This is a genomic window from Kitasatospora sp. NPDC041988 (assembly GCF_055588525.1).
Genome location: NZ_JBVJCO010000001.1, coordinates 120,711 through 177,331, shown reverse-complemented (window position 1 = coordinate 177,331; position 56,621 = coordinate 120,711). Strand labels below are relative to the sequence as shown.

Annotated in this window: 49 protein-coding genes (1 of these 49 only partly in view); 23 read left to right on the top strand and 26 right to left on the bottom strand. The window is 71.4% G+C overall.

Annotated elements, in window-relative coordinates:
* From ACZ6NC_RS00665 to ACZ6NC_RS00650, 4 genes are all read right to left on the bottom strand, one after another.
* On the bottom strand, positions 1-1,266 hold the 5' portion of the coding sequence (locus ACZ6NC_RS00665) for a nickel-dependent hydrogenase large subunit (RefSeq protein WP_465728291.1). The gene continues 519 nt to the left of window position 1, outside the view; only the first 1,266 of its 1,785 coding nucleotides appear in the window; the start codon lies at positions 1,264-1,266; the stop codon falls past the left edge of the window.
* 64 nt (positions 1,267-1,330) lie between these two features.
* Positions 1,331-2,392 carry an NADH-quinone oxidoreductase subunit B family protein gene (locus tag ACZ6NC_RS00660; RefSeq protein WP_465727455.1) on the bottom strand — a complete coding sequence of 354 codons (1,062 nt, stop codon included), beginning with the start codon at positions 2,390-2,392 and terminating at the stop codon, positions 1,331-1,333.
* 102 nt (positions 2,393-2,494) lie between these two features.
* A complete protein-coding gene (locus tag ACZ6NC_RS00655; protein ID WP_465727453.1) occupies positions 2,495-4,186 on the bottom strand; it encodes an enoyl-CoA hydratase-related protein in 1,692 nt (563 codons plus the stop codon).
* 242 nt (positions 4,187-4,428) lie between these two features.
* Complete coding sequence (locus ACZ6NC_RS00650; RefSeq protein WP_465727451.1) at positions 4,429-5,799, bottom strand: erythromycin esterase family protein; 1,371 nt, start codon at positions 5,797-5,799, stop codon at positions 4,429-4,431.
* A gap of 324 nt (positions 5,800-6,123) precedes the next feature.
* Here ACZ6NC_RS00650 and ACZ6NC_RS00645 point away from each other — a divergent pair, with 324 nt between their 5' ends.
* From ACZ6NC_RS00645 to ACZ6NC_RS00615, 7 genes are all read left to right on the top strand, one after another.
* Positions 6,124-6,510 (top strand): hypothetical protein, encoded by a 387-nt coding sequence (locus tag ACZ6NC_RS00645; RefSeq protein WP_465727449.1) that lies wholly within the window; start codon positions 6,124-6,126, stop codon positions 6,508-6,510.
* The gene (locus ACZ6NC_RS00640; RefSeq protein WP_465727447.1) at positions 6,510-6,899 is read left to right on the top strand and encodes a hypothetical protein; all 390 of its coding nucleotides are present in this window, start codon (positions 6,510-6,512) and stop codon (positions 6,897-6,899) included. Before ACZ6NC_RS00645 ends, ACZ6NC_RS00640 begins: the two co-directional genes overlap by 1 nt.
* Positions 6,899-9,142 (top strand): transposase, encoded by a 2,244-nt coding sequence (locus ACZ6NC_RS00635; protein WP_465727445.1) that lies wholly within the window; start codon positions 6,899-6,901, stop codon positions 9,140-9,142. The genes ACZ6NC_RS00640 and ACZ6NC_RS00635 overlap by 1 nt, the downstream gene beginning before the upstream one ends.
* A complete protein-coding gene (locus ACZ6NC_RS00630) occupies positions 9,139-10,422 on the top strand; it encodes a TniB family NTP-binding protein (protein WP_465727443.1) in 1,284 nt (427 codons plus the stop codon). Before ACZ6NC_RS00635 ends, ACZ6NC_RS00630 begins: the two co-directional genes overlap by 4 nt.
* Position 10,423: 1 nt before the next feature.
* Positions 10,424-11,635 (top strand): TniQ family protein, encoded by a 1,212-nt coding sequence (locus ACZ6NC_RS00625; protein WP_465727441.1) that lies wholly within the window; start codon positions 10,424-10,426, stop codon positions 11,633-11,635.
* Between the two features lie 154 nt (positions 11,636-11,789).
* Positions 11,790-12,734: a hypothetical protein gene (locus ACZ6NC_RS00620; protein WP_465727439.1), complete on the top strand. Its 945-nt coding sequence runs from the start codon at positions 11,790-11,792 to the stop codon at positions 12,732-12,734.
* Positions 12,735-12,818: 84 nt separating this feature from the next.
* Complete coding sequence (locus tag ACZ6NC_RS00615; protein WP_465727437.1) at positions 12,819-14,102, top strand: ISAs1 family transposase; 1,284 nt, start codon at positions 12,819-12,821, stop codon at positions 14,100-14,102.
* A gap of 50 nt (positions 14,103-14,152) precedes the next feature.
* Here the strand turns inward: ACZ6NC_RS00615 and ACZ6NC_RS00610 are convergent, their stop codons facing one another.
* Complete coding sequence (locus ACZ6NC_RS00610) at positions 14,153-14,812, bottom strand: hypothetical protein (protein ID WP_465727435.1); 660 nt, start codon at positions 14,810-14,812, stop codon at positions 14,153-14,155.
* 575 nt (positions 14,813-15,387) lie between these two features.
* Between ACZ6NC_RS00610 and ACZ6NC_RS00605 the strand changes: the two genes are divergently transcribed.
* The 3 genes from ACZ6NC_RS00605 (at position 15,388) to ACZ6NC_RS00595 (ending at position 17,207) form a co-directional block, all read left to right on the top strand.
* Positions 15,388-16,158, top strand: coding sequence for a hypothetical protein (locus tag ACZ6NC_RS00605; protein ID WP_465727434.1), 771 nt, complete (start codon positions 15,388-15,390; stop codon positions 16,156-16,158).
* A 451-nt stretch (positions 16,159-16,609) separates the two neighbouring features.
* Positions 16,610-16,909: a hypothetical protein gene (locus ACZ6NC_RS00600; protein ID WP_465727432.1), complete on the top strand. Its 300-nt coding sequence runs from the start codon at positions 16,610-16,612 to the stop codon at positions 16,907-16,909.
* A 142-nt stretch (positions 16,910-17,051) separates the two neighbouring features.
* Positions 17,052-17,207 (top strand): hypothetical protein, encoded by a 156-nt coding sequence (locus tag ACZ6NC_RS00595; protein ID WP_465727430.1) that lies wholly within the window; start codon positions 17,052-17,054, stop codon positions 17,205-17,207.
* A gap of 31 nt (positions 17,208-17,238) precedes the next feature.
* Here the strand turns inward: ACZ6NC_RS00595 and ACZ6NC_RS00590 are convergent, their stop codons facing one another.
* The 4 genes from ACZ6NC_RS00590 to ACZ6NC_RS00575 form a co-directional block, all read right to left on the bottom strand.
* On the bottom strand, positions 17,239-17,382 hold the full coding sequence (locus ACZ6NC_RS00590) for a hypothetical protein (protein ID WP_465727428.1): 144 nt from the start codon (positions 17,380-17,382) through the stop codon (positions 17,239-17,241).
* 704 nt (positions 17,383-18,086) lie between these two features.
* On the bottom strand, positions 18,087-18,326 hold the full coding sequence (locus tag ACZ6NC_RS00585; RefSeq protein ID WP_465727426.1) for a DUF5302 domain-containing protein: 240 nt from the start codon (positions 18,324-18,326) through the stop codon (positions 18,087-18,089).
* Positions 18,327-18,552: 226 nt separating this feature from the next.
* Positions 18,553-19,122 carry a DUF6461 domain-containing protein gene (locus tag ACZ6NC_RS00580; protein WP_465727424.1) on the bottom strand — a complete coding sequence of 190 codons (570 nt, stop codon included), beginning with the start codon at positions 19,120-19,122 and terminating at the stop codon, positions 18,553-18,555.
* 113 nt (positions 19,123-19,235) lie between these two features.
* Positions 19,236-22,121: a hypothetical protein gene (locus ACZ6NC_RS00575; protein WP_465727422.1), complete on the bottom strand. Its 2,886-nt coding sequence runs from the start codon at positions 22,119-22,121 to the stop codon at positions 19,236-19,238.
* 321 nt (positions 22,122-22,442) lie between these two features.
* Here ACZ6NC_RS00575 and ACZ6NC_RS00570 point away from each other — a divergent pair, with 321 nt between their 5' ends.
* The 6 genes from ACZ6NC_RS00570 to ACZ6NC_RS00545 all read left to right on the top strand — a co-directional run bounded on the left by ACZ6NC_RS00570 (position 22,443) and on the right by ACZ6NC_RS00545 (position 26,439).
* The gene (locus ACZ6NC_RS00570; protein WP_465727420.1) at positions 22,443-22,688 is read left to right on the top strand and encodes a plasmid mobilization protein; all 246 of its coding nucleotides are present in this window, start codon (positions 22,443-22,445) and stop codon (positions 22,686-22,688) included.
* On the top strand, positions 22,685-23,056 hold the full coding sequence (locus tag ACZ6NC_RS00565; RefSeq protein ID WP_465727418.1) for a fic family toxin-antitoxin system, toxin component: 372 nt from the start codon (positions 22,685-22,687) through the stop codon (positions 23,054-23,056). Before ACZ6NC_RS00570 ends, ACZ6NC_RS00565 begins: the two co-directional genes overlap by 4 nt.
* A gap of 313 nt (positions 23,057-23,369) precedes the next feature.
* A complete protein-coding gene (locus ACZ6NC_RS00560) occupies positions 23,370-23,825 on the top strand; it encodes an SRPBCC family protein (RefSeq protein ID WP_465727416.1) in 456 nt (151 codons plus the stop codon).
* Between the two features lie 78 nt (positions 23,826-23,903).
* Entirely contained in the window at positions 23,904-24,788 is an 885-nt protein-coding gene (locus ACZ6NC_RS00555; protein WP_465727414.1) for a DMT family transporter, read from the top strand.
* 466 nt (positions 24,789-25,254) lie between these two features.
* Positions 25,255-25,590, top strand: coding sequence for a trypsin-like serine protease (locus ACZ6NC_RS00550; RefSeq protein ID WP_465727412.1), 336 nt, complete (start codon positions 25,255-25,257; stop codon positions 25,588-25,590).
* 228 nt (positions 25,591-25,818) lie between these two features.
* Positions 25,819-26,439: a hypothetical protein gene (locus tag ACZ6NC_RS00545; protein WP_465727410.1), complete on the top strand. Its 621-nt coding sequence runs from the start codon at positions 25,819-25,821 to the stop codon at positions 26,437-26,439.
* A 90-nt stretch (positions 26,440-26,529) separates the two neighbouring features.
* On the opposite strand, the gene murJ is transcribed toward ACZ6NC_RS00545, so the two are convergent.
* The gene (murJ, locus tag ACZ6NC_RS00540; RefSeq protein ID WP_465727408.1) at positions 26,530-28,218 is read right to left on the bottom strand and encodes a murein biosynthesis integral membrane protein MurJ; all 1,689 of its coding nucleotides are present in this window, start codon (positions 28,216-28,218) and stop codon (positions 26,530-26,532) included.
* Positions 28,219-28,518: 300 nt separating this feature from the next.
* Here murJ and ACZ6NC_RS00535 point away from each other — a divergent pair, with 300 nt between their 5' ends.
* Positions 28,519-28,992 (top strand): hypothetical protein, encoded by a 474-nt coding sequence (locus tag ACZ6NC_RS00535; RefSeq protein WP_465727406.1) that lies wholly within the window; start codon positions 28,519-28,521, stop codon positions 28,990-28,992.
* A 34-nt stretch (positions 28,993-29,026) separates the two neighbouring features.
* Here the strand turns inward: ACZ6NC_RS00535 and ACZ6NC_RS00530 are convergent, their stop codons facing one another.
* Positions 29,027-31,558: a tetratricopeptide repeat protein gene (locus tag ACZ6NC_RS00530; protein WP_465727404.1), complete on the bottom strand. Its 2,532-nt coding sequence runs from the start codon at positions 31,556-31,558 to the stop codon at positions 29,027-29,029.
* Between the two features lie 455 nt (positions 31,559-32,013).
* Here ACZ6NC_RS00530 and ACZ6NC_RS00525 point away from each other — a divergent pair, with 455 nt between their 5' ends.
* Together ACZ6NC_RS00525 and ACZ6NC_RS00520 are read left to right on the top strand one after the other, a co-directional pair.
* Entirely contained in the window at positions 32,014-32,940 is a 927-nt protein-coding gene (locus ACZ6NC_RS00525) for an NADP-dependent oxidoreductase (RefSeq protein ID WP_465728289.1), read from the top strand.
* Positions 32,941-33,068: 128 nt separating this feature from the next.
* Positions 33,069-33,356 carry a putative quinol monooxygenase gene (locus ACZ6NC_RS00520; RefSeq protein ID WP_465727402.1) on the top strand — a complete coding sequence of 96 codons (288 nt, stop codon included), beginning with the start codon at positions 33,069-33,071 and terminating at the stop codon, positions 33,354-33,356.
* A 339-nt stretch (positions 33,357-33,695) separates the two neighbouring features.
* On the opposite strand, the gene ACZ6NC_RS00515 is transcribed toward ACZ6NC_RS00520, so the two are convergent.
* The 5 genes from ACZ6NC_RS00515 to ACZ6NC_RS00495 all read right to left on the bottom strand — a co-directional run bounded on the left by ACZ6NC_RS00515 (position 33,696) and on the right by ACZ6NC_RS00495 (position 41,704).
* Positions 33,696-34,259: a dihydrofolate reductase family protein gene (locus ACZ6NC_RS00515; protein ID WP_465727400.1), complete on the bottom strand. Its 564-nt coding sequence runs from the start codon at positions 34,257-34,259 to the stop codon at positions 33,696-33,698.
* Positions 34,260-34,556: 297 nt separating this feature from the next.
* The gene (locus ACZ6NC_RS00510; RefSeq protein WP_465727398.1) at positions 34,557-36,959 is read right to left on the bottom strand and encodes a glycosyl hydrolase family 28-related protein; all 2,403 of its coding nucleotides are present in this window, start codon (positions 36,957-36,959) and stop codon (positions 34,557-34,559) included.
* 483 nt (positions 36,960-37,442) lie between these two features.
* Positions 37,443-39,080 carry an Ig-like domain-containing protein gene (locus ACZ6NC_RS00505; protein ID WP_465727396.1) on the bottom strand — a complete coding sequence of 546 codons (1,638 nt, stop codon included), beginning with the start codon at positions 39,078-39,080 and terminating at the stop codon, positions 37,443-37,445.
* Between the two features lie 112 nt (positions 39,081-39,192).
* Positions 39,193-40,269 carry a hypothetical protein gene (locus ACZ6NC_RS00500; protein WP_465727394.1) on the bottom strand — a complete coding sequence of 359 codons (1,077 nt, stop codon included), beginning with the start codon at positions 40,267-40,269 and terminating at the stop codon, positions 39,193-39,195.
* A 238-nt stretch (positions 40,270-40,507) separates the two neighbouring features.
* Positions 40,508-41,704 (bottom strand): MFS transporter, encoded by a 1,197-nt coding sequence (locus tag ACZ6NC_RS00495; RefSeq protein ID WP_465727392.1) that lies wholly within the window; start codon positions 41,702-41,704, stop codon positions 40,508-40,510.
* A gap of 54 nt (positions 41,705-41,758) precedes the next feature.
* Between ACZ6NC_RS00495 and ACZ6NC_RS00490 the strand changes: the two genes are divergently transcribed.
* Both ACZ6NC_RS00490 and ACZ6NC_RS00485 read left to right on the top strand, forming a co-directional pair.
* Positions 41,759-42,502 (top strand): helix-turn-helix transcriptional regulator, encoded by a 744-nt coding sequence (locus ACZ6NC_RS00490; RefSeq protein WP_465727390.1) that lies wholly within the window; start codon positions 41,759-41,761, stop codon positions 42,500-42,502.
* Between the two features lie 597 nt (positions 42,503-43,099).
* Positions 43,100-43,804 carry a Crp/Fnr family transcriptional regulator gene (locus ACZ6NC_RS00485; protein WP_465727388.1) on the top strand — a complete coding sequence of 235 codons (705 nt, stop codon included), beginning with the start codon at positions 43,100-43,102 and terminating at the stop codon, positions 43,802-43,804.
* A 76-nt stretch (positions 43,805-43,880) separates the two neighbouring features.
* Here ACZ6NC_RS00485 and ACZ6NC_RS00480 read toward each other — a convergent pair whose 3' ends face one another.
* Genes ACZ6NC_RS00480 through ACZ6NC_RS00470 form a run of 3 tightly spaced genes read right to left on the bottom strand, consistent with a single transcriptional unit; the run spans position 43,881 to position 48,933 of the window.
* On the bottom strand, positions 43,881-46,358 hold the full coding sequence (locus tag ACZ6NC_RS00480; protein ID WP_465727385.1) for an ABC transporter ATP-binding protein/permease: 2,478 nt from the start codon (positions 46,356-46,358) through the stop codon (positions 43,881-43,883).
* The gene (locus tag ACZ6NC_RS00475) at positions 46,355-47,356 is read right to left on the bottom strand and encodes an ABC transporter permease (protein WP_465727383.1); all 1,002 of its coding nucleotides are present in this window, start codon (positions 47,354-47,356) and stop codon (positions 46,355-46,357) included. Before ACZ6NC_RS00475 ends, ACZ6NC_RS00480 begins: the two co-directional genes overlap by 4 nt.
* Positions 47,353-48,933 carry an ABC transporter substrate-binding protein gene (locus ACZ6NC_RS00470; RefSeq protein WP_465727381.1) on the bottom strand — a complete coding sequence of 527 codons (1,581 nt, stop codon included), beginning with the start codon at positions 48,931-48,933 and terminating at the stop codon, positions 47,353-47,355. Before ACZ6NC_RS00470 ends, ACZ6NC_RS00475 begins: the two co-directional genes overlap by 4 nt.
* A 204-nt stretch (positions 48,934-49,137) precedes the next feature.
* Between ACZ6NC_RS00470 and ACZ6NC_RS00465 the strand changes: the two genes are divergently transcribed.
* Positions 49,138-49,854, top strand: coding sequence for a PIG-L deacetylase family protein (locus tag ACZ6NC_RS00465; RefSeq protein ID WP_465727379.1), 717 nt, complete (start codon positions 49,138-49,140; stop codon positions 49,852-49,854).
* A gap of 123 nt (positions 49,855-49,977) precedes the next feature.
* The gene (locus ACZ6NC_RS00460; RefSeq protein ID WP_465727377.1) at positions 49,978-50,355 is read left to right on the top strand and encodes a VOC family protein; all 378 of its coding nucleotides are present in this window, start codon (positions 49,978-49,980) and stop codon (positions 50,353-50,355) included.
* Between the two features lie 126 nt (positions 50,356-50,481).
* On the opposite strand, the gene ACZ6NC_RS00455 is transcribed toward ACZ6NC_RS00460, so the two are convergent.
* From ACZ6NC_RS00455 to ACZ6NC_RS00425, 7 genes are all read right to left on the bottom strand, one after another.
* Positions 50,482-51,747: a cytochrome P450 gene (locus ACZ6NC_RS00455; RefSeq protein WP_465727375.1), complete on the bottom strand. Its 1,266-nt coding sequence runs from the start codon at positions 51,745-51,747 to the stop codon at positions 50,482-50,484.
* Between the two features lie 125 nt (positions 51,748-51,872).
* Complete coding sequence (locus ACZ6NC_RS00450; RefSeq protein ID WP_465727373.1) at positions 51,873-53,069, bottom strand: cytochrome P450; 1,197 nt, start codon at positions 53,067-53,069, stop codon at positions 51,873-51,875.
* Between the two features lie 141 nt (positions 53,070-53,210).
* Positions 53,211-53,609, bottom strand: a complete 399-nt coding sequence (locus tag ACZ6NC_RS00445; RefSeq protein ID WP_331742042.1) for a DUF3224 domain-containing protein — start codon at positions 53,607-53,609, stop codon at positions 53,211-53,213.
* Between the two features lie 41 nt (positions 53,610-53,650).
* Positions 53,651-54,064, bottom strand: coding sequence for a nuclear transport factor 2 family protein (locus ACZ6NC_RS00440; protein ID WP_331742040.1), 414 nt, complete (start codon positions 54,062-54,064; stop codon positions 53,651-53,653).
* A 142-nt stretch (positions 54,065-54,206) separates the two neighbouring features.
* On the bottom strand, positions 54,207-54,956 hold the full coding sequence (locus ACZ6NC_RS00435) for a thioesterase II family protein (RefSeq protein ID WP_465727371.1): 750 nt from the start codon (positions 54,954-54,956) through the stop codon (positions 54,207-54,209).
* A 113-nt stretch (positions 54,957-55,069) separates the two neighbouring features.
* Positions 55,070-56,299, bottom strand: coding sequence for a hydroxymethylglutaryl-CoA synthase family protein (locus tag ACZ6NC_RS00430; RefSeq protein ID WP_465727369.1), 1,230 nt, complete (start codon positions 56,297-56,299; stop codon positions 55,070-55,072).
* Positions 56,296-56,621 (bottom strand): phosphopantetheine-binding protein (locus ACZ6NC_RS00425; protein ID WP_465727367.1); only part of this gene is annotated, 326 nt, incomplete at its 5' end. The genes ACZ6NC_RS00430 and ACZ6NC_RS00425, both read right to left, overlap by 4 nt.

Here is a 56,621-nt window from a genome sequence, read left to right as displayed (position 1 = left end):
CTTGGTCATGGTCTTCGGCAGGTTGATCACCACGCTGTGCCCGGTCGCCTTGACGTAGCCGATGTCCACCAGTCCGGAGAGTGCGGTCGACCAGAGCCGGGCGATCGGGCCGCCGCCGGTGTCCAGGGCCAGGTAGTCCTTGCCGTCGAACCAGCGCGGCGACATCACCCAGCTGTACTTGTCCTCGAAGTTGCGCTTCTGGGGAGCCGGGATGGTGTGCTGGTTCCACGGGTGGCGCGGGTCGACGGGGTTGCCGAGCGGGTCGTGGGTGACGAACTGCTCCTTGCCCTCCCAGTCCTGGTAGTACGAGCTGCCGAGGAGGATCCGGATGCCCAGGTTGATCTCGGTGAGGTCGTTGGTGACGAGCTTGCCGTCCACGATGATGCCGGGGGTGACGAACATCCGCCGTCCCCAGTCGGTCATGTTGCGGTAGGTGAAGTCGCAGTACTCGGGGTCGTTGAGCGCGCCCCAGCAGCCGAGCAGGACCCGGCGGCGGCCGACCTCCTCGTAGCCGGGCAGCGCCTGGTAGAAGAAGTCGAACAGGTCGTCGTGCAGTGGCACCACGCGCTTCATGAACTCCACGTACCGCATCAGGCGGCTCAGGTAGTCGGTGAAGAGCTGGACGGAGGCGACCGTCCCGGTTCCGCCCGGGTAGAGGGTGGAGGGGTGCACGTGGCGGCCCTCCATCAGGCAGAACATCTCCCGGGTGTAGCGACTGACCTGGAGGGCCTCGCGGTAGAACTCACCCTCGATCGGGTTGAGCGAGCGCATGATGTCGGCGATCGTCCTGTACCCGTGCTCGCCGGCGTGCGGGGAGGGGGTCCGTTCGGCGAGCTCCAGGACGCCCGGGTTGGTCTCGCGGACCATCTTCTCGCAGTAGTCGACCCCGACCAGGTTCTCCTGGAAGATGTTGTGGTCGAACATGTACTCGGCGGACTCGCCGAGGTTGATGATCCACTCGCCGAGGTGCGGCGGCTTCACCCCGTAGGCCATGTTCTGCGCGTACACCGAGCAGGTCGCGTGGTTGTCGCCGCAGATCCCGCAGATCCGGCTGGTGATGAAGTGCGCGTCACGGGGGTCCTTGCCGCGCATGAAGACGCTGTAGCCACGGAAGACCGATGAGGTGCTGTAGCACTCGGCGACCTTCTTCTGCTTGAAGTCGATCTTCGTGTGGATACCGAGACTGCCCACGATCCGGGTGATCGGATCCCAGGACATCTCCACCAGGCCGCTGCCGTCTCCGGCCGCTCTCGTCGTCGGTGCCATCGTGTCTGCCGAGCCCTTCTTCATGCCGGGAGTTCTGCGGGATGCTGTTGCTTCGCGGGCGCCGTCACCACGGCTTGCGGTAGCCGGTGGTCAGCTTCCGGCCGGGCTGTCGCCACTTGGGCTCCTTGTCCAGGGTGTCCGCCGTGATCGACCGCAGTCGGCGCACGACCGCGCCGTAGACACCACTGGCGGTGCTGGAGACCTTGGCGCCGGGCGGCTCGTCCATGAAGGGCATGAACTTGTCCGGGAACCCGGGCATGGTGCAGCCGATGCAGATGCCGCCGACGTTGGGGCAGCCGCCGATGCCGTTCATCCAACCGCGCTTGGGGACGTTGCACTTGACGACCGGGCCCCAGCAGCCGAGCTTCACCAGGCACTTGGGCGAGTCGTAGGTGGCGGCGAACTGGCCCTGCTCGTAGTAGCCGGCCCGGTCGCAGCCCTCGTGCACGGTGGCGCCGAAGAGCCAGGCCGGGCGGAGGTGCTCGTCCAGCGGGATCATCGGGGCCGCGCCGGTCGCCTGGTGCAGCAGGTAGACCAGCGTCTCGGAGAAGTTGTCCGGCTGGATCGGGCAGCCCGGCACGCAGACGATCGGGATGCCCGCCTTGGACTTCCAGTCCCAGCCGAGGTAGTCGGGCACGCCCATCGCGCCGGTCGGGTTGCCGGCCATCGCGTGGATGCCGCCGTAGGTCGCGCAGGTGCCGATCGCGACCACCGCAAGGGCCTTGGGGGCGAGGCGGTCGAGCCACTCGCTGGTGGTGATCGGCTGGCCGGTCTCGGGGTCGTCACCGAACCCGCACCAGTAGCCCTCGTTCTTGATCGACTCATTGGGGATGGACCCCTCGACGACCAGCACGAACGGGTCGATCTCGCCGCGCTCGCCCTTGAAGAACCATTCGATGAACGTGTCGGCGCCCTGGACGGGGCCGCACTCGAAGTCGATCAGGGGCCAGTGCACCGCGATCCTGGGCAGACCGGGGAGCACGCTGAGGGCGATCTCCTCGATGCTGGGCTGCGTCGCGGCGGTCAGCGACACGGAGTCACCGTCGCAGCTCAAGCCGGCGTTGATCCAGAGGATGTGGATCAACGGGGCCTCGGTGGCGGCGGTCGCCTCGGTGGTCTCGGTCATGGGGGCCTCCTCAAGGAGGTGGTCGCGAAGCCTGCTGTCCTCCCAGACTCCGTGCAGTTGGGGGCGGATGTGCCGGTGAACGCGGCCGATCCGGTGAACCGGCTACTCTCCGTCATCCAGGAGGGGTGGCCCGACGGCCGTCGGTTCCTTCCGCACGAACGCCCGGCGCAGCGCGTGGTACGGCGCGTCGGGGTCGTGGAAGATCCGGTGCATGCGGTCGAGCTCCTCGCGGCGGAAGGCGGCCAGCGGCTTGATCGCCTCCTGGGCCTCGCGCGCCGCCTTCTTCGCGGCGATCCGCGGCCCGGTGACCGCACCGGAGCCCGCCAGTCGCAGGGCTCCCGCGCGGACCTCGGCGGCGAAGGCCTGCGGCCGGCAGTGGAACAGCCGGTCCACCAGACCGATCCGCTGCGCGGACGCGGCACTCAGCGGCAGCGCCCGGCCGGTGAGCTGCCCGGCCGCGGCGGCGCCCACCCGGGCGGGCAGCAGGTGGGTCCAGTACTCCGAGCCGTAGAGCCCCATCAGCCGGTAGTGCGGATTGAGAACCGCGCCCGCCCTGCACCACACCTCGTCGGCGGCGAGCGCGAGCATCACGCCACCGGCGGCCGCGTTGCCACCCAGGGCGGAGACCACCAGGCGGTCGGTGGTGGTCAGGACCGCCTCCACCAGGTCGTCCATCGCGTTCAGGTTGGCCCAGGACTCCGCTGCCGGATCGGCGGCGGCCTCGATCACGTTGAGGTGGATCCCGTTGGAGAAGAAGTCCCGTTGCCCGCCCAGCACCAGGACCGAGGTGGGACGCGAGCAGGCCCGCCGGTAGGCGTCGAGCAGCCGGCGGCACTGGTCGGTGCTCATCGCGCCGCCGGGGAAGGAGAACGAGAGGAACCCGGCCGCGCCCTCCTCCCGGTAGCGGATGTCGCTCCACGTAGTGACGGGGCAGTCCGGCGCGGCGGGGATCTCGGGAAGTCCGGGGGTCCGGCCGGCCAGGGCGAGCGCGGCGGGCAGCTTGAACGGGCGGTCCTGCCCCGGACGGCGCCGGGCCCGCAGCTGCGGGATCCAGACGGCTCCGTCGGCGGTGGCCCGGCACACCGCGCCGGCCCGGGTGGCCAGCAACTCCCCCGGCTTGCCGCGCAGTTCGTCCTCCCGGTGGCCACCGTGCAGATACCACTCCTCGCCCAGCAGCTGGTCCAGCACACCCGGGTCGGAGTCGGCGGCGCGCAGCTTGCGCAGCACGGTGGCCGTGGAGTCGCACCGCCAGTCGATCCGCCGCCGCTCCTGGGGGAAGTACGGCCGCGGATCGGCGTGCGTCTGCCGCTCGGGCACGTACGAGCCGGAGGCGAAGCGGTCGACCGCCAGCAGCAGGGCGGTCACGGCGGCGTCGGACACCTCGTTGCGGTAGAGGTCGCTCTTGCCGACGGACGGCACCGGGCAGGAGCCGGCCGCCCAGACGTCACCGCCGTCCATGACCGCGTTCGCCTGAAGGACCGTCACCCCCCACTGCGTGACCTCCTCGTCGACGGCCCAGTCCAGCGAGGAGGGCCCTCGGTCCCCCACCGGCCCCGGGTGGACGATCAGGCACGGCAGCCCGGACCACACGTCCTGCGGCAGCGCGGTCCTCAGCATCGGTGCCACGATCAGCCGCGGCCGGTGGCGCCGGACAGCCGCACGCAGCTCGGCGTCGCGCTCGGACGCCTCACCGCGCAACAGCGTGACGGCCACCTGGTGGCCGCGGTCCCCGAGCTCCGAGTACGCGCGCTGCGTCAGGCTGTTGAAGGCCGAAGCGACGAGCAGGATTTGCATGACACCCTCCCGGCCGCCCGTGGGGACACGAGCCCGGCCACCGCCGATCGTCCTGCACGGGTCGGCGTCACCCGCGGTTGACAGGCTGCCGGCTCACTCGATCGCGCGAGCCCATCTGGCGGCACCGACCGGTGACCGGGAGGGTTCACCCGGGGGCTTGTCAGGGCGGTGGGCGGGCGGGTTGACGGGCGGGTGGGCGGGTTGACGGGCTGAACGGCCACCAGCGCCGCGCGGCCGGTGGCTCAGAGTCCGGTGGCTTCGTGGACCTGGTGGAGGTGGACGAGGATGTCGTAGGCCTGGGTGATGGCCAGGGTGGGGAGCGGGTCGTTCTTGAAGCTGGAGCCGGCCTCGTAGACGGGGCGCGGGGTGTCGAGCCAGGTGCGGGCCGCGGCCGGCAGCGTGCGCAGGTCGAGGTAGAAGTCGCGGTGGCGGACCCGGTCGAGGGTGTACTCCTGCATGTCGGGCGTGGCCCCGGGGACGGTGACCTTGCTCCAGGCCCCACCGAGGGCGGTCGCGGTGAGGAAGGACCCCTGGTCGAAGGTGAAGCCGATGGCGGCATAACCCCGGCCGAAGGCGTTGCGCAGGTAGACACCCTGCGTGGTGGGGTACATCACGGGGTCGCTGGACAGGTAGCCCACATGGCCGTTGTGGGCCGAGAGCAGCATCCTGTCGCCGGTGCGGCGCTGCCACCAGGTGGTGTTGTCGGCCATGGCGCGGTCCCGGAGGTGCTCCGCGGCGGACACCGACTCCGGATCGGACAGGTCGAGGGAGGCGAAGGCGAAGGTCTGGGCGATGTTGCGGGCGTGCTGCTCGGCCCATTCGTAGGCGTCGCCGCCGGCGCCCCTGTTCGCGGTGACGAGGTCGAGTGCCTGCTGGGCGGCGGTGGCGTTCCGGCGTCGTTCGGCGAGGGGCATGCGCAGGTAGGCGAAGACGTCGTCGAGGGGGCGCAGGCCCGCGTACAGCTCTTCGAGGCGCGGGAGGTCCTGGGGGTGGGTCGCGCGGACATGGGCGGTGACCCGGTCGAAGACGGCGTTGCCGAGCTTCGGCGCCCCGATGTCGTTGCCCATGAAGTGGACCTTCCGGCCGGGGTGCCGGTCGTTGTACTGCCGCATCCAGGCGATGAGGCTGACGAACTCCTCACGCTCCCAAGGGGATCCGGAGAGTGCCTCCTTGGCCGTCTGCCGGGCGTCGCCCGAACCGCCCTGGACGTACTCGTCGATCCGCAGGCCGGCCGTCCAGCTCATCTCCAGGGCAAAGGTGGTGAAGCCCTTCTCCTCGACGAGGTAGCGGAAGACGCGTTCCTTCATGGCAAAGAACTCGTGCGAGCCGTGGGTGGCCTCGCCCAGCCCGACCACCTTGGCGTCGCCGACCATCGCGCCCAGCGGCCGCAGGTCGGTGGTGCGGCCGCCAGGCTCCGTCGACCGCAGGGGGTGGGCGGCGCGCTCCAGTGCGCGTACCGCGGCGGCCTGCCGGCCGTCGGTAGCCGCGGCGCCGGGTGGTGTCGGCGCGGAGTCGGCGGCGAAGGCGGCCGGGGCCAGCAGGGTGGTGGCCGCGAGCGCTGCCGTCGCGGCGAGCAGCCCTCGTCGGCCGATCGGCTTCCTGTACGCGGTCATGCTGATCACTCCTCGGTTCGGTGTTCGCCGGGCGGTGGAATGATCATGGCGCGAGGCGGTGGCGGGTCGCGCTGGTGCCGGCCACCGAACCGACCCGGGGGAAAACCCCCGGGCGGTGGCGGCGATCCGACGGTGGGCGAGTGTGACTGCGATCGATAGATTGCGAATGTGAGCTCTAGTTTGCGAGCGCCGGTCCGGGCGTCGGTCGAGTCACGCTGAGTAGTGGTCATGTGCGGTCTCTGGCGGTGCTGAGGTGTGTGGCCATGGTGCTGTGGACGGGTGGTTTCTTCAGCTGGGGCCTTGATCGGGTCCGATGTGTGCGGCGTGGACGATCTGCTGGTGGCGTACGCGGATGATGCCGCCGAGCGGGATCGTCTCCGGCTGGCCGATGGCTGGCTGCGTCGCTGGGTCGGTACGTGGCTCGTCGGCGGGGCTGAGGTCTCGTGGCCGCTCGGGGACATGGCGTCGGCTCCGGTGTCGGCGTCGCGACCGGTGCGGAGGTTCACGTGGCGCTCTCGGCAGGGGCACCGGCCGGGGCTGCAGTTCATGGTCTCCACGGGGCGGCACCACGGCTTCGAGTCGCTGGAGGAACAGCGCCTGCTGATCGACTGGACTTCGTCGGCGTCCTGGAGGTCCTGCCGCAGCCGTTCGAGCTGGACTTCGAGCACCAGGGAGGACGGTCGCGCCATGTTCCTGACTTCCTGGCGGTGATGCCCGGCGGCAGGGTACGGCTCTTCGACGTCCGCCCGGAGCGGCTGATCAAGCCGGAGGACCGACTAAAGTTCGCCGCGACCCGGGAGGCAGCGGCGGCCTGCGGCTGGGGCTATTCGGTGGTGGCCGGCTGGCGGGAGCACGTGCTGACCGGCTTGGACCACCTGTCGTCCCAGCGCCGTCCGCTGCCGGATCGGCTCGGTCTGGAGGGAGAACTGCTCGCGGCGGCGCCGCTGCGGTTCGGCGAGCTGGTGGCGACGACCAGGCTGTCGGCCGTCGCCCGCGCGCACGCAACGCATCTGCTCTGGCACCGGCGCCTGGGAGTCGATCTGGGTCGGCCGCTCGGCGACGCCTCGCTGGTCTGGCCCACTCGCGTCGGCGGCCTGTGATGCAGTCGTTCGACCTGGCGGCGGGCGGGCAGGTGGTGCTGAACGGCGTCGAGTGGACAATCACCGGGATCGAGCCGCAGTTCGGGCGGCTGACGCTGGCCACCGAGGAGGGCCGGGCGGAGGTCCGCTCGTTCGCCTGGCTGGTCAACCATCCCGATGCCCGACCGGGCCGGCCCGCGCCCGCACCGGCCGCGGGAACGGGCGTCCAGCCCGCGGGCCCGGCGGACCTGACGGAGGACCAGCTGCGACGGGCCCGGCTGCGGGCCGAGCACGTCCGGGAGGCGGTGACCGGGTTCCGCGAGGGCGCCGCGTCCTTGGCCAGGCCGGGCGAGCCGCGGCCTGCCTACGATCCTTCGACCACGACGCTGACCGAGCGGCGGCGGGCGAAGGTCGCCGAGTTGCAGGCACTGCCCGCCGGCGAGGCGGCGATGCTGGGACTTGCCGGGCTGGGACTGCGCACGCTCCAGGGGCTCTCTACGGTCGCGCCGAAGGATCTGCTGGCGGCCTGCGCGGACGGCCGGTGGACCCGGCGGCGCGGTCCGCGCCGCAGCATCACCGCAGAGATTCGCGAGGCGGTCTTCGCAGTCCGCAAGGAGTGCGAAGGGCGTTCGCGGATCAGCATGAGCGCGAAGCACCGTCTACTGCACCAGTACGTCGCGGAGCGGTTTCCCGACTTCCCGACCGAGAAGGTCCCCTGCCGGCACACGTTGGCAGCGGTCTGGGAGGAGTGGTTCGGTCCGCAGGGCGGCCGACAGCGTTACCTGCGGTCGGCCGCGGCGGCGGAGGAGGCGGGCGTCCAGGGCCGGGTGGTGGTCCACCGGCCGGGTCAGGTGCTGGCGCTGGACTCCACTCCGCTGCCGGTCATGCTGCGCGAGTCGGTGTTCGGGGAGCCGGTGAGCGCAACGCTGACGCTCGGCCTGGACTTGTTCACGCACTCGGTTCCCGCGTTCCGGCTGACCCCGCAGGCGGATCAGTCGGTCGACGTCGCCATGCTCCTGCGGGACGTGCTGCTGCCGCTGCCGATGCGTCCAGGCTGGGGCGAAGAGATGGCCTGGCCCTATCCGGGCGTCCCCGCCGAGATCGTGGCCGAGTTCGCCGGTCACGAGGTCGCCGCCCTGCCGTTCTTCACCCCGGAGACGGTGACCACCGACCACGGCGGCCCCTACAAGAGCCACGACCTGGTGGCGGCGGAGCGGGAGCTGGGCTGCAACGTCCTGCCTGCCCGGGCTCTGCGTCCGACCGACAAATTCGCCGTCGAGCGCGCGTTCTCCGCGTTCAAGACGCTGCTTTTCGAGCACCTGCTCGGGTTCACCGGAACGGACGTCGCCGACCGCGGAAACGATCCGGAGGCGGAAGCGGTGCTGACGTTCTCCCAGATGGAACACCTGATCGCCACCTGGATCGTGAAGGTCTGGCAGACCAGGGAACTGGGCGAGTACGCCCCGGCCTGGGGACCGGGCGAGCGGCACAGCCCCAACTCGCTGTTCGCGGCGGCGATGCAGCAGGGCGGCTTCTCGCTGCGGATCCCCGAGCCGGAGCTCTACTACCGGCTGCTTCGCCGGCACCACGTCAAGATCCACCCGCATCGCGGGGTGAAGATCCTCGGGCTTTGGTATCACGCTCCGGTCCTTGACCAGCCCCGCTACCTGCTGCCGTCGGAGCGCGGCGGCCGGCACGCGGGCAAGTGGGCGGTCGCCAGCGACCGGCGCGACCGACGCACCGTGTTCTTCCAGGACCCTGACGACCACCAGGTCTGGCACACGCTGCGGTGGAACGGGCTGCCGCCCGAGGGCGAGGTTCCCGCGTTCTCCGACAAGACGGCGGCCGACCTGCTCGCGCAGGCCCGGCGGGCCGGGCTGGCGCCGCGCTCGGACGCCGAGCTGCTGCCGGTCCTGCTGGGGCTGCTGGGCTCGGTCACCCCGGTCGCGGCCTGGCCGAGCCAGGCCGGGAAGAAGGGCCGGGCCGCCCGCTCGCGCGAGCACACGCGGGCCCAGGCCGCGGCCGCCGACCGGCCGCAGCCCGACGCTGTCCCGGCGCCTGCGGCGATGCCGCAGCCGTGGGAGCGGCACGCCAGGACCGTCCGGACGGCGGTCGATGCCGACCGCCGCCGACGGCGCCAGAGCGCGGAGCCCGCCGCTCTGACGGCTCCGCCGCTGCTGGAGGAGTCCTTGCGCGGCAACCTGTTCCTCCTTCCCGCCCACGCCCCGGTCGACCAGGCCGACGACCCCCTGGAGAACACGTGACGGCATCCGGATCGGACGATCCGCACGACCAGTGGCCGTCGCGGGAACGGCTCGCGGAACTCGTGCTGCGGCCCACGCTGCACCGCGACACCTTCGAGGGCTGGCAGCACTACCGGCTCACCCGCGGCCAGTTGCTGCCCCCGCCGCGACTGACCCCGAAGCAGTGGGCGGTGCTGCCCGTCGACCGCCGGTTCGACTACGACATGTTCCGCCGACTGACGAACGTGAACCTGCCGCTGCAGCAGACCCCGATGGCGGCGAAGGTAACCCGGCTGATCAAGCGCCGACTGCACGGCAACGCGCTCAAGATGGACGACCCGACACTGGCGGGGGTGATGGTCAGCGGCTTCGGCCACTACGGCAAGACCGCTACGGTCAGCGCGGTCTGCGCGGCGTTCGAGGACTCCTGGCTGCAGCTGCACGACTTCCTCAACCCGGCCGCCGTTCCCGGCACCACCGACCTGCACGCGCCGGTCGTCTATGTCTCCACCCCGGTCACCGCAACCCCGAAGAGCACCTGCCAGGCGATCCTGCGGTTCTTCCGGGCCGACATGCGCGCCTCGGCGACGCTGCCCCGCCTGGTCCAGCTGGTCGCCGACGCGCTGCGGGACCACGGGGTCCGCGCGCTGGTGCTGGACGACATCAGCCGGCTGCGGATGCACCGCGCCGACGACCAGGACGTGCTCGACCTGATCCGCGCGTTCATGAGCTTGGGCGTCACCTTGATCCTGACCGGGGTGAACATCCCCAGCACCGGGTTGCTGCGCGAGGCGAAGTGGAGCGCGCGGCAGCAGCAGTGGGTGCTGCCTTCGCTGGAGTCCACCCGCGTCAACGGCCTGGAGCCCACCCAGACCGAGCACCGCTTCGAGCTGGTCGAGATGGACCGCTTCCGCTACACCACCAGCGAGCAGATCAATGTGTTCCTGCAGCACCTGCGCGGCATCGAGGTCCACCTGCGGCTGCTGAACGCCAAGCCGGGCATGCTGACCGAGGGCACGATGCCGGAGTATCTGATGCGCCGCACGAACGGCATCGTCGGGCTCCTGAGCCGTCTCATCGAGGACGGCTGCCAGGAAGCCATGGACAGCGGCCGCGAAGTGCTCGACGAAGGCACGCTGGACGAGATCGTGATCCGCCGCGACGACCCGCAGCTGGCCCCGGAAGAAGTAGATCCAACACCGCCGGCTGCAGCTCCGCGGACACCTGCCCGCCGGCGCCGCGGCCGCAACACCGTTTTCGACGACCACGGCCCCGCCTCGGCGGCCGGCCCAGCAGGCTGACATGCCCGGCCCCGACCACCGCATGGCCAGATGCCTGATCCCGTTGCCGGACGAGTCGCTGCCCGGCTTCGCGCTCCGCCTCGGCCACCGCCTCCACCTGCCCCCGGGACACATCCTCTGGCGGTTCGGCCTCGTCGGCGCCCAGCCGACCACGACCCTCGCCCCCAGCGGCCGCCTGTTCTTCATCGACCCGGGCAAGCGCGAGCGACTCGCCCGGATCATCGGGGCTACTGCGCAGATCGTCGACCAGCTGACCCTGCACCCCCTCGCCGGCCGGTTCCCACCGGCGGCCCACGCGCTGATCTCGCCCGGTGGTCCGGACGAATTGCCCAAGCCACGCCAGATTGCCCCGCCTTGGATCCTGTCCTCGTTCAGCCGATACTGCCCCCATTGCCTGGCAGGAGACGGCTCGACCGTCCAACAGCGGCACGGCGGTCCATGGCTTCGCCGCTGGCGCCTGGCCACCAGCTTCGCCTGCGTCAAACACCACGTGTTTCTGGAACACGAGTGCCCCGGCTGCCGCCGGCCGTCCGGCCTCGCGCTCGACGGGGCCTGGCCCGGTCACCATCTCGTCCTGATCGGCAATCCCGGGTTGGAAGGCCTCCACCCGGCCGCCTGCCGCAACAATGCCGAGCGCGGACGGCCCGGCGTGATCTGCGGCCACCGACTCGAGCAGCCAGCCGACACGCCGCTGCGGCCCCTGCCGCAGAACCTCGCAGATCTGCAGTCCCGCCTCGACCGCCTACTCGACGAGGAAACCACGCCGGACGACGCCTTCGCGACCTTCGCCGACCTTCAGACGATCACCGCGATCGCCCTCGCGACCTGGCCGGCAATGGCGGACATGGTCACCACCGACCAGAAAGCCGCCGTCGACGAGCACCTGGCCACCCAGGAGACGCTGCTGCCCGGCTTCACCGTCCAGAGCGCGCCGCGCGACGAAGGCGTCTTCTGGACCTATCTGCCCCGTGCATCCATCGGCGCCGCCGCGGTCCTGTCCGTCGCCGACCAGATGCTGAGCCTTCCGGACGAGGAACTCATACAGGAGCTCGGACGGCTCGCCCCTCACTGCCCCGACCGCGGCGACAAGCGCTGGGGAGCCACCTGGAAGCTCCTGGACAAGGAAGCCACACTTGCCCGCCGCGCAGTCATTCAGCAATCCCTGCGCAGGCACCCCTTCGATTCGAGGCCGCGCATCCATTCCACAGCCTAGTCATGCCGCCAGGTCGTTCAAACAGGCTGATCCATCACCGACTGTCCACGTACCCGTCAAAGTGCTCAGCCGAGTACAGATGAACGTGCTCAGTCCGTGAGCCCGGCCGCATCCCTCGCGAGCAGTGTCCGCCTCATGAGGTTTACTCCCTGCCGTGGACAGCACTGCTCATATCGCCGTGATCGAAGATCTCCTGGCCGGGTCGTTGCCGGACGAAGGGTCCGCCCAGGAAAGCGGACGGGGAGATCACCGTTACCACTTGGTCCAGCTCGCGGCCGGCGATCGTGGACCTGCGGAGTTGAACGCGGTCGTGGTTGCCCTGAGTTCGCGACTTGGGCCACCCAAGACTGTCGCCCTCGACGGCTTCATGGATCCATCGCTCCGACGCCTGCCGGGTCCGCCGCTCGCCGATGTTCTCGCCGACCAGGTCATCGAGATGTACGGGTGGACTGTCGGACAGAAGTGGCTCGGAGTTGGCCTGTTCAAGGGCGCGAGAGGCGGTGCCCCCGATCTGGCCGCCGTTGTCAATGCTCTGGGCATTCCGGACTCGGCAGCTCCAGCGACGCCCGTCGAGTCGCCGCGGGCCGAGGAACTGGTCGCACTGACCGGTTGGCGCGGGGGCCGGAGGCAGGTCGACTGGGAGCCCGTGGAGAGGAAGCTCGGTTTGCGCCTTCCCCAGGACTACAAGCTGTTGGCCGAGGCATTCGGCGCAGGCACCTTCGATGACACCCTCAACCTCTGCGTCCCGGGATCAGATGGCCTGGATCTGGACCTGATCGTTGCGGATCACGCCGAGTTCTCCGCACCCGCTCCGCCCTCCGGGCCCACGACCCGGCTCCTCGAGTGGGCGACTTCAGCCGAGCATTCGTTCTGCTGGCTCGTCGAGGACCCGGACCCGGAAGCGTGGCCGGTCTACGCTCGCGCCGACAAGTGGGACCCCTGGAAACGCTTCGACTGCTCCTCGACGGAGTTCATCCATCGGATGCTGACCGACCCCCAGCACCCCTACTCCCTCGCGGAGCACTTCGAAACCCACTGGTTCACCTCTGTCGAACCAGGGCCCCGGGGAGAGTCGCGTTTGTCCCGTTTGATCGCGTAGAGCGCGGAGGGGTGCTGGACATGAGGCGAGCACGGCACTTGTGGATCATGGAGTTGTTTACGCTTCAAGATCCGCAAAGTTGCCGTGCTCGTTGCTTCATCATCCGCTACGCCTCGTGCGCTGAAAGCGGCGCCCTCACTCTCTCTCGCCGGGACGGTGGCGTTGCCGCCAGGGCTGCTCGATGCCCTGGCACGGGTTCCCGATCCGCGCGACCGGCGCGGGGTGCGATTCAAGCTGGTGACGCTGCTCGCCGTGGGCGTATGTGCCATGACGTGCGCGGGGCACAACTCGCTGACGGCGATTGCCGAGTGGGTTCGCCGCTTGGACCAGGACGTACTGGCCCGTCTGGGCTGTCCGTTCGATCCGTTCGCCGGTCGCTTCCGGGCGCCGGGCGAACGGACCCTGCGCGACGTGTTCGCCCGCGTGGACCCGGGCGCGTTGACCGCGGCCGGATTCGCGCGCTTGGCCGCGCTGGCCGGCACGCCTGCCGGTGGGCTCGCCCCTGACGGCGTCCCTGAGCGTGAACAGCGCCGCACCCAGCGGGCGGCGTGCCGCACGGGCGGGCAGCCACCACCGCGGCGCCAGGCGTTCGCGGTGGACGGCAAGTGCTTGCGCGGGGCCGTCCGCGCCGATGGCAGCAGGGCCTTCGTCATCACCGCCGTCCGTCATGGCGATGCCCTCACCGCCGCTCTGCGCGAGATCGGCGCCAAGACGAACGAAATCCCCGAGTTCGCTCCGCTGCTGGATGCCATGGACGATGCGGACTTGGCCGGTGCCGTGGTCACTGTTGACGCCCTGCACGCGCAGAAGGAGCACGCCCGCTACCTCGTCGCGGACCGAGGGGCCCACTATCTGCTGTCGGTAAAGAACAACCAGCCAACTCTGGCCGGTCAGTTGAGGACGCTGCCCTGGAAGGACGTACCTGTCCTTCACCGCTCCCGCGACCGCGGGCACGGCCGGGAAGAGGTTCGCGAGGTGAAGGTCTGCAGCGTCGAGGGGCTGCTGTTCCCCCACGCCCGTCAGGTCGTGCGGATCCACCGCAAGCGGCGCCGCATCGGAACGAAGAGATGGCAGACCGAGACCGTCTACGCCGTCACCGACCTGTCCGCGCACCAGGCAGGCGCGGCCGAGATCGCGGCCTGGGCCCGCGGCCACTGGATCATCGAGAACACCGTCCACTGGACCAAGGACGTCACCTTCGCCGAGGACGCGAGCAAGGTTCGCCACCATCACACCCCCGCCGTCATGAGCGCGCTACGCGACCTTGCCCGTAGTAGCCTTCATCGGGCCGGCTGGGCCAACATCGCCAGCGGCCGACGCGCTCACACCCAGCCTGAAGCCATTCTCGCCCTCCACGGAATCCCGTGATCAAAACGGGTAGTCGGGACTCCCCACGGACTCTGAAAAGGGTCTGCGGCCTACGGTGATCCGTTCGTCAGAAGGAGGAAGAAAATATCGTCCCGGTAAACGAGCGTGGCGGAATCGGAGTCTCCGCCATCGAAGTAGGCCAGGTCGGGGCAGGGCTTCCCGGTGTAGTACTCGGTTGAGGGCAGGAAGTCAGGCTTGACGGCGGCGAACGACCAACCATGCAGAGACGGTTGTCCTGCGGTCCCTCGGCTGGAAGGGGGACGGCTGCCGGTGCCGAAGACCTCACGCAAGAAGGACCCAATCGTTGCTGCAGCGCGTTCATCTTCGAGATGGCCACGATGCGGGCTGTACGCCTCGCACAGCATCCACCGAAGACGGGCAAGGAAGCCCGCTTCGTCCATCGGTTCCACGGTCGGGCAGAAATCCCGGGGCACCAGCCAGGGGTCCGCACCCGAGGAGTTCGCCAACGAAGGGTCCGGAGTCTCCCACGGCACCTCGTGGAAAATCCACCAGTCGCGCTCCTGGTCCGCGTCAAGCATCATCTCGTGGAACAGTCGGTCGCGGACGAACGCACTCAGAACCTCATGGAAGTTTTCGCGGGTGACCGGGGCTTCGGTGCGCACCTTGAGCAGAAAGGTATTGCTATTCATGACCTCGTCCACGGCGGTCAAGAACGCATTGACCGCAGAACGGTTCAGGTCTGGGAGCAAGGACCGCACTCTCCTGCCCTCCCCCATCCTCAAACCCCACAAGCACAAACACCATGTGTTTGGCGGCGACCTACGTAGCCCGTCCCTACGGTGACCGTATCATCGCCAACCCTCCGGGCCGGAGGCAGAGTACGGACCTCCCGCCTCCGCAACGTCCCGTGATCAAAACGGGCGATCGGGACTCTCCCCGGGGCCCTGTCTGTCGAACAGGTCGAACAGGCCGAGGAAGCGTTCTGGGACGAGTACTACCCGCACCCGTGAAGCGGGCCGTCGGCCTGCGGCTCTCGGCGATCGGACTGCTGGTGTCGATGGCAGCGAGGCGATTCTTCAGCCAGTAGCTGGGCCGTTGGTGGAGATTGGTTCGTGGTGGTGAAGGGGCTGGTTGAGGGCCTTCAGCACTCCAAGGTCCTGGGCACTCTCACTGGTTCTGTCGCTGATCTTGTGACGGCATCAGTCGGCAACCGACGGTGCACCGCGGGGAGGACGCGGCCTTGCTCGTCATACCGGCCTGTCTACCTGTAGCGTAGCGATCTTCGCCAGGCACAGGCCCGCGGAGTCCTTGAAGGCGAACGCCTATGACCGACTCGCACGCGCGACATGCGCGGACTCGTCTCGACGCGGCCCTGGAGGCCGTTGCCGTCGTCTTCCACGGCGCGACGGCGCACCCGAAGGAGTACAACTGCCCGTGCCACTGGGGCAGTGCCGAGGAGCTCGCACTCCTCAAGGTGCCGGGTGTCGAACTCGATCCTGACCTTCTCCGGCGGTCCTGGCAGGCCCCCGACTGGAGCGATCACGGCGCGGTGCTCCGCCGTGTCCTGCCTCAGCTCGCGGCCGCCGTCGTCGACTGCCGGTCGGAGTCGTTCCGGTACCGGGACGAAATCGGCCTGTCGTTCGCCCGCGGCCGCTGGCAGGAATGGCCCCGGGAGCAGGCCTCGGCCGTTCGGGAGTTCCTGCACGCGTTCTGGGCCTACAGCCTGGTCAGCCCCGACCCCGTCGCGGGCGCGCAGGAGACGCTCGTCCTGTGCGTCGAGGCATCCGGCGAGCTGGAGCCCTGGCTCGAGGTCTGGGAGGTACTGGAGCACCCGATGGCCGACCGGCATCTCGCCAAGGCCGTCGACACGTGGGACTACGACCTGCTCGTCGACGAGCTTCCCTGGAGCACCTGGCACGACAACAAGGACGAGATGGTGGCCGTCCTCACTGCCTGGCTCACCCGTCACGCCCCTGCCCGGCTGGCCGCCCACAACGCCCCGGACGACCTGCTCCAACGTCTGAGGCTGATCGGCCTTACCGGGCCCGCCCGTTGGAACGATCCACATTGGCCCCACCACTACTACAAGTACTGACCATGACGCAGAGAAGCTGGGGGCGACGCACGCCGGGCAGGCGGAGCCATCACAAGATCAGCGACAGAGCCCTTTCACTCGTACGCGGCTGAGCACGCTCACGCGTACGTCGACACCGACGGTCACCATCGCCGGACGGCACCTCGCAAAGTAACGCTCGCAACAGCTCGCAAACTACAAGTCGCAACCCCAGGTCGCAGGAGGCGGACTCGCAAACTATCCGTTGAAGTCACAGCGAGGACGGATTCGAACCGTCACAGCCGAAGCGGGGGTGTTACAGATCCTCGGGCTCAAGGGTGGCATCGAGCGAGGCGGCGAAGGTAGCGGCGTCGGTCCGGCCACCGAAGAGGTGGATCACGTGCTCGCCCGACCGGGCCCCACCCGTTCGGATGGCGGCGTCTGAGTACCCGTACTCAGGCGCCACACCCCGGGACGGCGGCATCCTGCCCGCATGACTGCCACCGGAGCCGGCCGGCCGAGCCGCGCGCGCGACGTCGTGACCGCTCTCTTCCTCGTGTTCGTCGAGGCCACGCTGGCCGTGGCCGGGGCATACGTGATCATGCTCAGCGGGTTCGGACGCGAAGGCCGTCCCGAACGCCAGGCCGTGACCCTGGTCGTCGGAGGCCTCGCACTGTTCCTGATGACCGCCGCTGCGACGGCCGCCCTGCTCCGCCGACCCGTCACCGCCGCCGTCCAGGCGCTGCTGCTGATCGTGCTGTTCCTCGGCTGCATCACCGTCTCCCGCACCTGACGGGGCGAGCCGCAGCGGCGGCGTCGCGGAGCGGGCGGCCCCCGTGGGACGGGCCGGGGAAAGGGCCCCCACGCGCCGCTACGCCGCGAGCCTCACCCGCCGGTTGCTTGGTGGCCGGTAATCCGGGGCGAGGGGCAGGGTGGTGAAGTCCCGGCCCCTGATCACCATGACCGGGGAGGCCGGCTCCGGCGGTGTTCCCGCCGCCGGAGCCGGGCCGCTGACCGGCACGACTGACGGGGTGTCCGCCGCGGCCGGTGTGGTCACGGCCGCGGCGCCCGGGATCCTGCTCCGCATGTGATCGCCGGGAACAGCGCCGGCCGGCCGACAGGTCAGAAGGGCAGGCCTCCGGGGAACGAGCCGGAGGTCTGCCGGTAGTTGTCGACGTCCGGCAAGTACGGGCGTCCGCTCCGGCTCCTGCCGGCCCCGACGACGAAGCGCAGCATCGACAGCAGCTTTCCGGTGATCCTCTTCATCCGTTCCCCCTCAGTCCTGGCGTCCGGACAGAACCGGCGCGCCTCGTCCTGACAGCCTAGGCCCGGCCAGGGCGCCAAGGCACTGGGTCTGAGCATTTCTTGATCCTGGCCAAGCGCCCGGCCTGCCGGGCCGGCCTGCTCTCCCGGGACGGTGCGGTCGTCGCCTCGTCGTTCGCCGGCGACGGCACTGGACTCGTGGGCAAGATCGCCCGGCCCGCCGGCCGCCTTGCGGTCTGCTCCCGGCGGGTGCGGGCGGGCGGGTCCTGCGACGGCCCGAGCACCGCGCGGTCGTCCGCCGGCGGCCGGCCCCTTCTGGTTCGCCCGGACGGGTGCACCCGCGAGGCGATGACCCTCGTACCCCGACGGAGGAACACCACCGCCCGGCCGGGGGAAGCAGCCCCAAGGGCTGGAACCGGCGGGCACGTCGGACAGTCACGGCACTGGAACCGCCGCCGGTCACGACCGGTGGGGCGCGCCCCGGGGCCGGCGGCCGCCGGCCCCGGGAGGAGAGGCCGGTCACTGGTGCCCGCACGCTGCAGGGCAGGTACGGGCAGGTACGGGCAGGGGCAGGTACGGGCAGGGCGGGAGACGCCCGCCCGGCCCGCTGCGGTGCCTGTCCCGCACGCCGCGCACAGCACCGCCGTACCCGCGCTACGCCCGCCCAGGACCCGGACGGGCGTCTCCCGTGAGGTGGGCCGGGGTGATCAGCCGCCGCTCTTGCGGCGGAAGTTGCGCTTGCCGCCCACCGCGCCGTGAGCACCGTGGATCTTCGAGTCACCGCTCGGACCGCCGGCCGTGCCATCGGTCTTGGCGCCGTGCTTGCGCTCCAGCGCGGCGAGGAACCGGGCCTTGACGTCGTCCCCGGCGCCGGACGCGGCAGCCTCGACGGCCTCCGGGCTCTCCGGGTTCTCGGGGTTCTCGGATGACGCTACGTCGCTGCTCATACAGGACCTCCTGGAAAAGTGGTGCCGATTGACGGCTTCACGGACACCATGTCATGCCCGAGGGCCCCACCCACCGCCGGGACCGGCCCCCGCACACCCGGCGCGCCCCCGCCCGCCCTCCCCCCGGCAGCCGGACTCCTCCGAGGCCACGGCCCAACAGCGCCAGGCCGAGGCCGACTTCTCAGTGAGCGGGGTGGCGGCAGGGATGCGCTCCTCGGTTCGGGGCTCACCGGATCACGAACGCCGGAAGTCGCCGCTGTTCCACGTCACGGGGCAGAGCGAGGCCGAACCGGGACTCGAGCATCGCCAGCGTGGCACGCTCCCCGCTCCCGGAGAGCTCCTCATCCGGTCGGGCGGACTCGCCGTTCGGCTGGAGCACACCGGCGCGCACCAGTTCGGCCAGCAGGAAGTCCGGCTGCCGGCCCCACCGCCAGACCTCTTCGCCGATGCCGAAGGAACAGATCTTCACCCCATCACCGGCGTAGGCGAACTGCTTCGGCGGATGGTCCGGCTGAGGGTCCAGGTGGACGACCTCCACCCCGTCCCGCGAAATTTCGGCCAGCCGGTCCACCCCGGTGGGGACGCCGTACTCCAGGGCGAAGGACCACCCACCGTCCGCGCCGACGCGTACCAGGTTCTCGTCATCCGTCCCGTCGTCCAGGACCACCTCCCATGCCTCCGTGCCGGTGATCGGCGACAGGACGGATCCCGGCACACCGTTCATGCGCAGGGCGAGCTCCTCCGGCGTGATGCCCCGGGCGAAGACGACGCTGTGACACCAGTCATCGCGATCCACCAGCCACTGAATACCGTCACCCACGGCGTGAACCCCTCCCTCCGAGCGCGGGTCATGATCTCCGCGCGTCCCAGCGGCCACCCTAGGCAACGGCACTGACAGGCACCCGCCGGTCAGGGCCGGTCGCCGACCCGCAGGTGGGTGGCGAGCCGGCGGCGGCCGCCGGTGAGCGCCTCGGCGAGGACGGCGAGCGTGGTCAGCGCGGCGAGGGCCGCCGCCGGGAGGAGGAGCTGGCCGGCCGCGGGGCCCAGGCCGGCCGGGGCGGGGGCTCCGACCAGCGTGGACAGGTCGAAGGCCGGCCCGAGCAGCGCGACGGCGGCCAGCGCGGCGAGGGCGCCGCCGACCGCGGCCGTGAGGGTCTGCGGCAGCGTCTCGGCGAGGATGAGCGCGAGGCCCTGGCGGGACCGCAGGCCCATGGTGCGCAGCCGGACGAGCAGGGCGGCCCGGTCGGGGGCGGCGCGCATCAGGGTGAGCAGGACGGCGAGCAGGGCGAGCGCCCCGGCCGCGGTGACCGCGTGGCGGAAGAGGCGGCCGGCGGCGTGCTGGAGGGGGTCGTTGGCGAGGTCGGCGGTGACGGCGGCGCTGGTGCGCGTCAGGTAGCCGCTGCGCAGGGCGTCGGGGTCGTTGCCGACCAGGGCTGCGGAGGCGGTCGGCCCGGGTGGCGGGGTCGGGGCGTCGAGGTCGGCGAGGACCGAGGGCGACAGTTGGCCGACCAGGTGGGCGAGGGCCGGTTCGTCGACGCGGCCGACGGCGAACCAGTCGGTGGCACGGTCGAGTTCCGGCAGCACGGCGGTGGCTGCCGGGGTCGGCAGGACGACGAAGGGCCGGGTGGCGCCGGGCAGTGCGGGGGTGGCGTCGACCGTGCCGGCGCGGACGGCGACGACCTCGCCGCCGCTGGGCAGGCGCAGCCGGTGGCCGCCGGGGCCGAGGTGGCGCGCGAGGTCGGCGCTGAACAGGGCGGGGACGGTGGGCGCTCCGGTGACCGGACCGGCCGGGGCGGCGAGTGCGGCCGGGTCGAACGTGCCCGCTCCGACGGTGCGCGCGATCCGCGCGTACGCCTGCGGTTCGGCGACGACCAGGGTGACCTGGGTGGCATTGGGGTCGACGCCGGCACCGACCCCCGGGACGCCTTCGAGCAGGAACGCCTCGCTCTCCAGCCGCACGGTGGTGGCGGCCGTCACCCCCGGCAGGGCAGCGGCGGCCGGGCCGAAGTCGGGTGGCAGGGTGCGGCCGGTGGGCGCAGCGACGGAGGCGTCCGCGCCGACGGCGATCCGGGCGGCCCGCTGCCGTGCGAGGCCGACGCCGTCCAGCACGGTCGCGCCGAACCCGGCGGTGGTGACGGCGAGTACCAGGGCGAGCAGCGGAAGTGTGGAGGGGCGGCGCCGGCCGTCGCTGCCCCGGGCGGCGCGGGCCAGGCCGAGGAAGCCCACCACCCCGGGGCTGCGCACGGCCGTGCGGGCCAGCGCGCCGGCGAGGGCGGGCAGCAGTCGTGCCAGCAGCACCGCCGTGGTGAGGGCGATCAGCAGGGGCGCCGCGAGGAGCAACAGGTCGGGCCCGTCGGCGGGCGGTGCGGCGCCGCGGCGCCGGACGCCGGCCACGGCGGCGGCGGTGAGGGCGAGGACGGCGAGTTCGGCGATCAGCCGTCCCCGTCGCGCGGCCCTGCCGGGGTGGCGGCGCTTCGGTGGCAGCGAGGCCCGGACGGGGACGGCGAGCAGCGCAAAGAGGGTGGTGACCAGCGCGGCCGTGACGGCCGCCGTCCACCGCGGGGTGGGCAGCAGCCAGAGCGCCAGCGCGGTGGCCGCCACGGCGGCGGGGAGCACGGTTGCCGCGCCCTCACCGCACAGGCGCAGCAGGATGCCGGGGCCGGAGCCGCCGCGGGCACGGAGCAGTCGCAGTTCGGCGGCGCGTCGTTCGGTGGTGAGGGCGGTGGCCAGGGCGAGGACGACGGCCGCGATTCCGGCGACGGCCGCCGGTCCGATCAGGGCCAGCGGTGCGACGGCGGCCTGCCGGGCCACGGCCCGGTCGAGGTGACCGGGCAGCCGGGACGTGGTCGACAGGTCCGGGCGTCCGGTCGCGGCGATCAGCTGGGTGGCCGTCGGCCCGGTCAGATAGGCGGCGACGTCGTGTCGGACCTCGGGCAGCCGGTCGGCGCGCAGGGCGTCGGTGTCGACGGGCAGCCGCCAGAAGTCGCGCGCCTGCTGGCCCCAGGTGGCGAGGGCACGCAGGTCGTCGCCACCGACGACCGCCGCAGTGTGCCAGTACCGGACCGACGGCTCGACGAGGGAGCGCGCCAGGCAGGCCCGGCCGGTGCAGGGGAGGTCGGTCCAGTACGGGTCTGCCTGATCGGTGACGGTGTAGAGGCCGACCACCCGGACCTGCTCCGCCGGTCCGGAGCCGTCCCCGAGGACGTCGCCGAGACGGATGCCGATGGTCTCGGCGGCCGCGCGGCTGACCGCGATGGGGATCGGGGCGTCGGGGGTGGCGCCGCTCGGCCAGCTCCCGGCGACCAGGGTGGTGTGCTCGGCGAAGCCGTGCAGGTAGAGCAGGTGCAAGGTGGGCAGGGAGTGACCGTCGGGGCGGTCCAGCCCGGGGTTGGTGAGCCCACGACGGCCGACGGCCTGGGCGCCGAACACCGGTCCGGAGGACGCCACGGAAAAGCCCGCACCGGTACGGGCGAGGAGTTCGGCGGCCACGGCTTCCAGGTCGGCGCCGCTCTCGCCCCGGTCACGCGGGGGCGCGGCGGTGGCCAGCAGACTGGTCTCCAACGGGCCGCGGTCGTGGAGGAAATCGCGCAGCGCGGCATCCGTGCCCCGGTCCAAGGCCCTCGGGAAAGCCGCGGCCAGGAACACCAGGGCGAAGGCGAGGACGGCGGTGAGCAGCGCGGCCCAGGGTGCCGTACGCAGCCTGGTCCGTACCCACGGGGCAGGCCGGTGAGCGCCGGTGGGCGCGGTACGGGCCGCACCGGCGGACGGGGTACGGCTGCGGGCGGGGCTGGTCACACGGTCCTCCGTCGGACGGGACGACGGCACCGACGCTCCGCCACCGGATAGCGGACGATGCTGTCAGAGCGGCACCCGCAGCGGAAGGAGCGCGTGCAAAGCGTGTACCGAAAGGGCAGATCGGCGCAGCCGTACGGGCACCGGCGCCCCGAGGGTCTTCCCGAGGGACGCCGGGGCGCGGGTGGGCGGCGCCGGGCGTGGAGGAGGCCGGTCACCGCTGAAGGCGACCTTTCCCACCCCGAACGAGGCAGGGGCAGTGGCGTGAGGAGCGGAGCGGTGGCGGTGTTGTAGCGGCCGATACGCATCGCTACGCTGCGAGGTATGAAGCAGCTGAATGTGCGTTTGGACGACACCGTTCACGAGGCCCTCGAACAGCGGGCGGAGGCGGCCGGGATGAGCCTGCCGGAATACGCACGCAAAGTGCTGGCCGAGGAGGCCGACGAGCGGCGTGAACGGTTCCTGACCGCCGCCGCACACTTCTCCCAGGCCTGGGCACCGGCGTTCGAGGCCGAGTTCGGCCCCTACCCGCAGGGCGTCACCCGGCCCGGGACGGCGGACGCGGCGTGATCCTTCATGTCGACCGGGCCTGGCTGCTCGACATCGCCCACCAGTTCCTGCCGGCCGATCCGGACGTCACGGACTACGGCACCCTGGCCGCCGCGGTGGCCCGCCACGTCGACGAGGTCATGGACGTGCCGGTGTACGGGGGCGTGCACCAGCGGGCGGCCGCACTCATGCACCAGCTCATCCGCGTTCCGGCGCTGGACTTCGCCAATGAGCACTTCGCCGCCGTCGTCGCCGCCTCCTACCTCAGCGCCTCCGGCGTGATCGTCACCGCCGAACCCAAGCACGCCGTCGAGCTCGCCGCCCGCATCCGCGACGGGCAGGCGGACGTACGCGAAACCGCCACCGCCATCCGCACCTGGTACCGGTAGTTCCTGTCGCCGATCAACGGCTGGCCGGCCCGGTCGGCGACCAGGCCGGGCTCGACCTCGAACACGGCCGGCAGGGTCTCGCGCTCGCCGGCCTTTGGGCTCCCTTGTCCCAGGCGCCGGTCGATCCCCCTGAAGTCGGCCGTCTACACGGTGGTACGCCTGCGCGGCGGCACGGCGGCGCCCGCTGCCGGGCGGGCGGGTTGCCGTCGACCGCCGGAGGGCGGACATTCGTGGTGGTGCTGTCGGCGGATTCCCCGCCTCGGGAGATCGCTCGTCGGCAGGGTGTCCGGACGGTGTGGAGGTGGGTGTAGCGATGGGCAGGGTGGAGGAGTCGATCGACGTGGACATGCCGGTCCGCGTCGTCTATGACCAGTGGACGACCTTCGAGCGCTTCCCGGAGTTCATGGAGGGCGTGGAGGAGGTCAGGCAGCTGGACGACCTGCACGCCCACTGGAGGACGAAGATCGCCGGGTTGTCCCGTGAGTTCGAGACCGAGATCATCGAACGCGTCCCCGACGAGCGCGTGTCCTGGCGCACCAGCAGCGAGAACGTGAAGCACACCGGCATGGTCTCCCTGCAGCCGATCGATGCGACCCACACGCGCGTCAGGATGACCATGGACTTCCAGCCCACCGGCTTTGCCGAGAAGGCCGCCGACAAGCTGGGTGTGCTCGATCGCCAGGTGAGGGGCGACCTGCGTCGCTTCAAGCACTTCATCGAGGAGCGCGGCACCCAGAACGACACCCGGGGCGAGGGCCGAACCCGGTAACGGGGGCCGCGCCGGGGAGCGCCGGTACCGGTCGTATTTCGGTGGGGACCGAACGGTGAAGGCCGTAGGTTCTCCGGCATGGATCTTTCAACGACGGGCGTGGCCCCGACGGACGGCAGGACGCTGGCGGCGGCTTCGACGACAGTGGTGCTGTGGGCGTCCGCGTTCGTGGCGATCCGGAGTGCGGGCGAGCACTTCGGGCCCGGGGCGCTCGCGCTCGGCCGGCTGCTGGTGGGGGCGGTGGCGCTGCTCGGACTGCTCGTGTACCGCCGGGAGGGCCTGCCCCCGCGACCGGCCTGGCCGGGAATAGCCGCCTCGGGCGTGCTCTGGTTCGGTCTGTACATGGTCGCGTTGAACTGGGGCGAGAAGCAGGTCGACGCGGGCACGGCGGCCATGCTGGTCGGCATCGGACCGGTGCTGATCGCCCTGCTGGGCGGCTGGCTGCTGCGTGAGGGCCTCCCGCCCAAACTGCTGGCCGGCATGGCGGTCTCGCTGGCCGGGGCGGTCGTGGTGGGCCTCTCCATGTCGGGCGGGGGCGGCAGTTCGGTGCTCGGCATCGTGCTCTGCCTGCTCGCGGCCGTGGCCTACGCGGCAGGAGTGGTGAGCCAGAAGCCGGCACTACGGCACGCCACCGCACTCCAGGTGACGACGTTCGGCTGTCTGATCGGCGCGGCGGCCTGCCTGCCGTTCGCTCCACAGCTGGTATCGGACCTGGCGGCCGCGCCACTGTCCGCGACGCTCGACGTGGTGTACCTGGGCCTGTTCCCGACCGCGCTGGCGTTCACCACCTGGGCCTACGCGATCTCCCGGACGACCGCCGCACGCATGGGTGCGATGACCTACTCGGTGCCGGCCCTGGTCGTGCTGATGGCCTGGCTGCTGCTCGGCGAGGCACCCGCAACGCTGACCCTGGCGGGCGGCGCCCTCTGCCTGGCCGGCGTCGCCGTCTCCCGTCGCGGCTGATCGAAGGCGGCAGCTGATCGAAGGCGGCGGCTGAGAGAAGAGACGGGGTGACGGCCGGCCGTGCGAGCGGCGTCGGCACCCCGGGCGATGCTCACGCCCGGCCTGCCAACTCCCTCGCGGAGCATGCCGAGGTGCACGCGCCCGTACCGGATGGGCCGGCCGCGGGCAGACCGCACCCGAGTCTTCCGTACCGTCAGTCCGGGTAGGGACAGCGCCCGTCGGGACGTGGGGCTGTCCCTACCGCGCACCGGCCGGTTGCCCGGATGGTCCGGCGGGCGCCGAACGAACAGTCTGGGACGTCCGGATATCCCGAGGAAAGGGCCGTTTCCTTGCGGAAGTTGATCCGCCGTCGGGCGGCGCGTGTCGTCGCCGTCGCCGGCCTGGCGCCGCGCTAAGCACCACCATGCCGGCCGGAAGTGCCGGAGCGATCGTCAACGGGACGGATTCCACCGAGCGTCATCCGTTCATGGCGTCGATCCCGATGTCGGCCCCGGCCTACGATCCGGCCGACGGTGTCTGCGGAGCGTCGCTCATCGATCCGCAGTGGGTGCTGACCGCGGCCCACCGCGTGGCGCAGCCGGACGTGAAGCTCGACGGGATCGTCCGGATCGGCGGCGACCGGCGGCATTCCGGCTGCACCGTCCGGGGCACCGAGGCGGGCGCCGGAACTCGTCGGAGTGACTCCGCCCCCGGCGTCCCCTGCTCGCAGGGCCCTGGTCTCCACGGCAATGCGCCCGCCTACGCGGAGCTGGATCCGCGAGACCATCGGCCACAACCCGTGATCCATCACTCGCGGGCCTGAGGCCCAGGTCCGTGGCCGGTCCGGTGCCCCCGTGCCTGCGGCTCGGCCTTCCAGGAGCGCATCACCGGGTCTGTGTCCCAGGTCTCACTCGGCTCTGTCTGGTTCGTTCGCGTCCCGATGTGGTGGGATGTGGCGTCACGAGATGATGACCGCTGACGGGGGTGCGGGTTGAGGAGTGGACGGCTGCTGGGGGCCGGGCTGGACGCGGATGCGGTCCGGCTTTCCGCTGTGGGTCTGGTTCGTCTGGCCGCGGACGAGTGGCTGGGCGAGGCGGCAGGGGCGCCGGCGTGGGTGTGGCAGATACGGGCGGCCTCGTTCGCGGACACGTGGCTGGCCTTCGCCGAACCGGCCGCGCCGGGGCTGCGGGTGCCGGCGGGAGCGGTGATGCGGTCGGTCGTGTCCCGGGCCGCGGAGCTGGTGCTCCAGGCCCGGGAGGAGGACGCTCCGGCGGCGCTGGAATGGCTGGGCCGGCGGTCGGCCGAGGCCCGTGACCAGGCGCGGCGCGCGGATGCCGCGCACCCGGCGGAGCCTGCCGCGCTTGCCCTTGTCTGGCATGGCATCCAGGCGATCACCACCGGCGGCGATCACTCCGCCGCGGGCCGGGAGTCCCATGACCGGCGCATCGCCGAACGGTGCGAGGCGTACGTCCGCGAGCGGCATCACCGCCAGGACACCCTCGCGCTCCTGCTGTCCTGTGCCCGGACTGCCGCGACCGCGCTGGTGGAGGTGAGCGACGGCGACCCGGGCCGGGCCGACCGGTGGCTGGAGGAACAGGCCGCTCGGTGCATGCCGCCCGGCGGCCCCGTGCCGCTCTGGGTACCGGGCCGGCCCGGACAGCCCGCCGGTTGACCCGCCCGCCCGGCGAACACCACAGCCGGGCGCCGTTCGACGCCGCCAGGCCCCGGCCCCGGCCCGCCTGTCGGCCGGGCCCGGGGCGCCTCATCCCAGCCCTGGCAGGCGCCGCAGCTCGCCGATCCTCAGGACTCGTGCGAGCAGGACGAACAGGGTGACCATCGCGATGCCGCCTGCGGCCAGGCCCAGCACGGGTGCCCATGCGGCCGACGTGACGGCGGCGGAGCAGCAGCGGGCCACGAACCAGCCGAGCGCCCCGGCTGCGACGGCGGAGGCGGTGAGCTTGCCGTAGGTGCGGCACAGCCTTCTGCCGTCCAGCCGGCCTTCGAGGCGGCGTCGCAGCAGCTGCGCGGTGACGAGCAGACCGATCGCGTAGGAGGCGGCATAGGCGCCCGCCAGGCCGGTGACCGCCCAGCGCGGGGGCATCAGCAGATGGCAGGCGGTCGCCAGGGCGATGTTGGTCGTACTGATCCACACGGCCATCCAGAACGGGGTCCGGGTGTCCTCGAAGGCGTAGAAGCCGCGTAGCAGCAGGTACTGCGCGGAGAAGGGGATCAGGCCGAGTCCGAAGGCCTGGAGCATGTGGCCCAGAGGCACGATGGACGCGGGATCGGCGTGCCCGTGCGCGAAGATCACCTGCGCCGTCTCCGGGCCGAGGGCCACGAAGAAGAAGGCGGCGGGAACGATGACGACGCCGCTCACCCGCAGGGCCCGGGAGAGGTCGTCACGCATGTCGTCCAGGCGGTGTTCGGCCACGGCCCGGCTCATGCGCGGCAGCAGGGCGGTGACCAGCGAGACGGTGATGACCGACTGCGGCAGTGACCAGATGGTCTGCGCGTAGGTGTACGCGGAGAAGCCCACGCCGGCCTTGGGCAGTGCCGTGTCCGCGGCCGAGGCGTAGCGGGTCACCACGGTGCTCGCCACGAGGTTGGTGAGGACGAACAGCAGGGTCCAGCGGGCTGCGCCGATGCTCTTGCCCAGGCCCGTGCCGCGCCAGTCGAAGCGTGGGCGGAAGCGGAACCCGGCGGCTCTGGCGAACGGGATCAGGGCGAGCGCCTGGACCGCCAGGGCCACCGTGGTGCCCGCGCCGAGCAGGGTGACCTCGGTCCGGGTGATGTCCTGGACCGAGCCCGGGGCGGTCATCATGCCGAGGTAGACGCCGAACATGGCGACCAGGACGATGTTGTTGAGGACCGGGGTCCACATCATCGCGCCGAACTTGTCCCGGGCGTTGAGCACTTGGCCCAGGATGCTGAACAGCCCGTAGAAGAAGATCTGCGGGAGCAGGAAGCGCGCGAAGACCACCGTCAGCCGGAACGCCTCGTGGTTGGCCGGTGTGTCGCGCTGGTAGAGGCCGATGATCTGCGGCGCCGCCCAAACCGCCAGCAGCGTGCCGATCCCCAGTACGGACATCGTGAGGGTGACCAGGCGCTGCTCGAAGGCGCGTCCGCCGTCCGGGTGCTCGCTCCTGGCCCTCACCAACTGCGGTACCAGTACGGAGTTCAGGGCTCCGCCGATGAGCAGGAAGTACAGGCTCGCCGGTACGACGTTGGCCTGGTTGTAGGTGGTGGCCAGCAGCCCCGTCCCAAGTGCCCCGGCTTGCAGGACGGTTCTGAGAAGTCCCGTCGCGCGGGACACCATCGTCCCCGCGGCCATCACCATGGACGAGCGCATCAGCCCGCCCTTGCCCGCACCCGGCTTCGGGGCGGCGTGCCGCCCTCGCTTCAGCTTCCCCCGTGACCGCGTTGTCGCCGCAGCCTGCGTCCCCTCCAGCATGGGCCCAATCTACGTCCTCAAGATCGCCGTCATGCGGGCCGGTCCGGATCTCCGGTCGGGCCACGGCCCCGACCCGTCGGGCCGGCGGACGAGTCCGAGTCGCGGGGTCACGCAGGCCGCCGCCCGTCGGCCCCCGGCACCGTGCGACGAGCCCGCCCCTGCCGGCGGCCGCGCCCCTCGCTGCGAGAGGAGGCGGCCGGCCGCCACCGAGCGCCCTGAGTCCGCGCAACCGCTGTCCGTGACAACGGAATCGATGGCACCATGGAAGCCCAAGGACGGACTCGGGGGATCGGCGGAAGCATGCTGGCGGAGTCACTGGTCGCGCTGGCCACCGCCGGATCGACGGCTCTGGTCGGGGCGATGGCGACCGATGCCTGGCAGACCACCCGGACCGGGGTGTTGCGACTCTTCGGACGCAACGGGCCCGCGGACGCCGGGGAGAACGGGCAGGAGGTTGCGCCGGATCCCGGCGGTCACATCGCCCTGGCCGCGGCACAGTTGGACGGCGATGCCGCCCTGGTGGCGCGGGCCGACGATACGGAGCTGGCCCGGCGCAGCCTGCTGCCCGGCTGGCAGTTCCGGCTCCAGGAGCTGCTGCGAGAGAATCCCGAACTCGCCGGTGAACTGAGGGATCTGACGCAGCGAATGCGGAGCTCGCTCCCCGACGCCGAGCAGCAGTGGGTCCAGCACGTTGTCGCCCACGATCACTCGCAGGTGTTCGCCGCGCAGGGCGGGAACGTGATCGTTCACCGGGAGCCCGGCGGCACGCAGTGAGTTCCCAGCACGTCGCCGCGGCCGGCGGGTTCGCCTACGGGTGATCGGCGCCGACATCCACGTCCTCGGGGGCGGCACGCCGCTGTACGTCCCCGAGAACTGGCGACCCCCGCCGGAGACTGGCGAGATTGTGCAGCGCGGCGGCGAGGTGGCGCTGATGAGAGGCGGGGTCGGCGGCGGCCAGTCGCCGGCGGATCGCGACGGCCTCCTCGGCGGCAGCGCAGGCGGCTGTGAACCACCCCAGGGAGCCGAGGACAGTTCCCAGCCCTACCAGGGAAAAGGCGAGGTCTGGTTGGAACCGCGCCGGCTCGGCTCGGGCCAGTAGGCGGCGGATCGCAACCGCCTCCTCAAGGGCGGTCCGGGCTTCCTCCAGCCTCCCCATCAGCACCGACATCGCCCCCACGTCATGCAGTGAGTGGGCGAGGAGGGTTTGGAAGGCCTCCGGATCGGACCGTGCGAGTCGCCGCCGGGTTGCCACGGCCTCCTTGTACGCGGCAAGGGCCTCCTGCTGCTGCCCCGCCTGCCGTCGGTGGTCACCGAGGACATGCATCGCGCGGGCGAGGTCGGGCTCATGGGCCGTGGGATCGGCCTCGGCCAGCCGTCGACGGATCGCCACGGCCTCTTCAGTCGCTGTCACCGCCTCTTGCCACCAGCCCGCTTCTGACAGGCGCACCCCGAGCTCGAACAGGGAGCGCGTCAGAGCGAGGGCGGGCTCGGGTGCGGTGGGGTCGGCCTCGGCCAAACGGCGCCGGATGGCGATGCCTTCCTCCGTCGACGCCAGGGCCTTCCGTCGTTGGCCCAAGGTGGCCTGAAACCGGCTGAGGCCATGGAGCGACATGGCGAGACGGGACTCATCACCCACGGGATCGTCCGTCTGCAGTGAGCGATACCCGTCCACCGCCTTCTCGGCGGCGTCCAGCCCTCTCCGGTAGAGGCCCGCGTGATACATGCGGACGCCGAGGTTGAAGCGGATCGCCGCCCGTCCGGCGGGGTCGTCGGTCCGCGACAGGCGGTACTGGGCCAGGCGGTCGGTGAGATGGGCCATGCCGATGTCGAGGTCGGCGCGGCCTCCGGCGGGAAAGTGCGCCTCGACGGCTTCCAGGAGTGCGGGATCGACGTCGTCGAACCCGGCCAGGGCGGTCAGGACGGTGCTTCCGGCGGTGACCGCGAGCAGGGGATCCGCTCGCAGCAGTGGGTAGAGGTGTGTGGGGCCGAGGTGGGGCCAGCGTTCCGCCGCAGCGGTGAGGAAGGTGATCGCCCGTGGGATCCACTGCGCGGGTGTGCCCTCACCACCGCGGGCGAGCAGGGCGGTGACGGTGGGCCCGGCCCAGGACTGTGCCGGATAGGCGGCAGCGTGGCCCGGCAGGGTCAGCGCGAGAAAGTCCTCCGCGAGACGATCCGGGTACAGCGGTTCCAGGACCGTTCCCTGGGCGAGGTGGGCCGGGGGGTAGCAGACGGTGTGGTCGGTGACGACCCTGGCGGCCGGTGTCGGGAGCCGGAGGCCTTCGACGACCGCTGTACCCGCGGGGCGGGCGAGCGGGCCGGTGAGGGCAGCGGTGAAGACCGTCCGGTTCATCACCTCCGGCGGAGTCGTGAAGCTCCGTACGGTGGGGGTGAGTTCGTGGGTCGCATCGCCGTAGAGGTGCTGCCAGTGGAGGTGCTCGCGGTCCAGGAGGTAGCTGGTCAGGCCGGCCATGTCGCGCGGCGGGCGGCGACCGATGGCGTGTGCGTCGACAGCGACGAGGGCGGCGATGTGCACGGCCAGGGTCAGGCCGAAGTCCGGGTGGTCCAAGGGCCCTGGTGGGCCGATGCCGACGGCAGGCGTGTCGTACCGGGCGGCGAAGCCGTCGCGGGCAGCGGTGAACATCTCCAGACGCTCCCCCGCCCCGTCATCGCTGTCGGGCAGTGCCGGGAGCAGCCGGCTGGAGGTGCCGGCCTGGTGGTTGGCCAGGACCCCGCTGACGGCGGGCCAGGGGTCGCCGCTGCGGGCCAGCATCAGGATGCGGGTGCGGATGGCGGACTGCTGGAGTAGCGCGTTGCCGAACAGCCAGGTCAGGTGGGTCAGGAGCCAGCGGTCGGCGTAGTCGATGATCAGCAGGAGGCCGGCGGCACCGTCGAGGCGCAGATCCTGACTGCCGGGGGGCGGCAGGACGGTGCCGGGGCCATGGGTGGCGGTGATGACCTTCCATCCGTCCGCCAGTGATTCCTGCGCGAACTTGGCGGCCAGGCGAGTCTTGCCGGCGCCGCCGGGGGCGTGAAGCCAGCGGGCGGCCAGCCGGGGGCCTTCCTGGCGCCAGCGGCGTAGGCCGGCGAGCTCTTGCTGTCGGCCGGTGAAGTCGACAACGGCGAAGCGGGCGTTGAGCATCCGGCTGGGCAGCTCTCGCAGAAATTCCGGGTCCGTGCGCGGTGCTGGGCGCCAGTTCTCCAGGAGGTACAGCGGTACGCCGTCGCCGGAGACGTGGACGTCCGCCCCGATCGCCCCGTAGGCGAAGCCGTTCTCCGCCCGCACCACCTGCCCCAGGGGCTCGGGCTCCTGCGGCTGCCCGGGCTCTGATGCGGTGGACATCACCGGGGCTCCCCTGCGGCCGGATCGGGGGACTGTGCGGGTGGCCGGCGCCTGGAGCCGGACTCGGAGGCAGAAGCCTTCGTCTGCCGACCGACCGACTCCACCACCTCATCAGCGAACTCCGACCGCCCTCACCGCCGGGCGGCCTTGCCTTGTTCCGTGCCGTGCCGTGCCGTGCCGTGCCGTGCCGTGCCGTGCCGTGCCGTGCTGCCGTGCTGCCGTGCTGCCGACCACGGTGCCGCCCGCACGCCCCGTCCGGTAGACGGCCCACCGAGGCTCTCAAGCCGGTCGCGGTCCGGGTGACCGGCGGCGACGTGATCCAGGTCATGGTGTCGCCCCGGAGGGGGTTACTTGACATATTCAATTATCGAGCTCTACCGTCGAATCTGTTACTTGAGGACATCAACCATCAAGCACATCAAAACTTCTTGTCCAGGAACACCGGGAGCACCACCATGAAGGCCATCACCTACCAGCGCTACGGCAGCCCCGACGTCCTGGAGTACGGCGACGTCCCCGAGCCCAAGCTGGGCGCCGACGCCGTCCTGGTCCGGGTCCGGGCCGCCGCGGTGAACCCGGTCGACTGGAAGATCCAGGCCGGCTACCTGGACAGCGTGCTCGACGCCGTCTTCCCCGTCATCCCCGGCTGGGACGTCGCCGGCGTGGTCGAGCAGGTCGGCGTCGGCGTCACCGAGTACGCGCCCGGGGACGAGGTCATCGGCTACGTCCGCGAGGACATGGTCGGCCGTGGCACGTTCGCCGAGTACGTCGCCGCCCCGGTGCGCACCCTGGCCCGCAAGCCCGCCGCCCTCGACTTCGAGCAGGCCGCCGGGCTCCCCCTGGCCGGCCTCACCGCCTACCAGGCCCTGACCGGCGCCCTCGAGATCAAGCCCGGCGAGACCGTCCTGGTGCACGCCGCGGCCGGTGGCGTCGGCTCGCTGGCCGTCCAGATCGCCCGCGCCCTCGGCGCCCGGGTGATCGGCACCGCCAGCGAGCGCAACCACGACTACCTGCGGACGCTCGGCGCGGAGCCCGTCACATACGGCGAAGGCCTCGCCGACCGGGTCCGGGTGCTGGCCCCAGAGGGCGTGGACGCCGTACTCGACCTGATCGGCGGCGAGGCACTGCAGGCCTCCCCCGCCCTGCTGGCCCCCGGCGGGCGGCTGGCGTCCATCGCCGACGGCGCGGTCCTGGCCGCCGGCGGGCGCTACGTCTTCGTCCGACCGGACCACGCCCACCTGACCGCACTCGCCGAGCTCGCCGACAGCGGGGCGCTGACCGTCGAGGTCGCCGCGACCTTCCCCCTGGAACGCGCCGCCGACGCCCAGCGCCTGAACGCCGACGGGCACACCCGCGGAAAGATCATCGTCACCGTCCCCTGATCCGACCGCCCGAGGGGGCGGCGGCCCGGGCCGCCGCCCCCGGTCACAGCACGACCGCCCCGCCTGGTCCGCCCTGCCCGGACCACCCGAGGCGCCGGCCCCGGCGCCGCCGCCCGAAGGATCACGTCGTGTCCATAGTCGTCATCGCCGACTGGCTCGCCGCCGCCGGCTCCGAGCAGCGCGTGGCCGAGCTGCTGCCCGCCCTCACCGAGGCCGCCCTCGCGCAGCCCGGCGTCCTCGCGTTCCGGGCCGTGCGCTCGCAGCGCGACCACGCCGCGTTCGTCGTCATCGCGGAGTACGAGAACCGAAACGCGCAGGCGGCGCACCAGGACGCCGACCACTACCGCGAACTCGTCCTGGACGGCATCGCCCCGCTGCTCATCGACCGCCAGTCCGAGGACTACTCGCTCCTCTGAGCAGGCCGCCGTCCGCCCCCTCGCCCGCCGATGCCCGTGCCGGACCGGGGGCCGATCCGCCGCCGGTGTGCGGCCGGCAGGCGTAAGAGGTGGTCCACGACGTGGCGGGGGACGTCGAGCGTGGCGACATAGGTGACCAACTTGAAGCCCCTGGTGGTTGCGGACATGATCTCGTGGTGAGACCTGACCTACCAGGGGCTTTACGTGCGTCTGCGGTCAGGTGTGGTCCGTCCGACTCGCCTTCGCCAGGCGGTAGTTCACACCGCCTCGCGCAGATCATCTCCCTGAGAGAACGTCACTGGCCGGCCCGTTCTTCCGTGGGCTCGGCGGACGAGCCGGCTAACGCACCACGCGGTAGCGGAGGTAGACGACTCTCGAGTTGAAGGTGCGGGTCTCGACGAGTTCGAGATCCACCCGGCGCTCGCGCTGGGGAAAGAACGGAATGCCACCGCCAACCAGCACCGGGTAGACCATGGCCCGGTACTCGTCGATCAGATCCGACGCAGCCGCCTCGGCGGCGAGAGTCGCGCCGCCGATCGCGATGTCGCCCTCCCCCGGCTCGGCTCGCAACCGCTCGATCTCCTCCGCCAGGCCGCCGGAGGCCAGGCGGGCATGGCCCTGCACCGCCGACAGCGTGGTCGAGAACACCACCTTCGGGAGCGGCTTCCAGAGCGAGGTCCACTCGCGCATTGAGTCGTCGAGCGATGGATCCTGGTCGGCGGTCTCCCAGTACAGCATCGTCTCGTACAGTCGTCGTCCCAACAGGTGGACGCCGACCTCTCGAATCTCGTCGATCCAGAAGCGAAAGACCTCCTCGTCGGGCACCGTCCAGTCGAAGTCGCCGTCCGGCCCGACGATGTAGCCGTCAAGTGAGACGTTCATCGAATAGGTCACGCTGCGCATCAGAAGCCCTCCTCGGTGACGGGTTCGACTGTACGACCGCCGGACGCCGCAGACTCATCGCGGCTCGCGGGCCCCCTGGGCCGAGTCACCTCACGAGATCATTTCGTTGAGAAAACCTCACTGGCCGAGTTACTGGAGCAGTTCTGACTTCCCGTGACAGGCCCCACGCGGACCTGGGGATCGGGTGACCGTCCCGTGTAGCCAATCCCGGTGATTCGAGGACGTCTCCGGTCTGCTAGAGCGACTGCGAGAGGCGCCCGACCCAGCCGAATCCATTGATATGCAGCATCCCCGGTATCAGTTCCGTTCCAATAGGTTCGCATCTCTCATCTTGGCGAGAAGTGCGTTGAAATCAGCCTTCAGCTGAGCAATGTCCGTCGCTCTCGAGTCCGCCTGTCCTGTCACGCCATGAGGAAGTGGTTCAATGATCCCCGGCTTTGCATCCAGGTCATAGATAGTCTGCCATTGAAGGTGATTGTCAGAAGTCAGGCCTCCGACACTCCGCCCCGGCCCCGGCTGTTGCCAGGACTGCGGCTCCTTCACACCGGAGACCTTGAGCAGCCGGTCCGACGGGCCACCTATATAGGCGATCAGTCGATACACGAATCCATTGGCGCTCGCCGGCTTGACGGTTTGCCCTATCTTGTAGTGCTTTCCGTCACTCCAGGAAAGAGCCGCCGACCGCCTTCCACACGGGGCGTTCACCGCCCACCCGATCGGGCCTTGGCGCGCCGTTGCTCCGGTGGCATTGAGAAGCAGATCACCCGGGCCGTAGAAGTTGCAGCTACCGGCAGACGTATTCCAGGGAGTTCCATCATGAACAATAGCGATTCGCCGCTCACCGAAGAGGTAGTTTCCAATCCAGGCTTCCGGAAGCATCAGAGCGCCGGGGACCGGACCATTTTCGTACGCGGTTTGATAGTACGTGTGGTGATCCGCCGGGCTCACGAGGGATGTTTCGATCCGGCCCTTGATGGCGTCGGGAGCCGTCTGGACTTGGACACGGAAGAGGGCGCTCCACTGGCCGTCCGGCGTGAGGGAGCCATAATCCTGAATGATCGTGGAATCCGAGGCATCCCCGAGTTTGTTGACCGTTGAGAACTCAATCCCATACTTGCCCTCACATCTCCATACCAAATGATCGAGCTCTTCAAGCGTCTGCCCGACCTCCTTCGGGAAATCAGGCATGCCATCGGGGGGTTTACCCTTCTTTCCGAACGTGCGCCCGGCATGGACTGCTCGATAATAGTATCCGTTCCCGGGCGTCTGCAGCTCGCCTTCCTCGATATCGACTCCCGTCCCCGCCTCGGAGATAAAATACTCGGGATATTTGGAATACTTGTTCGTCACTTTCAGGGTGGAAGGCCCTTTTTTGACGGCGCCATAGCCCCAGTATGTCGAGTCCGAGGTGATAATCATATCCCCTCCGACTACAGCGATATTCCCGCCCTTGAACACCGACGGGGCATCCCCTTCGCCGTAGCAGCCGATGTACACGGCGAACTGTGGGGCCTCGTGATCACAGCTGTACTGTCGGTGACGGTTGTGCGCCGCGTGACACGAAACAAAGGTGCAGCCCAAGAATGAACTGTCGTGAATTCCATCGCGCCCATTGGTTGCTGCAGAAACATTCATGGCCAGCATGGCATTTGTTTCATCGTTGCCGTGACTACCGATGTCGAGCCCATGTTGGCCATTGTTGGCGAGAACGCAATCACGTATCTGCGTGAGGTTGGCATTGGCCGTCGGCCCGAAATCAGGCCCATGGCTTGCGTATATTGTCATTCCATTACGCCTGAAGACGGAAACCCCCACCGTCTCGATCAACGGGCCGTGCGCCAGAACTCGTATGCCATCCATCTGCGGAGCCTGATAGAAGGTGGGGGCAAATTTCCCTTGGTCGGGATCCGACTTGAGGGTGAACTGGCGAAGCACAGCATAGTCTGCACGATCATTCGAGGGATCCGGCGCAGGCGGTCCGGAGGTCCAGGAGCCCACCAGGGCAATTGCACAATAAACAGTCTCCCCGGCAACCGGACCGATACCGGTCGCAGTAGAGAGGTTGAAATCTCCTGTTTTCACATCTGCGAGTATGCGAGTATTTTCAGTGACCCCAAGACCAGCTCCCCCAGCTCCCTCCAGAATGCAATGGTGCCTGACAACAAGAGGCTTCGTAATCCGGTAGTCTCCCGGAGGAAGGTAGACGACTTTGCCATGAGCAGTGCCGAGTCGCATCGCGCAGTCGAGGGCGCTTTGGATCGCGCCCGTGTCGTCGTCTTTGTTGTTTCCCACCGCTCCGAAGTCGAGCACGCTCAGCCGCGTGTCGCGGCGGGGCCGGATTGTCACCGTGCCCGATTCATCGCAGTCACCAATCCAGTTCGGAGCGCTCACACATTTGTCAATCTCATCCGCAGCGCGGACGATCTGTCCCGAACTGTTGACGCCAACCGCGCCGAACCTACCGCGGCCCAGGCGGCCGCTGAAAGCACCACCTATTTGGACTTTGACGTCATCTCCAGCCCTTTTTGCCGGCTCCAGCGCAACCCCGAAGAACGGAATGGTATGTAACTCCTCGACAGCAGGGACAGTGACGGTGATCGGTTTGACAGCAGGAGGGGTGGGGGTGGCCGGTGATCCTGTGGTGCGGACCACCTGGCCAGCCTTGATCGGTTGTGCGGCTCGCACAATGACGATGTCCATCAGAACGTCCCTTCCGTCGAGGCCACATCGGTCGGAAGGCTGGGCGAGAGCGCGGCCGAAGCGCGCGAGCACACTCGACCTCGGCGCCGAAGGCCGGAACCCTTCGGCAGTACTGCGCTCGCATCTTTTGCCTAACCCCATATACCTCCAGGCTAGGCGTGGGCATCAGCCTGCGCAGATCGGCAAGGCCTGATGGCCATCCAACCGTGGTCACCATCCGCAATCACGCGCTGAAGGCATTTGGCGAAATCGCGTATTGCTCGCCGCCGGCAGCGTCTCCCAGCTGCGCACCGACCAGCGGCCCGGAAGGCCCAGACCGGCGGTGGAGGCGTCCCGGAGGCTGCCGAAGAACCCGCCGATCGCGTTCTCCTCGCCGTGGCCGAGGAACCAGTTCTCCAGCGGGGCGGTGGGCCCGAGGACGAGCTCCGGCCCGGTACGTGCGGGCCGGCCGGAGACCCGCTCCGGCCGGCTCTCACCCCGGTCTCACTGGGCCTGTGCCGGCTCCGGACGATCCGGCCCGGTGCCGGTCACCACCGCCACCGGGGCCCTCAGCCGGTTGGCGGGGCAGGCTGCCGAGTCGTCCTGACCGGTGCCGAGCAGCACGCTGCCGGTGGATCCCGTCACGGTGAGCGGGCCGTTGAGCGTGGAGCCGCAGATCTCGACGGCCAGCGCGGCGGTGGCGGCCGCCGGACCGTCGATCTCCGCGCCGGAGACGGCCAGCGCCCCGCCCGGCTGCACCGAGAGCGGCCCCTGCTGGCGACCGCCGGGCCCGATGCAGATCGACTGGCCGTCCGCTACGACCAGGGGCCCGTGGTGTGCCGTCGTCAGACAGGGACGGGTGAATCCGACCGTGACCGCGGCCGGGGCGGTGGTGCCGCGCGGCACGAAGGCGGTGGATCCGCTGTAGTCGGCGGTGATGCTGTGCGCGCCGGGCCGCAGGGAGCCGGTGGTGTAGGCGGCGCGGCCCGCGGTGAGCGGGACGGTGGTGAGCGGCGCTCCTCCGTCGCGGAAGGTGACCGTTCCGGTGGGGGTGCCGTCCTTCGGGTCCGCCGGGAGGACGGCGGCGGTCAGGGTGACGGGGTGTCCGAAGAGGGGGGTGGCGGTGTCCGTGGTGAGCGAGGCGGACGCGCCGTACCTGAACGAGACGACCGCCCTGCCGCTGCCGTGGTTGACACCCGGGGTGAGCGAGACGTCGGTCGTGCCCGGGGCCGCGAAACCGCTGCCGCCGCCACCGCCCGCGCCGTAGAGGTTGCCCGGGTTTCCGCCGCCGGAGCCGCCGGCACCGCCGAAGTAGCCGCCGCCACCACCGCCGCCACCGTTGCCGCCGCGGGCGCCGTTGCCGCCGGGGCCGCCGCTGCCCGGGTTGGCCAGGCCGGTGTTGGGGTCGGTGTCGCTGCCGGCCGTGCCGGGGCCGCCGAGCGCGGAGTTGGGGCTGCCGGTGCCGGGAGCGGTCTGGCCGCCACCGCCGCCGGCGACGCCGGACCCGTCCGGGCCGCCGCCCTGGCCGCCGGGCTCGCCGGTGAAGCCGCCGCCGGCCACCAGCACCCGGTCCGCGGCTCCGAAGGAACCGACCCGCACGTCGGTGGCGCCGCCGCCGGAGCCGCCGCCACCGTGGGCGCCGCCGCCGCCGGAGCCGTGGCCGAAGCCGCCGGGCCGGGCGTACTCGCCGTGCCGGGAGGAGCCGGGGATCCCGGCCGCCCCGACGGTGATCTGCAGGTGCTGACCGGCGGTCACGGCCAGCGTCGCCCTGGTCCGGCCGCCGAGCCCGCCGGGTGCCCCGGTGTTCGGCGGGTTGGGGTCGACGAAGCCGGCGGCGCTGCCGCCCTCGGCTCCGGACAGCTCGACACCCACCTCGACGACCCCGGCGGGGACGGTGAAGGTGTCGGTGCCCGGGTCGGAGTAGGTGCAGGCGGGCGATGACGCGGTGAAGACGCCGTGGCTGCCGCAGGCCGTCGGCGCGGCCGGCTCGGTGGCCGCGGCGACGGGTGCCAGGACGGTGGCGAGCAGGCCGGTCGCGCCGGCCAGTGCGAGGGTCCTGGTCCGAGTGCCGGCCGGGGTGGCGGCCGGGGCGGCGGTTCTGGCCTGGGCGGCGGCCGGGCTGGGCTTCGGGTGACGGTTCATGAAGTGGCTGTGCCTCTCCGGCCCGTGCGGGCCGAGGGTGGGGAGGGTGTGACCGGCGGTGCGGCCCGGCGGATGGCGGGGCCGCACCGCGGCTGTCGAGGTGCGGGAGGCCTCAGACGCCGTCGTCGGCGCAGAGCGCCCACGCGTCGGAGTAGGTGTTCGGCGAGCTGCCACCGCCGGTGTGCGTGACGGCCGTCCAGTACGCGGCGGTGGTCGTCCCGTCGCCCACCGGGGTGCCGCCGGAGGTGCTGGGGAAGCTTCCGTTGAGGTGGTCGCCGACGGATCCCGGTCCGGTGAAGTCCGTGGTCGTCACGCTGCCCCCGCTCACGGCGGCTCCGCCGCTGACGAGCTTCCCGTCGTTCCCGCCACAGCCGACCGTCACCGTCTGGCCTGCGGTGGCCGCGGTCGGACCGCTCACCTCGCTGTAGCGGACCGTCACGGTCGTGCCGCTGACGCCGATGCCGTTCCCGCTGCAGATCGCGTACGCGTATGTGGTGTTGTTGTTGTTCCCGCCGCCGCCGTTCCAGCCGACCGCCGCCCAGGAGTCCGGGTTGGTCTCACCGTCGGCCGCGGCCTTCTGGCCGTAGTCGTGGGCCGCGTTGTTGAAGGTCGGGAAGCTCGCGATCGGCTTCAGGCTGCCGACACTGGCCGGCGTGATCCGGGCGCCGCCGCCGAGCAGGCGGGTGTTGGCCGGACAGGTCGCCACGACCAGGCCCACCGTTCCGCTGCCGGTGGGGCCGGCGGTCTTGTTCATGACCACCTGGGTGTGGTTGATCAGGTTGCTGGCGAAGCACACCGCGTACGGGGTGGACGAGAAGTCGGCGTTGACCGCGCCGCCGCTGCCGCCGATGCCGAGCCAGTGTGTGACATCGGTGCCGACGACCCCGGTCGAGCCGGTGTATTCGGTGCTGCCGTCCGGGCTCGGAGCGGTCCCGTTCACCTTGTTGCCGTTCGACGAGGTGCCCGTGCCGATGGCCTGGCTGATCCCGCCGCCGGAGACCAGCCCGGCGGCGCAGTCCGCGTGGGTGGAGATCTCGGAGAACGCGCTGCCCGGGCCAGCGGTGGCGCCGGGCGTCTTCACGGTGACGCCCACCGTGTTGGCGTACGCGATTCCGGGCACCGCCACGGCCAGGACGGCCGCGGCGGCCACGCCCCGGCCGGCGAGCCTGCGCATCAACGACTTCTTCATCTGGATCACTCTTTCCGGAACCCGACGCGCCGTGAAGTGTCCGGCGGCGTTGTCCCTTGAGGCATCGTCTGGGAGGAGCGATGCACATCCTGGACAGCTACACCCGGGTAGACCACTGGTGATCCACACGGCGCCTCGGCGGCCCGGCTGGGCGATCGACCAGCCGGGAGCCCGCGCCGGCGGCGGCCGAGGTGCCGCCGCGGGCTCGCGTCCCGCACGGGAGGGTCGGGCTCCTCCGTCACGTCTGCGCCTTCTCCCGGGCCTGTTCCGGCGCCGGGGCAGGGTGCCCGGGGGCGGCAGGCTCCGTGAGGGTGCGGAACAGCAGCCAGCTCAGGGCGGGCATCAGGATCAGCGGGGCCAGGGCGGTCTGCAGCGACGTCGCGTCGGCGAGCCACCCGATCAGCGGTCCGGCCAGGCCGCCGATGCCGGCGCCCAGTCCCAGGGTGATGCCGCCGGCGGTGCCGACGCGGGCGGGCAGGTAGTCCTGGGCCAGCGTGACCTGCAACGAGAACGGGACGTACAGGGCGGCCGAGGTCAGCGCCACGAAGAGATGGACGGCCGGCCCGGGTGCCAGGACGAGGCCGGCCACGGTGACGACGGCGGCGGCATAGGACCAGCGCACCACGGTGACCCGGTCCCAGCGCTCGGCCAGCCTGCCACCGAGGACGGTTCCGGCCGCGCCGCCGAGGTAGAGCACGAACAACGCGACGGCGCCCGAGGCCGTGCCACCTCCCGTCCGCTCCCGCGCGTAGAACGAGATGAAGGTGGACAGACCGGTGAAGACCACCGAGCGGCAGACCACCGCCAACGCCAGCCTCACGAACGATGCCGTGTCCCCGGCGGCCGCGGGCGCCGCAGCGCCGCCGGAGGAACCACGCGTCGTCTGCTGCCACTGCGCTCCACGCAGGAACACCAGGCACAACACGCCGCCGGCCACGGCGGGCACGACGAGCAGCGGTGACAGCCTCAGGCCTCCCGCCCCGACGACGGCGGCCACCAGAACCGGGGCGAGAGCGAAACCGACGTTGCCTCCCAGCGAGAACCAGCCCATCGCCGAATGGCCGCCCCCGCCGGCCAGACGCGCGACGCGGGCCGACTCGGGATGGTAGGCCGCGATGCCGATCCCCGAGACGGCCACGCACGCGACCGTCACGGCGTACGAGCCGCCGAGCCCGCACAACGCGATGCCCAGACCGCCGACGATCGTGCTCACCGGCAGCAGCCAGGGCATCGCGTACCGGTCGGTGAGCGCTCCGAACAGCGGTTGCGTCACCGAGGACACCAACGACGCGGCGAGCACGATGCCCGAAGCGGCGGCATAGCTGTAGGCGCGTTCGGCGGCGAAGAACGGGACGAGCGCCGCCACGGCACCCTGGTAGACATCGACGCAGGCATGGCCGGCGGAGAGCACGACGATCGCTTTGTTCTTCGGCATTGCGCCATCGTCGCCAGCCACCGGCCTGTCGTGCTTCCGATATCCTGCCGATCGATGCCGGAAATCCGCCACACCCCTGTCGCGCCGACCAGGGCCCAGTTGCTGCCCTCCGGTACGGGCATCGACGCCCACCGCCACGACGATCACCAGATCGTCTACGCCGCCCGCGGAGTGCTGGCCGTCACCACCGGCCTCGGCACCTGGATCGCCCCGGCGACCAACGCCATCTGGGTCCCGGCCCGGACGGTGCACGCCCACCACGCCCACGGCACGCTCGACCTGCACCTGGTGGGCCTGCCCGCGACCGACAACCCGCTCGGCCTGGACACGCCGACCGTGCTCACCGTGAGCCCCCTCCTGCGGGAACTGGTCGTCGCCTACACCCGCACCCCCGACGACGACAGCCCCCAGCGCCGGCGGCTGCGGGCCGTCCTTCTCGACCAGGTCGCGGCCTCGCCCCAGCAACCCGTCCACCTGCCCGCCCCGGCCGATCCCCGGCTCCGGGGCCTCCACGAGATCCTCCGCACCGACCCCGCCGACCAGCGCACCCTCGCCGCCCTCGGCAGAGAGGTCGGCGCGAGCGACCGCACCCTGTCCCGGCTCTGCACCAACGAGCTCGGTATGACCTTCCCCCAGTGGCGCACCCAACTGCGGCTCTACCACGCCCTGGTGCTGCTCGCCGAGGACCTCCCGGTCACCGCGGTGGCCCACCGGTGCGGATGGTCGTCCGCCAGCACCTTCATCGACGTCTTCCGCCGGACCTTCGGCCACACTCCCGGCACACACCAACGCCGGTGACCCGCCCGGCCAAGGCGCGGCACCGCGCACGCCGGCCGGCAGGATTGGCTCGAATTGATCGGAGCTTAAATCTGGTTCGACCATGCTCGACCAATCGTGCGCGTTATGCTCCGGTTCAGGATCCTGTGGGACCGTACGCGCATGGAAGATCGGCCGCGTCGCCTTGCGGGCCGGCGGTGAATCGCCCGGGCCCGGAGTGATCGGCGGCGGGCCGGGGTGCGGGGCGTCGGTGGATCCGGCGGGAGTCGGCACGGCACTGTGGCGGCAAGATCGATAAACCGGCTGGAGGAAATCAGCGATTACTCCTCCCACTCCCTCCGGGGACTGGTTCGAATGATTCCGGGTGAACTCGGGACGGTCTGCGTCTCCCCGCTCCCCGATTCGGGCCTGCGCCGATAAAGCTGTGCGAGAACTCGGGCAGGGCACTTGCCGGCCGACTGTGCGAGATTGATTGTTTGCCACTGCTATGGCCAGTCTTGACAGCTCGACCGCATGTTCGGTATTTATTGTTCGACATTTCCGTTAAGCGGAGGGGGGTAGGGGGGGCCTGGCATTAAAGTCCACGTCTTCGATGCTCAGGCGGTCCCCCGATGCCACATGAGCTTTCCCAAGCCAGCCATCACCCCGACGAAGTTCACCGACCGGGTTGTCGGCTCTCTCCAGTCGATCGAGCACACCCTGCCGACGGTGACCATCACCCGAGGCGGCCACATCTACAACTGCGCCGAGAGCGACCAGAGTCTCTACCTCGTGAAATCCGGGCAGGTCAAAACCGTGATCGTGACATCGACCGGGAAGCGATGTCTGCTCGACCTCTACATCGCCGGGGATATCTTCGGTGAGCTCTGCATGACACAGCTCGGCCGCATCGAGACGGCGGTCGCCATGGCCGACACCGAGCTGACCAGAATCCCGTACGGAAAATTCTTCAAGATTCTCGCCGGCGGCGGCCTCCTCGAAGAATTTGCCGAGCACCTGGCCGGTCGGCTCTCGGAGCGCCAGCGGGTCATTGTCGACCTTGTCACCCTGGAAAGCGAATTACGGCTCGCGGCCCGGCTCCTCCAGCTCTCCCACCGATTCGGGCAGAGCCACCAGCGCGGGCTCAAGATCGCCGCCAGGCTCACCCAGGAAGAACTCGCCGAAATGGTCGGGACCACGCGGTCGAGGGTGGGATATTTCCTCAAGAGATTCCGCGAGGCCGGACTCCTCGAGTCCAGCCGCGGCTGGATCACCATCCGCAACGAGGCCAACCTGGCCGAATACATCGAGGCGCGCCTCGGCCTCAGCGACGCGTCCGTCTAGACGCCCGGGAGTCAGGCACCCCGGGAGTGGTCCCGCCCGGCCCGGGCAGTTCCGGGCGGGACCACTCCCCCGGCCGTCAGAGCGGCCCGGGACCCGAAAGGTGGCGCAGCCGGCCGTCGGCCACCTGCGCGAGGCGCCCGCCGATCCGGTCCACGACCAGGCGGTCGTGCGTGACCACCACCAGCGCCACCCCGAGGTCCCGGCACAGCTCGTCGAGCAGCTCGAGGACCGCCAGCGCGGTCGTCCGGTCGAGGGCGCTGGTGATCTCGTCACACAGCAGGACCTCCGGGCTGGCCGCCAACGCCCTTGCCAGCGCGACGCGTTGGCGCTCCCCGCCGGACAGTGCGGCCGGCCGGCGGTCCAGGTGCCCGGCGCCCAGGCCGACCCGCTCGACCAGGGCCAGGGTCCGCGCCCGGACCTGGTCGGGCGGCACCAGGGCGAACTGGCGCAGCGGGCGGCCGACGATCCCCGCCACGCTGTGACGGGGGTTCAGCGAGTCGTACGGGTTCTGCGGGACGAGCTGGAGCAGCCGGCGTTGCAGCGGGGTGCGACCGCCCACCTCCTTGGCCAGGACGTGGCCGGCCAGGCGTACTTCGCCGGCGGCCGGCGTCACCAGCCCGGTGATCGCCCGCAGCAGGGTGCTCTTGCCGCTGCCCGACGCGCCCACGATGCAGAGCCGGCCGCCGGCCGGGACGGTCAGCGAGGCGTCGGCCAGGATCCGTCCGGCGCCGGGCCGCTCGACCCGCAGCCCCGCGACGGACAGCGGCGCGGCGGACAGCGGCATAGCGGACAGCGGCGCGGTGAGGTCCGCCTCCGCCGTGGGCGGGGCGCCGGGCCGCACGGGCTCGGCGGCCGCCGGGGCGACCGGCGCGGGTGCGGCGGCCAGCGAGGCGTCGGGCGGGCCGGAGCTCAGGATCCGCCCGCCGCCCATCACCACGACGGTGTCCGCGGCCTGGGCGACCGCGTCGAGGTCGTGGGAGACGAGCAGGACGGCGGTGTCCTTCTTGCGGCACAGGGCGACCACCTCCATGACCAGGCGGGCCGTGTTCTCCGGGTCGAGGGCGCTGGTCGGCTCGTCCAGGACCAGCAGCCGGGGCTCGCGGGCCAGGGCCACGGCGATCGACAGCCGCTGGAGCTGGCCGCCGGACAGCTGGTGCGGCCGGCGGGCCAGGAACGCCGGGTCGTCGGGCAGGCCGAGGGCGCGCAGCGCGGTCCTGGCCCGTTCCAGCCGCTCGGCGGGCGGGACGTCCAGGGTGCGCAGCTGCTCGCCGATCTGGTCGGCGACCTTGAGGTTGGGTGGCAGTGCGGTGCGCGGGTCCTGGGCGACGTAGGCGACGCTGCGGGCCCGCAGACGGGAGAGTTCGCGCCGGCTCAGGCCGTCCAGGGTGGTGCCGAAGAGCCGGGTGGTGCCGGCGGTGCGTTCCAGGCCGGGGTTGGTGTGGCCGAGCAGGGCGAGTGCGGTGCTGGTCTTGCCGCTGCCGGAGTCGCCGATGAGCGCGACGACGGTGGCGGCGGGGACGGTGAGGTCGACGCCGTGGACGGTCTCGCGGCCGGTGGCGGTGGCCTCCAGGCGCAGGCCCCGCACGGTCGCCGCACCGTCCTGCGCCTCCTCCGGCCCGGTCGGTGCCAGGGCGCGCGGGCGGGCCGGAGCCCCTGCCACGCGCGGCCGCCGCAGGCCCCGGCTGCCTCGCCGGCGGCGCGCGGTGTCGGCCGGGCCGAGGGTGTCGGCGAGGCGGCCCACCGTCAGGAGCAGGGCGAGCAGCAGGCCCGCCGGGGCCAGCACGGCCAGCGGCTGGAGGGTGAGGCCGCCCTGGTTCTCCATGATCATCAGCCCCCAGTCGGGGGTGGGCGGCTGGGCGCCCAGGCCGAGGAAGCCGGCGGTCGCGACCGCGTAGGCGGTGCCGGCGAAGCGGACGCTGGCGTCGGCGGCCAGGGTGCGGACCAGGTTGGGGAACACCTCCCGGGCCAGGATCGCGACCGTCGACTCGCCGCGGGCCAGGGCCACTTCGACGTAGTCGTGGGCCAGGGCCTGGGTGGTGGCGGCCCGGACGATGCGGGTGATGTCCGGCACCATCACCGCGACCACCGCGATGGCGACGCCGACCAGGCCGGGCCCGGTGCCGGTCGCGATGACCGCGATCAGCACCAGCGGCGGCAGGCCCATCAGGACGTCGGCCCCGCGCATCACGAGGGTGGCGGCCAGGCCGCCGCGGTAGGCGGCGAGCATGCCGGCCGCCACCCCGACGAGGTAGGCGACCAGCAGCACCGCGACGGAGAGCAGGATGAGCGTGCGCCCGCCGGAGAGCACCCGGCTCAGGACGTCCGCGCCCAGGTGGTCGGTGCCCAGCGGGGCGTCCGCGCTGCTCGGCGCGAACGGCATGCCGACACCGACCCGCGGGTCCTTGGGCGCCAGCCACGGGCCGCACAGGGTCAGCAGCACCAGCAGGGCGAGCACCACCGCCGCGACCGGCCGGCGCCGGGCCGCCCCGGTCGGGCCCGGGGCGCCCGCGACGGGTGCCGGTGGTTCGGTGACCGGGGTGGAAGCGAGGGTCACAGCACGATCCTCCTCGAATGGTCGAGCGCCATGCCGAGCACGTCGCCGAGCAGGTTCGCCACCACCGTCACCAGCGCGATCAGCAGGGCGACGGCCTGGACGGTCGGCACGTCACGCCCCGCCGACGCCTGGATCAGGACCGAGGCGATCCCCGGGAAGCCGAAGAGCGTCTCGGCCACCAGCGCCCCGCCGACCAGCAACGACAGGTAGCGCGCCAGCAGCGGGATCACCGGCGGAATGGCGGCGGGCAGGACGTAGCGCAGCACCACCCGGTGCTCGGGCACGCCGTTGAGCCGCGCGGTGGCGACGGCGTCGCCGCCGGCCACCTCGACGACCCCGCTGCGCACCAGCCGGGCGTTGTGCGCCAGGCAGCCCGCCAGCAGGGTGACCACCGGCAGGACCAGGACCTCGGGTCTGCTCAGCAGTCCCTGGCCGGGCCTGATCAGTGACACCGCCGGCAGCAGGTCCAGCTCGACGGCGAGGACCAGCACCAGGACGCTGCCCATCACGAACTCGGGCACCGCCAGCAGGGTCAGGGTGGCCGCCGAGATCAGCCGGTCGGCGAGGCCGCCGGAGCGCAGCCCGGCCCAGACACCCAGGCCGACGGCGAGCGGCACCAGCAGGGCGAGCGTCACCCCGGCGAGGACCAGCGAGTTGCCGGCCCGGTCGCCGACCAGGTCGGCGACCGGGCTGCCGGACACGTAGGAGGTGCCGAGGTCGCCGTGCAGGACGGTCAGCAGCCAGTCGCCGTAGCGCACCAGCGCGGGCCGGTCCAGGCCGAGTTCGGCGCGGCGGGCGGCCACCTGGGCCGGGTCCGCGTCCGGACCGAGGGAGGCGGCGGCCGCGTCACCGGGAGCGGCGTCGGTGGCGACGAAGACGATCGCCGAGACGGCGAGCAGCACCAGGACGCCGGTGAACAGCCGCCGGAGCAGGAGGGACCTCAGCGACCCCCGGCCGGTGCCGGGGGTCGCCGGGGCCTTGAGAGCGGTGTCGGTCATGCCAGGAAGGCGTCTCGGAAGCTCGGGAACGTCGGGTAGCCCAGCGACTTGACGCCGTGCACCTGCGGGGTGGCGGCGGCCAGGACCGGCGCCTTCGCCCAGACGAGGTCGCCGCCCTCCTCGTGGAGGTAGTGCTGGATGTCGGCCAGCGCGGTCTTGCGCTGCTCCTCGGTGACCGCCGAGCGGACCTTGGTGACCAGGTCGTCGGCCTTCGGGCCGGCCACGCCGGTGAAGGGCAGCAGGGCGTCGGTGCCGTAGAAGAACAGCACGTCCAGCGGCAGCGGTCGCGGCTTGCGGTTGGCGGACTGGAACTTGGCGCCGATGAAGACCTTCGGGTCGGCGAAGAAGTCGCCGGCCGGCACCTTGTCGAGGCCGATGGTGATCCCGGCCTTCTTCGCCTGCTCGGCCAGCACCGCGGCGCCCTCGGCCAGCCCGTACTCGTAGTCGCTGGTGCGGATGGTCAGCGAGAGGTTGTCCACGCCGGCGTCCTTGAGCAGCTTCTTGGCGCGCTCCGGGTCGTACTGGCGCTGCGGGAGGTCCTGCGCGTAGTCGGGCAGGTACTTGCCGAACAGGTCGTTGCCCACCTCGCCGAAGCCGAGCGTGACCCGCTCGACCATCTGGTCGCGGTCCACCGCGTACTTGAGGGCCTGCGCCACCCGCGCGTCGGTGAACGGGTCCTGGCTGCGCTTGAGCATCGCGCCGAAGTTGGGCCACTCCCACTTGGGCGGGGTGAGCAACTGCACGGCGGCGTTGGCCCGTTCGGCCTTGCCCGCGACCAGCGAGATGCTCGCCGCGTAGTCGACCTGGCCGGCCTTGAGCGCGTTGAGCCGGGCCGCGCCGTCGGCGATGGAGACGAGTTCGAGCTCGTCGAGGTAAGGACCGGCGCTGCCCCAGTAGTCGGGGTTGCGCTTGAGCGTGGCGCCCTGGCCGACCTTGTGCTGCTGCAGGATGAAGGGGCCGCTGCCGGGGACGGCCGAGAAGTCGGTGGTCCCGGCCGGGACGACGAAGATGCCCTGGGTGAACACCTGGTCGAGGAAGCCGTGCGCGCGCTTCATCACCAGGACGGCGGTGAGTTCGTCCTTGCGCCGCGTCTTGGCAAGGTCGACGTCGGCCAGCAGCGGTGCCTGGTTGGCCTTGGTGTCGACGTAGGTCTGGAGCGTGAAGAGGACGTCCTCGATGGTGAGCTTGCGGCCGTCGGTGAACTTGACGCCGCCGCGCACGCGCAGCGTCCACTCGGTGCCGTCGGCGTTGGGCGTCAGGCTCTCGGCGAGCTGCATCTCGATCTTGCCCTCGGCGTTGACCACGCAGAGCTCGTCGTAGATCGCCCGGGCCCGCACGTAGTCGATCGGGGTGTTGGCGGCCTTCAGCACGTTCGCGGTCTCGTTGCTGCCGCCGATGAAGGCCGCGCGCAGCTTCCCGCCGCGCTTGGGGGTCGGCGCCGCCGTGGCGTCCGCGGCCGGAGCCTTGGCGTCCGATCCGCAGGCGGTCAGCAGCCCCACCCCCGCGGTGCCCGCCGTGATGCCGGCCGCCGCCCTCAAGAGGGCTCGTCTCGACACTGTGAGCCGTTGGTCCGCCATGGTTCCTCCTAGTTCGCGTGCCTGCGCTGGGCCGTGCGCGCGAGGAAGGTATCCACTTCAAATCCCCAAGATCTGCGCAGCATTGAGCATCCGAGATGCCCAGGTGAAGGCCCGGTACAAACCAAACGGACCGCACGGTCCGCCGGATGCGGGCGCTCACTTCGGAGCAGACCGGCCCCGGCCCCGCGTGCTTGTCTGCGCCTCATGACGAACCAGCTGCAGGAGATGCCGACCGACTTCGAGCGAGTGCTGTGCGTGGTCGCCCACCCCGACGACATGGAGTTCGGCGGGGCGGGCGCGGTGGCCGCGTGGACCGCGGCGGGCAAGCAGGTGGGATACCTGCTGCTGACCCGTGGCGAGGCGGGGATCGACGGGATGGAGCCGGCGAAGGCGGCCCGGGTGCGGGAGGAGGAGCAGCGGCGCAGTGCACGGATCGTGGGCGTGGCGGAGGTCGAGTTCCTGGACCATCCGGACGGTGTCCTGGAGTACGGCCCGGCGCTGCGCCGGGACATCGCGGCGGCGATCCGGCGGCACCGGCCGGAGCTGGTCGTCGGCTACAACCACCGGGACACCACGCACACCCGCCGCTGGAACACCCCGGACCACCGCAACGCCGGGCGGGCGTTGCTGGACGCGGTGGGCGACGCGGGCAACCGGTGGATCTTCCCGGAGGCCGGCGAGCCGTGGGGAGGCGTGCGGTACGTCGCGATGGTGGGCTCCCCCGAGCCGACCCACGCGGTGGACGTGAGCGGCTCGGTGGACCAGGCGGTGGCGTCGCTGGAGGCGCACGAGGCCTACCTGGCGGCGCTCGGCGGCGGGCGGCCGGTGGACGTGCGCACCCCGCTGGGCGGCCTGTACCGCTCGACCGGCGAGCGGTTCGGCGGGCGGCTCTCGATCGCGTTCGAGCTCGTGGTGGGCTGAGTCGCCCTCCCGGGCCCGGGCCGGCCGCCCGATCCCGCCGCCCCGCACAGCCGTTCCGAACCGGTCGCGCCGATGCGCAACTTTGGCCAGGCGGCGCGGGCCCGGATCCGTAGGGTTCCGGGCATGGCTGCTATCCCCTATGTCAAGTACGAGGACGTCGCGCGCGCGCTCGACTGGCTGACCGAGGCGTTCGGGTTCACCGAGCAGCAGCGGTTCGCCCACCCCGACGGCCCGGTGTTCCACGCGGAGATGCTCACGCCGGCCGGCGACCCGGTCTACCTGGCCGGCCCGGGCGGGGACTACCACTCCCCCGCCACCACGGGCCAGCGCAGCGCGATGGTGTCGGTGGACACCGAGGACGTCGACGCCCAGTTCAAGCGGGCCGAGGCGGCCGGCGCCACGCTGGTCTTCCCGCCCACCGACACCCCGCAGGGCATGCGGGTCTGCAAGGTCGAGGACCACGAGGGCCACGAGTGGTTCTTCAGTCAGAAGCTCCGCTGACGGCACGGAAGGGTGCGGCAAGCGGCGAGCGGGCCGGGGGCGATCCCCCGGCCCGCTCGTTCGTTCTGCCCTGGCCGCTCGTTCGTTCTGCCCGTGCCGCCGGGGTGCTCCCCCGGCGGCGGTGCGTCACCAGGTGACCGGCAGCGCCTCCAGGCTGTGGATCACCATGTTGCGCTTCCACGGCAGTTCGCTCTCCGGTACGGCCAGCCGCAGCCCGGGGAAGCGCCGGATCAGCGTGTTGATGCCGATCTGCATCTCCAGCCGGGCGAGTTGGGCACCCACGCAGTGGTGGATGCCGTGCCCGAAGGTGGTGTGCGAGCCCGGGCGGCGGGTGATGTCGAAGGTGTCCGGGTCCTCCCAGACGAGGGCGTCGCGGTTGGCCGAGTTGGTGACGGCGATGACACCCTCGCCGGCGCGGATCAGCACGCTGCCCATCTTGACGTCCTCGGTGGCGACCCGCATCAGGCCGCCCGCCGCACCGCCGGGGATGTAGCGCAGGAGCTCCTCGACGGCGTCGCCGATCCGCTGCGGCTCGGCCCGCAGCAGCGCCAGCTGGTCGGGGTTGCGCAGCAGGACGAGGACGGCGTTGGCGAGGCGGTTGGCGGTGGTCTCGTAGCCGGCCACGATGAGGCCGCCGGCGAAGGAGACGAGTTCGCGTTCGCTGAGGCGGTCGTCGTTGTCGCGGGCGGCGATCAGGACGCCGAGCAGGTCGTCGGCGGGGGCGGACCGGCGCTCCTGCACCATGGCCGCCAGGTAGCCGATCATGGCCTGGCGGGCGGCGACGGCCTCCTGGAGCTGGTCGGGCGCGGTCTTGAACATCTGGTCGGACCACTGCCGGAACCGGGGCTGGTCGTGACGCGGCACGCCGAGCAGGTCGCCGATGGTCATGATCGGCAGTGGTGCCGACAGTGCGGAGACCACGTCCCCGCCCGGGCCGCCCTGCTCCATGGCGTCCAGCAGTTCGTCCACGGTCCGCTGGATGCCGGGGCGCATGGCCTCGATGCGGCGCACGGTGAAGGCGGGGGCCACGAGCTTGCGCAACCGGGTGTGGTCCGGCGCGTCCTTGCTGACGATGGAGTCCGGGTCGCCCTCGACGCCCGGCATGAACTGCGGGGCGCCGGGTCTGGTGGCCGCCTGGCGGCTGAAGCGCGGGTCGCTGAAGACGGTGCGGACGTCCTCGTAGCGGGTGACGATCCAGGCCGGGTCGCCGCTGGGCAGGGCGACCGGGCAGGCCGTCTGTTCGGCGCGCAGGCGGGCGTACTCGGGCGAGGGGTCCAGCGCGGAGGTGATCGGGAACGGGAACGGGCACCGCTCGGCGGTGTCCACGGGGTCAGTGGGGTCGATGGGGCCGGCGGTGTCGGCGGGGTGGTCTTCGGGCTGCGGCCGGGTCACTCCGGCTCCCTTCGGTCAGCGGGGGTCCGGGCGCGCGGTGCGCCCGGACCCGCCGGTTGTCGGTTGTCGGTTGTCGGTGGCAGGAAACGTCGGTGGTCAGGGACCGGTGACCGGCGGGCGGCCGTTCACCAGATGACGGGCAGCGCGTGGACGCCGTGCACGAACATGTCGCTGCGGAACGGCACGTCGTCCAGTGGCACGGCCAGCCGCAGCGTCGGGACCCGGGTGAACAGGGTGGACCAGAGCACCTGGAGCTGGAGCCGGGCCAGCAGCTGGCCCAGGCACTGGTGCAGGCCGTAGCCGAAGCCCAGGTGTTCGGCCGCCTCCGGGCGGGCGATGTCCAGCCGGTCCGGGTCGGGGAAGACCCGCTCGTCCCGGTTGGCCGAGGAGAGCACCACGACCACGCCCTCGCCGGCCCGGACGGTCTTCCCGGCGACCTCGACGTCCTCGGTCGCCACCCGACGCAGCCCGTAGTCGATGACCGTCTGGTGGCGCAGCAGTTCCTCGACGGCGCCGGGCACGCGGGCCGGGTCCTTGACGAGTTCGGCGAGCTGCTCGGGGTGCTGGAGCAGGACGAGGGTGCCGACGCCGATCTGGTTGGCGATGGTCTCGAACCCGGCGATCATCAGCAGGGTGGCGATGCCGACGAGTTCGTCGTGGGTGATGCCGTCCTCGTCGAGCCGGGCGGCGGCGCGCCCGAGCAGGTCGTCGGTCGGCTCGGCGGTCTTCTCGCGGACCAGCCGGTCGAGGTACTCGCGCAGTTCGTCGCGGACCACCTGGCGGCGGGCGGGCGGCGCGCTCTGGTCGCCGATGACCTGGGTGCACTCCTGGAAGAACGCGCGGTCCCGGTAGGGGACTCCGAGGAGTTCGCAGATCACCAGGGTGGGCAGCGGGAGGGCGATCGCCTGGACCAGGTCCGCGGTGCCGCCGCCGGCCAGCATGGTGTCGACGAGTTCGTCCACGATGCCCTGGACGGCGGGGCGCAGCTCCTCCAGGCGCTTCTTGCGGAACTCGCCGATGATGGTGCGGCGCAGCCGGGTGTGGTCGGGCGGGTCCATCCGGATGAACGTGCCCGGGCCGGGCGGGCGGACGGTCATCCGGGCCGGGAAGCCGTCCCGGGAGAAGTCGGAGCTGAAGCGGTCGTCGGACAGGACGGCGCAGGCGTCGGCGTGGCCGGTGACCAGCCACACGTCACTGCCGTCGAAGTCCAGGGTGGAGCGGTGGAGCGGATGTTCCGCCCGTAACCGCGGGTAGACGGGGGCGGGGTCGAGCGGGCAGGTGCGGGGCACCGGGTATGACGACGGCTCGGTCGGGGCGTCCAAGGGGCTCGTCCTCCTCGTCCAACGGGGCGGCTGCCGGGCGGGATTGCCCGGCAGCCATCCTGGTCGTCGGCGCTCGGAGGATCTGCTCAGTATTGTGCTGGCCGGCAGATCACGGAGAACGCGGATCAGCCCGGGGGTGGGTCAGCCGAGGTCGTACTCCAGCCGGTACCGGGCGTTGCCGGCCTCCTCGTGGGTGGCGGTGAAGCCGCCGCTGCCGGTCAGGCCGGTCAGCTCGCCCGTGCCGGAGCCCGGGACGACCGTCCAGGTCACCTCGGCGGTGGTGCCGGTCAGTTCACCGGTGTGCTGGAGTACGAAGCTGCCCGAGCGCCCGCCCAGCCGGCCGGAGACCTGCTCCAGGCCGACGAAGGTGGTGGAGTCGTCGCTCCGGTAGAACATCACGTACTCCTGGACGCCCTGGCCCTCGATGTCGCCGGTGTAGGAGTACTCGACGGCCGAGCGGGTCAGCTTGCGCCCGTCGGTCTCGGTGATGTCCTGTTCGTCCCAGCTCTTCAGGGCGCGGGTCCCGGTGGCGTTGCTCATCCTGTGTCCTTCTCGGAGAGGGTCGGCAAGGTGGCGCGATGTCACGCGGAGGCGGCACCGCCCGGCTCACCAGCATGCCCTGATTCGGCCTGGGCCGCGAACCAGTCGCGCATTCCGCCCTCGATTCCGGCGACCTGACGCCAGATCAGGCCATCCTTCAACACGTACGCGCCGAAGCCGAGTTCACGTTCGCCCCGGACGCTCATCAGGGCGCGCATGAAGAGGGTGTCGCCGGTGTGGGTGTACTCCAGCAGCCGCTCGTACTTGGCCTGGATGTCCATGTAGCGGCTGAAGGTCTCGCGGATCTCCTTGTGGCCGGTGAGGATGCCCTGGAAGCGGACCACCACGGCGTCGGGGTGGTAGGTCTCCATGAGCGCGTCGATGTCCTTGTTGTCCAGGCAGTCGATCTGGCGGACGAAGAGCGGGTGGCAGCCGGAGAGGTCGAGCTCTTCCATGGTGTTCTCCTTCTGGGTGTGCCGTGCGGGTGCGCGGCGGGCGGGGCGGAGCGGGACGGTCCGGGACGGTCCGGGGCGAGCCCCGGTCCGGGGTCGGGGACGGGTCTGGGGTTGGGGACGGGTCTGGGGTTGGGGACAGGTGTCAGGTCGGGGCGGGGACGCCGAGGCGGTCGCGGATCAGGGCGAGCAGCCCGCCCGGTTCCTCCTTCAGGTAGAAGTGGCCGCCGTCCACCACCCGCAGGTCGAAACCGCCCCGGGTGGTGTCCCGCCAGCCGGCCATCTCGTCCGGGGCGACCTCGGGATCCGAGCTGCCGACGACCGCGGAGACCGGGCAGGCCAGCAGGCCGCCGGGCAGCGGGGTGTACGTCTCGTTCACCTCGAAGTCGGCCCGCAGGCCGGGGGTGAACGCGTTCAGCAGCTCGGGGTGGGCGAGCACCTCGGCCGGGGTGCCGCCCATGCCGGCGACGGCGGCGGTGAACTGGTCCTGCGGCAGGTCGTGCAGCCGTGGCCGCCGGGACGGCAGGTGCGGGGCCCGGCGGGCCGAGACGACCAGGTGGCGCGGTTCTCCCCAGCCGCGGGCCGCGAACTCCCGGGCTGCCTCGTAGGCGACGACCGCCCCCAGGCTGTGCCCGAACAGTGCGAACGGCCGGTCCAGCGACGGCAGCAGGCCGTCGCACAACGGACCGATGATATCCGTCATCCGGCGAAACGGCTGTTCCCTCGCGCGGGCTTCCCGGCCCGGCAGGAGGATCGGCCGGATGTCCACGTCCTGGCCGAACTCCCTTTGCCAGGACCGGAACAGGGCCGGCCCACCACCGGCATGGGCGAAGCAGAACAGGCGCAGCCCGGCGTCCGGCGCACCCGGCGCCGCGGCGGTCCAGCGTCCGGTCATCCTGGTCCTCAACTCCTCTCGCCCGGGCCGGTCCGCCTGCGCGGCCGACCGGTTGCCGGTGTCGGTACCCCGGGGGCGTTCACGCGGGCCGCCCCGCCCGGGGGGTGCGCCGGTCAGCGCCATGCGTAGCGGCGGTGGTAGTCCTTGACGCCGGTGAGGACCAGCAGTTCGCCCGGCCGGCCGGCGTGGTCGAGGTAGTCGGCCCAGTCCTCGGCGTCGACCCGGCGCTCGCGTTCGGGGACGAGGCAGGACCGGGTCTGCTTCAGCAGCCGGGTGTACTCCTCGAAGCCGATGTCGCGCCGGGCCGCCAGGCGCTCGCCGATCCGCAGGGCGCCGAGCGTACGGGCCGACTCGGGGGTGATCACGCCGCTCAGGAACTCCGAGGCGCAGCCGGAGCCGTAGGCGAACAGGCCGACCCGCTCGGGCCGGTCGCAGGGGGCGCTGTCGATGGTGGCGGCGAGTGCGAGGTAGAGGGAGCCGGAGCAGAGGTTGCCGACCACCTTCGGGTAGACCAGCGACGGTGCGACCCTGCGGGCGAAGTCCGCGTCGATCTCGGCGGGCCGGGCGTCGGCGTGCTCCTGCATCATCTTGCGGTGGCCGGCCCGGACCAGCCCGGCGAACGGGGTGTGCATCACCAGGCGGTCGAAGGTGGTCGCGAAGTCGGCGCCATCCACCCGGTCCGCGTAGTCGGCGAAGCTCTTCTTCAGGCAGTCGAGGTAGGCGAAGAGCGAGCGGTCGGCGTCCGCGATGTCCAGGGTGGGCAGCGGGCGGGCCGAGTCGAGGGTCTCGTAGCTGTGGAGGCCGTAGGCGCCCGGGTCGATGGCCATGATCCGGGGCCGGTCGCTCACCAGGACGGCCGCCGCGCCGTGGCCGGTGGCGGCCTCCGCGTACGCGGCGTACTCGTCCACCACGGCCACGTCGGTGGCGATCACCAGGGCCTTGGCACCGGGCGAGTGTCCGGAGGCGAGGTAGCCGGCGGCGAGCTGCACCGCGCCGGTCGCCGCGTAGCAGGCCTGCTTGGCCTCCATCACCCGGCAGGAGCGGGGCAGCCCGAGGTACTCGTGGACGTAGGAGGCCACCGACTTGCTGTAGTCCACCCCGGACTCGGTGGAGGTGACGAGCAGTTCGATCCGGCCGCGCTCGGCCGGGTCCAGCGCGTCGACCAGCGCCTTGGCGGCGTTGACGGCGTTGGTCACCGGGTCCTCGAAGGGCAGGGCGACCGAGCGGCGTTCCATCATCAGGTTGCCGAGCCGGGCGTGGTCCAGGCCCCGGCCGTCGAACAGGTCTGTCAGGGCGATGCCGGCCAGGCCCGCGTAGACGTTGAGCGCCTCGATCCCGATCACGCCCGCACCCCCCGGGCCAGGTGCTCGACCAGGCCGTCGATGTCCGGTATCGCGCTGAAGTTCGACATCGGCTCGTCGATGCCCAGGCTCCGGGTGACGCCGATGATGATCTCGACCCGGTCCACCGAGTCGGCGCCCAGCTCCTTCAGGTGCTTGCGCCCGGTGATCTCCCGCGGGTCCAGCGCGGGCAGGATGCTGCGGATCACCTCGTGCAGCGCCTGCTCGGAGAGGGCAGGGGGAGCCTCGTGCGGGGCGGGGGGGGAGCGATGCCGGTCTCTTTTTGTTCTTCTTCTCCTCCGCCCCCCACCCCACGCCACCTGCT

Coding starts and splice junctions, on each gene's coding strand:
- ACZ6NC_RS00550 (WP_465727412.1), top strand. CDS start 25,255: ATGGCGTCGATCCCGATGTCGGCCCCGGCCTACGATCCGGCCGACGGT.
- ACZ6NC_RS00515 (WP_465727400.1), bottom strand. CDS start 34,259: ATGCGCAGCGTGACCTATTCGATGAACGTCTCACTTGACGGCTACATC.
- ACZ6NC_RS00625 (WP_465727441.1), top strand. CDS start 10,424: ATGCCCGGCCCCGACCACCGCATGGCCAGATGCCTGATCCCGTTGCCG.
- ACZ6NC_RS00590 (WP_465727428.1), bottom strand. CDS start 17,382: ATGAAGAGGATCACCGGAAAGCTGCTGTCGATGCTGCGCTTCGTCGTC.
- ACZ6NC_RS00555 (WP_465727414.1), top strand. CDS start 23,904: ATGGATCTTTCAACGACGGGCGTGGCCCCGACGGACGGCAGGACGCTG.
- ACZ6NC_RS00525 (WP_465728289.1), top strand. CDS start 32,014: ATGAAGGCCATCACCTACCAGCGCTACGGCAGCCCCGACGTCCTGGAG.
- ACZ6NC_RS00560 (WP_465727416.1), top strand. CDS start 23,370: ATGGGCAGGGTGGAGGAGTCGATCGACGTGGACATGCCGGTCCGCGTC.
- ACZ6NC_RS00640 (WP_465727447.1), top strand. CDS start 6,510: ATGCCCGGCGGCAGGGTACGGCTCTTCGACGTCCGCCCGGAGCGGCTG.
- ACZ6NC_RS00505 (WP_465727396.1), bottom strand. CDS start 39,080: ATGAACCGTCACCCGAAGCCCAGCCCGGCCGCCGCCCAGGCCAGAACC.
- ACZ6NC_RS00655 (WP_465727453.1), bottom strand. CDS start 4,186: ATGCAAATCCTGCTCGTCGCTTCGGCCTTCAACAGCCTGACGCAGCGC.
- ACZ6NC_RS00510 (WP_465727398.1), bottom strand. CDS start 36,959: ATGGACATCGTCATTGTGCGAGCCGCACAACCGATCAAGGCTGGCCAG.
- ACZ6NC_RS00530 (WP_465727404.1), bottom strand. CDS start 31,558: ATGTCCACCGCATCAGAGCCCGGGCAGCCGCAGGAGCCCGAGCCCCTG.
- ACZ6NC_RS00500 (WP_465727394.1), bottom strand. CDS start 40,269: ATGAAGAAGTCGTTGATGCGCAGGCTCGCCGGCCGGGGCGTGGCCGCC.
- ACZ6NC_RS00570 (WP_465727420.1), top strand. CDS start 22,443: ATGAAGCAGCTGAATGTGCGTTTGGACGACACCGTTCACGAGGCCCTC.
- ACZ6NC_RS00470 (WP_465727381.1), bottom strand. CDS start 48,933: ATGGCGGACCAACGGCTCACAGTGTCGAGACGAGCCCTCTTGAGGGCG.
- ACZ6NC_RS00660 (WP_465727455.1), bottom strand. CDS start 2,392: ATGACCGAGACCACCGAGGCGACCGCCGCCACCGAGGCCCCGTTGATC.
- ACZ6NC_RS00490 (WP_465727390.1), top strand. CDS start 41,759: ATGCCGGAAATCCGCCACACCCCTGTCGCGCCGACCAGGGCCCAGTTG.
- ACZ6NC_RS00605 (WP_465727434.1), top strand. CDS start 15,388: ATGACCGACTCGCACGCGCGACATGCGCGGACTCGTCTCGACGCGGCC.
- ACZ6NC_RS00485 (WP_465727388.1), top strand. CDS start 43,100: ATGAGCTTTCCCAAGCCAGCCATCACCCCGACGAAGTTCACCGACCGG.
- ACZ6NC_RS00475 (WP_465727383.1), bottom strand. CDS start 47,356: ATGACCGACACCGCTCTCAAGGCCCCGGCGACCCCCGGCACCGGCCGG.
- ACZ6NC_RS00600 (WP_465727432.1), top strand. CDS start 16,610: ATGACTGCCACCGGAGCCGGCCGGCCGAGCCGCGCGCGCGACGTCGTG.
- ACZ6NC_RS00435 (WP_465727371.1), bottom strand. CDS start 54,956: ATGACCGGACGCTGGACCGCCGCGGCGCCGGGTGCGCCGGACGCCGGG.
- ACZ6NC_RS00585 (WP_465727426.1), bottom strand. CDS start 18,326: ATGAGCAGCGACGTAGCGTCATCCGAGAACCCCGAGAACCCGGAGAGC.
- ACZ6NC_RS00535 (WP_465727406.1), top strand. CDS start 28,519: ATGCTGGCGGAGTCACTGGTCGCGCTGGCCACCGCCGGATCGACGGCT.
- ACZ6NC_RS00460 (WP_465727377.1), top strand. CDS start 49,978: ATGGCTGCTATCCCCTATGTCAAGTACGAGGACGTCGCGCGCGCGCTC.
- ACZ6NC_RS00635 (WP_465727445.1), top strand. CDS start 6,899: ATGCAGTCGTTCGACCTGGCGGCGGGCGGGCAGGTGGTGCTGAACGGC.
- murJ (WP_465727408.1), bottom strand. CDS start 28,218: ATGCTGGAGGGGACGCAGGCTGCGGCGACAACGCGGTCACGGGGGAAG.
- ACZ6NC_RS00465 (WP_465727379.1), top strand. CDS start 49,138: ATGACGAACCAGCTGCAGGAGATGCCGACCGACTTCGAGCGAGTGCTG.
- ACZ6NC_RS00440 (WP_331742040.1), bottom strand. CDS start 54,064: ATGGAAGAGCTCGACCTCTCCGGCTGCCACCCGCTCTTCGTCCGCCAG.
- ACZ6NC_RS00650 (WP_465727451.1), bottom strand. CDS start 5,799: ATGACCGCGTACAGGAAGCCGATCGGCCGACGAGGGCTGCTCGCCGCG.
- ACZ6NC_RS00495 (WP_465727392.1), bottom strand. CDS start 41,704: ATGCCGAAGAACAAAGCGATCGTCGTGCTCTCCGCCGGCCATGCCTGC.
- ACZ6NC_RS00445 (WP_331742042.1), bottom strand. CDS start 53,609: ATGAGCAACGCCACCGGGACCCGCGCCCTGAAGAGCTGGGACGAACAG.